The organism is Blautia massiliensis (ex Durand et al. 2017) (assembly GCF_001487165.1).
GTDB classification, from domain to species: Bacteria; Bacillota; Clostridia; order Lachnospirales; family Lachnospiraceae; genus Blautia_A; species Blautia_A fusiformis.
This window is the reverse complement of the sequence record NZ_LN913006.1, coordinates 3214045-3271715: the sequence shown is the minus strand read 5'-3', so window position 1 is coordinate 3271715 and position 57671 is coordinate 3214045. Positions and strand designations below refer to the sequence as shown.

51 protein-coding genes (1 of these 51 running past the window's edge) are annotated in these 57671 nt (G+C 46.7%); 8 read left to right on the top strand and 43 right to left on the bottom strand.

Annotation, left to right across the window (positions count from 1 at the left end):
- From BN3261_RS15920 to BN3261_RS15905, 4 genes are all read right to left on the bottom strand, one after another.
- Positions 1-242 carry the start of a hypothetical protein gene (locus tag BN3261_RS15920; protein ID WP_015526105.1) on the bottom strand. Its footprint begins 328 nt before the window's first position, so the window shows 242 of its 570 coding nt (coding positions 1-242); its start codon is at positions 240-242; its stop codon lies beyond the left edge, outside the window.
- Positions 243-264: 22 nt separating this feature from the next.
- Entirely contained in the window at positions 265-1200 is a 936-nt protein-coding gene (rsmH, locus tag BN3261_RS15915; RefSeq protein ID WP_015526106.1) for a 16S rRNA (cytosine(1402)-N(4))-methyltransferase RsmH, read from the bottom strand.
- A gap of 35 nt (positions 1201-1235) precedes the next feature.
- On the bottom strand, positions 1236-1667 hold the full coding sequence (mraZ, locus tag BN3261_RS15910; RefSeq protein WP_021651636.1) for a division/cell wall cluster transcriptional repressor MraZ: 432 nt from the start codon (positions 1665-1667) through the stop codon (positions 1236-1238).
- Positions 1668-1970: 303 nt separating this feature from the next.
- Entirely contained in the window at positions 1971-5015 is a 3045-nt protein-coding gene (locus tag BN3261_RS15905; RefSeq protein ID WP_059086742.1) for a beta-galactosidase, LacZ type, read from the bottom strand.
- A 140-nt stretch (positions 5016-5155) separates the two neighbouring features.
- On the opposite strand from BN3261_RS15905, the gene BN3261_RS15900 reads away from it, so the two are divergent.
- Positions 5156-5962: a helix-turn-helix domain-containing protein gene (locus tag BN3261_RS15900; protein ID WP_015526109.1), complete on the top strand. Its 807-nt coding sequence runs from the start codon at positions 5156-5158 to the stop codon at positions 5960-5962.
- A 153-nt stretch (positions 5963-6115) separates the two neighbouring features.
- On the opposite strand, the gene lgt is transcribed toward BN3261_RS15900, so the two are convergent.
- From lgt to BN3261_RS15825, 15 genes are all read right to left on the bottom strand, one after another.
- Positions 6116-7234 (bottom strand): prolipoprotein diacylglyceryl transferase, encoded by a 1119-nt coding sequence (lgt, locus tag BN3261_RS15895; RefSeq protein WP_059086741.1) that lies wholly within the window; start codon positions 7232-7234, stop codon positions 6116-6118.
- 56 nt (positions 7235-7290) lie between these two features.
- A complete protein-coding gene (gene ychF, locus BN3261_RS15890) occupies positions 7291-8388 on the bottom strand; it encodes a redox-regulated ATPase YchF (protein WP_059086740.1) in 1098 nt (365 codons plus the stop codon).
- A gap of 145 nt (positions 8389-8533) precedes the next feature.
- A complete protein-coding gene (locus tag BN3261_RS15885) occupies positions 8534-9208 on the bottom strand; it encodes a thiamine diphosphokinase (RefSeq protein ID WP_022426885.1) in 675 nt (224 codons plus the stop codon).
- 2 nt (positions 9209-9210) lie between these two features.
- Positions 9211-9885, bottom strand: a complete 675-nt coding sequence (gene rpe, locus BN3261_RS15880; RefSeq protein WP_015526113.1) for a ribulose-phosphate 3-epimerase — start codon at positions 9883-9885, stop codon at positions 9211-9213.
- Positions 9886-9888: 3 nt separating this feature from the next.
- Positions 9889-10767, bottom strand: a complete 879-nt coding sequence (gene rsgA, locus BN3261_RS15875) for a ribosome small subunit-dependent GTPase A (protein WP_059086739.1) — start codon at positions 10765-10767, stop codon at positions 9889-9891.
- A 2-nt stretch (positions 10768-10769) separates the two neighbouring features.
- Entirely contained in the window at positions 10770-12995 is a 2226-nt protein-coding gene (gene pknB / locus BN3261_RS15870) for a Stk1 family PASTA domain-containing Ser/Thr kinase (RefSeq protein ID WP_059086738.1), read from the bottom strand.
- Entirely contained in the window at positions 12989-13735 is a 747-nt protein-coding gene (locus BN3261_RS15865) for a Stp1/IreP family PP2C-type Ser/Thr phosphatase (protein WP_021651617.1), read from the bottom strand. The genes pknB and BN3261_RS15865 overlap by 7 nt, the downstream gene beginning before the upstream one ends.
- Position 13736: 1 nt before the next feature.
- On the bottom strand, positions 13737-14777 hold the full coding sequence (rlmN, locus tag BN3261_RS15860; RefSeq protein WP_015526117.1) for a dual-specificity RNA methyltransferase RlmN: 1041 nt from the start codon (positions 14775-14777) through the stop codon (positions 13737-13739).
- Between the two features lie 6 nt (positions 14778-14783).
- The gene (gene rsmB / locus BN3261_RS15855) at positions 14784-16136 is read right to left on the bottom strand and encodes a 16S rRNA (cytosine(967)-C(5))-methyltransferase RsmB (RefSeq protein ID WP_044961572.1); all 1353 of its coding nucleotides are present in this window, start codon (positions 16134-16136) and stop codon (positions 14784-14786) included.
- Positions 16132-16839 carry a zinc metallopeptidase gene (locus BN3261_RS15850; RefSeq protein WP_015526118.1) on the bottom strand — a complete coding sequence of 236 codons (708 nt, stop codon included), beginning with the start codon at positions 16837-16839 and terminating at the stop codon, positions 16132-16134. The genes rsmB and BN3261_RS15850 overlap by 5 nt, the downstream gene beginning before the upstream one ends.
- Before the next feature lie 6 nt (positions 16840-16845).
- Positions 16846-17790, bottom strand: a complete 945-nt coding sequence (gene fmt / locus BN3261_RS15845) for a methionyl-tRNA formyltransferase (protein ID WP_059086737.1) — start codon at positions 17788-17790, stop codon at positions 16846-16848.
- A gap of 12 nt (positions 17791-17802) precedes the next feature.
- Positions 17803-18276: a peptide deformylase gene (def, locus tag BN3261_RS15840; protein ID WP_021651614.1), complete on the bottom strand. Its 474-nt coding sequence runs from the start codon at positions 18274-18276 to the stop codon at positions 17803-17805.
- Between the two features lie 12 nt (positions 18277-18288).
- Positions 18289-20508, bottom strand: coding sequence for a replication restart helicase PriA (gene priA / locus BN3261_RS15835; RefSeq protein WP_110925837.1), 2220 nt, complete (start codon positions 20506-20508; stop codon positions 18289-18291).
- 4 nt (positions 20509-20512) lie between these two features.
- Positions 20513-21979: a UDP-N-acetylmuramoyl-L-alanyl-D-glutamate--2,6-diaminopimelate ligase gene (locus BN3261_RS15830; protein WP_022426879.1), complete on the bottom strand. Its 1467-nt coding sequence runs from the start codon at positions 21977-21979 to the stop codon at positions 20513-20515.
- Between the two features lie 187 nt (positions 21980-22166).
- On the bottom strand, positions 22167-24143 hold the full coding sequence (locus BN3261_RS15825) for a COG1361 family protein (RefSeq protein WP_059086736.1): 1977 nt from the start codon (positions 24141-24143) through the stop codon (positions 22167-22169).
- Between the two features lie 564 nt (positions 24144-24707).
- Here BN3261_RS15825 and arcC point away from each other — a divergent pair.
- Positions 24708-25640 (top strand): carbamate kinase, encoded by a 933-nt coding sequence (gene arcC, locus BN3261_RS15820; protein ID WP_022426877.1) that lies wholly within the window; start codon positions 24708-24710, stop codon positions 25638-25640.
- A gap of 163 nt (positions 25641-25803) precedes the next feature.
- On the opposite strand, the gene nrdD is transcribed toward arcC, so the two are convergent.
- Positions 25804-27939, bottom strand: coding sequence for an anaerobic ribonucleoside-triphosphate reductase (gene nrdD, locus BN3261_RS15815; protein WP_015526126.1), 2136 nt, complete (start codon positions 27937-27939; stop codon positions 25804-25806).
- A gap of 200 nt (positions 27940-28139) precedes the next feature.
- Complete coding sequence (locus BN3261_RS15810) at positions 28140-28673, bottom strand: hypothetical protein (RefSeq protein ID WP_022426876.1); 534 nt, start codon at positions 28671-28673, stop codon at positions 28140-28142.
- Positions 28674-28889: 216 nt separating this feature from the next.
- On the opposite strand from BN3261_RS15810, the gene asnA reads away from it, so the two are divergent.
- Together asnA and BN3261_RS15795 are read left to right on the top strand one after the other, a co-directional pair.
- On the top strand, positions 28890-29900 hold the full coding sequence (gene asnA / locus BN3261_RS15800; protein ID WP_022426875.1) for an aspartate--ammonia ligase: 1011 nt from the start codon (positions 28890-28892) through the stop codon (positions 29898-29900).
- Between the two features lie 48 nt (positions 29901-29948).
- Complete coding sequence (locus tag BN3261_RS15795) at positions 29949-30383, top strand: CBS domain-containing protein (protein WP_021651604.1); 435 nt, start codon at positions 29949-29951, stop codon at positions 30381-30383.
- Positions 30384-30473: 90 nt separating this feature from the next.
- Here BN3261_RS15795 and nagB read toward each other — a convergent pair whose 3' ends face one another.
- From nagB to BN3261_RS15765, 6 genes are all read right to left on the bottom strand, one after another.
- Positions 30474-31214, bottom strand: coding sequence for a glucosamine-6-phosphate deaminase (nagB, locus tag BN3261_RS15790; RefSeq protein WP_022426874.1), 741 nt, complete (start codon positions 31212-31214; stop codon positions 30474-30476).
- 17 nt (positions 31215-31231) lie between these two features.
- On the bottom strand, positions 31232-32071 hold the full coding sequence (locus BN3261_RS15785; RefSeq protein WP_022426873.1) for a sugar phosphate isomerase/epimerase family protein: 840 nt from the start codon (positions 32069-32071) through the stop codon (positions 31232-31234).
- A gap of 55 nt (positions 32072-32126) precedes the next feature.
- Entirely contained in the window at positions 32127-32966 is an 840-nt protein-coding gene (locus tag BN3261_RS15780; protein ID WP_022426872.1) for a carbohydrate ABC transporter permease, read from the bottom strand.
- Positions 32966-33847, bottom strand: a complete 882-nt coding sequence (locus BN3261_RS15775; protein ID WP_022426871.1) for a carbohydrate ABC transporter permease — start codon at positions 33845-33847, stop codon at positions 32966-32968. The genes BN3261_RS15780 and BN3261_RS15775 overlap by 1 nt, the downstream gene beginning before the upstream one ends.
- Positions 33848-33992: 145 nt before the next feature.
- The gene (locus BN3261_RS15770; RefSeq protein WP_022426870.1) at positions 33993-35237 is read right to left on the bottom strand and encodes an ABC transporter substrate-binding protein; all 1245 of its coding nucleotides are present in this window, start codon (positions 35235-35237) and stop codon (positions 33993-33995) included.
- 63 nt (positions 35238-35300) lie between these two features.
- The gene (locus BN3261_RS15765) at positions 35301-36338 is read right to left on the bottom strand and encodes a Gfo/Idh/MocA family protein (RefSeq protein WP_022426869.1); all 1038 of its coding nucleotides are present in this window, start codon (positions 36336-36338) and stop codon (positions 35301-35303) included.
- A 494-nt stretch (positions 36339-36832) separates the two neighbouring features.
- On the opposite strand from BN3261_RS15765, the gene BN3261_RS18050 reads away from it, so the two are divergent.
- From BN3261_RS18050 to BN3261_RS15755, 3 genes are read left to right on the top strand one after another with little or no spacing between them, the layout of a single operon-like run.
- Positions 36833-37264 carry a MarR family transcriptional regulator gene (locus tag BN3261_RS18050; protein ID WP_235812403.1) on the top strand — a complete coding sequence of 144 codons (432 nt, stop codon included), beginning with the start codon at positions 36833-36835 and terminating at the stop codon, positions 37262-37264.
- Positions 37265-37275: 11 nt separating this feature from the next.
- Positions 37276-38037, top strand: coding sequence for an ROK family protein (locus tag BN3261_RS18045; protein WP_235812402.1), 762 nt, complete (start codon positions 37276-37278; stop codon positions 38035-38037).
- Between the two features lie 15 nt (positions 38038-38052).
- Positions 38053-39111, top strand: a complete 1059-nt coding sequence (locus BN3261_RS15755; protein ID WP_022426867.1) for a Gfo/Idh/MocA family protein — start codon at positions 38053-38055, stop codon at positions 39109-39111.
- Between the two features lie 95 nt (positions 39112-39206).
- On the opposite strand, the gene BN3261_RS15750 is transcribed toward BN3261_RS15755, so the two are convergent.
- The 3 genes from BN3261_RS15750 to BN3261_RS15740 all read right to left on the bottom strand — a co-directional run bounded on the left by BN3261_RS15750 (position 39207) and on the right by BN3261_RS15740 (position 41550).
- The gene (locus BN3261_RS15750; RefSeq protein WP_021651603.1) at positions 39207-39950 is read right to left on the bottom strand and encodes an amino acid ABC transporter ATP-binding protein; all 744 of its coding nucleotides are present in this window, start codon (positions 39948-39950) and stop codon (positions 39207-39209) included.
- On the bottom strand, positions 39937-40629 hold the full coding sequence (locus BN3261_RS15745) for an amino acid ABC transporter permease (RefSeq protein WP_059086976.1): 693 nt from the start codon (positions 40627-40629) through the stop codon (positions 39937-39939). Before BN3261_RS15745 ends, BN3261_RS15750 begins: the two co-directional genes overlap by 14 nt.
- 144 nt (positions 40630-40773) lie before the next feature.
- A complete protein-coding gene (locus BN3261_RS15740) occupies positions 40774-41550 on the bottom strand; it encodes a transporter substrate-binding domain-containing protein (RefSeq protein ID WP_015526132.1) in 777 nt (258 codons plus the stop codon).
- A gap of 496 nt (positions 41551-42046) precedes the next feature.
- On the opposite strand from BN3261_RS15740, the gene dapF reads away from it, so the two are divergent.
- Positions 42047-42901 carry a diaminopimelate epimerase gene (gene dapF, locus BN3261_RS15735; RefSeq protein ID WP_015526134.1) on the top strand — a complete coding sequence of 285 codons (855 nt, stop codon included), beginning with the start codon at positions 42047-42049 and terminating at the stop codon, positions 42899-42901.
- Positions 42902-42950: 49 nt separating this feature from the next.
- Here dapF and BN3261_RS15730 read toward each other — a convergent pair whose 3' ends face one another.
- From BN3261_RS15730 to BN3261_RS15670, 13 genes are all read right to left on the bottom strand, one after another.
- Positions 42951-43265, bottom strand: a complete 315-nt coding sequence (locus BN3261_RS15730; protein ID WP_015526135.1) for an AzlD domain-containing protein — start codon at positions 43263-43265, stop codon at positions 42951-42953.
- Entirely contained in the window at positions 43255-43974 is a 720-nt protein-coding gene (locus BN3261_RS15725) for an AzlC family ABC transporter permease (protein WP_015526136.1), read from the bottom strand. The genes BN3261_RS15730 and BN3261_RS15725 overlap by 11 nt, the downstream gene beginning before the upstream one ends.
- 264 nt (positions 43975-44238) lie before the next feature.
- Positions 44239-46260 carry an ABC transporter permease gene (locus BN3261_RS15720; protein ID WP_022426865.1) on the bottom strand — a complete coding sequence of 674 codons (2022 nt, stop codon included), beginning with the start codon at positions 46258-46260 and terminating at the stop codon, positions 44239-44241.
- Entirely contained in the window at positions 46253-47020 is a 768-nt protein-coding gene (locus BN3261_RS15715) for an ABC transporter ATP-binding protein (protein WP_015526139.1), read from the bottom strand. The genes BN3261_RS15720 and BN3261_RS15715 overlap by 8 nt, the downstream gene beginning before the upstream one ends.
- Before the next feature lie 186 nt (positions 47021-47206).
- Positions 47207-48265: a sensor histidine kinase gene (locus BN3261_RS15710; RefSeq protein ID WP_022426864.1), complete on the bottom strand. Its 1059-nt coding sequence runs from the start codon at positions 48263-48265 to the stop codon at positions 47207-47209.
- A 7-nt stretch (positions 48266-48272) separates the two neighbouring features.
- Entirely contained in the window at positions 48273-48944 is a 672-nt protein-coding gene (locus tag BN3261_RS15705) for a response regulator transcription factor (protein WP_022426863.1), read from the bottom strand.
- 27 nt (positions 48945-48971) lie between these two features.
- Positions 48972-49412 carry an ACT domain-containing protein gene (locus BN3261_RS15700; protein WP_015526141.1) on the bottom strand — a complete coding sequence of 147 codons (441 nt, stop codon included), beginning with the start codon at positions 49410-49412 and terminating at the stop codon, positions 48972-48974.
- A gap of 334 nt (positions 49413-49746) precedes the next feature.
- Positions 49747-52119, bottom strand: coding sequence for a ribonucleoside triphosphate reductase (locus tag BN3261_RS15695; RefSeq protein ID WP_059086732.1), 2373 nt, complete (start codon positions 52117-52119; stop codon positions 49747-49749).
- Between the two features lie 214 nt (positions 52120-52333).
- Positions 52334-53569: a GTPase HflX gene (gene hflX / locus BN3261_RS15690; protein ID WP_015526143.1), complete on the bottom strand. Its 1236-nt coding sequence runs from the start codon at positions 53567-53569 to the stop codon at positions 52334-52336.
- A 1-nt stretch (position 53570) separates the two neighbouring features.
- Positions 53571-54629: a tetratricopeptide repeat protein gene (locus BN3261_RS15685; RefSeq protein ID WP_022426860.1), complete on the bottom strand. Its 1059-nt coding sequence runs from the start codon at positions 54627-54629 to the stop codon at positions 53571-53573.
- An 8-nt stretch (positions 54630-54637) separates the two neighbouring features.
- A complete protein-coding gene (glmM, locus tag BN3261_RS15680; protein WP_015526146.1) occupies positions 54638-55984 on the bottom strand; it encodes a phosphoglucosamine mutase in 1347 nt (448 codons plus the stop codon).
- 14 nt (positions 55985-55998) lie between these two features.
- Positions 55999-56916 carry a nucleotidyltransferase family protein gene (locus BN3261_RS15675; protein WP_059086731.1) on the bottom strand — a complete coding sequence of 306 codons (918 nt, stop codon included), beginning with the start codon at positions 56914-56916 and terminating at the stop codon, positions 55999-56001.
- 56 nt (positions 56917-56972) lie between these two features.
- Positions 56973-57671 (bottom strand): peptide chain release factor 1 (locus BN3261_RS15670; RefSeq protein ID WP_199874134.1); only part of this gene is annotated, 699 nt, incomplete at its 5' end.

Genomic DNA, 57671 nt, shown 5'->3' with positions numbered 1-57671 from the left:
GCCTTTTCCCGGTTCCGCTGTGCCTGTCTGCTTACCACCTGTTTTGCCGGTGTCACAGGTACTGCGGATTTCTGTTTTCTTTTCTGAGCCAGCCGTCGCCTTTCCTGTATCTCGGGCAGATCAGTCCTCTGAGGAACTTCCTGCAACCGTTTTACCGCATTTCCCTGAACATACATTTCTCTGCTGTTCCTGACGGTATTTCGATTTCTTCTGGCTGTAGTCCCTCTTCCTGTCTTCGCCATTTGCCTACCTTCCATCTCGCAACTACATTTTCCGTTCAAAAATGCGAAGCTTCGCACTTTTGGACCTCGGATTCTCTTCCATTTCCTCTTTTCCCGGTAAGATCGGTTTCCTTGTGATCACCTTACCCTTGGATTTCTTTCCGCATACGCAGACCGGAAAATCCGGCGGGCAGGTACAGGGATTTTCATTTTTTCGGAAAATGGTCTTAACGATCCTGTCTTCCAGAGAATGGAATGTAATGATACAGATCCTTCCTCCGTCATCCAGGAGATCGATCATGCCGTCCAGGGAATCCCGGAGCACGTCAAGCTCCCGGTTGAGCTCAATACGTATTGCCTGAAAAGTCCTCTTGGCCGGATGTCCTCCTGTAGCTTGTATTTTCATGGGGATCGCACCCCGTATGATCTCTGTCAGTTCTCCGGTTGTCCGGATCGGTGCCTGCTCTCTGGCAGCCACAATGTGTTTCGCTATATTTTTGGCAAATTTATCTTCGCCGTAATCGCGGATAATCCGATACAGCTCCCGTTCCTCATAACCGTTGACTATATCACCGGCTGTACGGCTCTGTCTTCTGTCCATTCGCATGTCCAGAGGAGAATCGTACCGATAGGAAAAACCTCTCTCTTCATTATCCAGCTGATAAGATGACACTCCCAAATCCAGCAGGATCCCGTCCACCTTCTCAATGCCACGGGATCTCAGCTCATCTGCCATGTAACAATAATTGCTGCGAATGATTGTCACCTGATTAAAGGCTGACAGCCGTTCACTCGCAGCAATTATCGCATCCTGGTCTTGATCTATGCCAATAAATCTCCCCTTGGCAGAAAGTTTCTTACACACCTCTGTGGCGTGTCCCGCTCCTCCTAAAGTGCCATCCACATAGATTCCATCCGGCTTTACCCTTAAGCCGTCAATGGTTTCATTGAGTAATACAGATTTGTGCTTAAATTCCATATCCGTCTCCTGTGGGATTTCTACCTGCGTTATGCTCAAATGACGATTCCTATGTTCTGCATGCTTTCCGCAATGCTGTCCATATCATCATAATTGCAGTTCTCGCTCCACTTCTCTTTGCTCCAAACCTCGATCCGGTTCAGATTACCCGTAAGCACCACATCCTTATCCAGACCAGCGAACTGGCGCAGCGTCTGCGGCACCAGGATTCTTCCCTGCTTATCCAGCTGACATGTTGTAGCTCCGGCTACAAAGAAACGTGAAAAGGTTCTTGCGTCTTTATTTGTAAGTGGTAATGCTCGGAGTTTCTCTTCAAAAGCAACCCATTCATCCATCGGATAAATAGAAAGGCAACCATCCAACCCTCTTGTCAGTACGAACTCTTCCCCTAAGAGTTCCCTGAACCTGGAAGGGATGATCAGACGCCCCTTCGCGTCGATCGTATGATTATACTCGCCCATGAACATGAAACCCACCTACTCTCGTGAAACACGATTCTCCCCTTCGTGCTTCCAGGGTGCAAATGGTGTATTCTGCCACTCATCCCCATTCGCTACCACTATTCACCACTTTCTACCACTTATGTAATCATTCTAAACTATTTACCATGAAAAAACAAGTGCATATCCAAGTTTTTTTTCATTTCATGAAATATCCACAGGTTTTTTTTCAACCTGTTTATTTTCTGTGCATTATTATGAAATGAAAAAGCTTCCGGACAGTCGCCGGAAGCTTTTTTCTGACTTTATGTTCTGTTATTTTATGACATTTTAAAGGCCTTTGAACGCAAAGGAAAATTTCATCTTTCCATTGGTATCCAGAAGGTATTCCGGATGGGTGCGGGCACCCCAGCTGTCATCTCCTCCAACACCCATCTGCGCCTTTGCGGCACGGACAACGGTATAATGGATTGCCGGAAGCTCATAGGGATGCATGGCATTTTCCATTTCATGAGGAGTATATGGAAGTGCCGAGAACATCATCGGGCCGTTTTCTTTATCCATCTCAAAGAGCATTCCTCTACCCTTTCTGTCTGTGATCTTTGCCCAGCGTACTTCCTCTTTGTTTCCGCATTCCTGCGGCACAAGATAGCGTGCCATATTGTCTGTCACGAGATTCTCATAAATGCCGAGCTTTGCGCCATGCTTCCGGTCTGCATAAGTCTCTGCCGGTCCGAGGCCGTACCACTGAACATGATCATAATCCGCATTGAATTTAAAGAGTACTCCGAACTCCGGCATATCGCCCAGCTCTTTTACAGGATCATAAGTCAGCGTTGTCTTTACTCTTCCATCTCCGGTTACCTCATAGGCAAGGCGGCATTCACTGGCAGGCGTAGTTGGCAGTATGTAGGTAAAAGCAACCTCCACGCTGTTTTCGTGAACCGTTGTCTCCGGAGCATTGGCCGGACCATACATGCCTTTTCGGTAATCCTTATGACTTGCGTACATGCTGGCGATCTTCCACTGTGCATAGCGCATCTGCATCAGACTTCCGCAATCATTATCTGTAGGTGCTCTCCAGAAGTTGGGCTTCGGAATCGCTTCGATCATTTCTCTTCCTGCATATTTATACGAAACCAGACCACCATTGAGAACAGAAAACAGCACTTCGAAATTTTCCCCGCGGACACCGATGTTATGAAGGCTTCTCACAAGCTCCACGCCACACGCAGGAGCTTCCGGTGTTCCTTCCACCTGATAAACATACTGGCCGAAAGCAACCTCATGTCCTGCCTCTGCCCAAAGTGTTTTTTCTCTGAGAAGGAAGGCTACGGTTACCGTATATTCGCCCGGGCGCTGCTGTTTTCCAAATGGAAGTCTGTAGGTCTGTTGGCTTAAAGGCTCCACCGCTGTATCCAGTGTCTCTGTGCGGAGGACATGACCGTTCTTTGCAAGAGTTACTTCACATCGGAATGTGTCCGTATTTACAAAAAGATTTTTGTTGATGATCTTAACAGAATCCTCACTTACCTGCGCAGTGATATTCTGGTAGTTGAATTTTACCTCCTGCATCTTTGGTGAAGCATCTCTGTCTCCGCCGTATGCGATACCGTTTCCACTGAAATTATAATCTGTAGGACGTTCACCGAAGTCTCCGCCGTATGCCTGGAATTCTTTACCGTAACGGTCTTTTTTGTAAATAGACTGATCAATGTAATCCCAGATAAAGCCACCCTGATATTTCGGTTCTGTATCTGTAAGATCTGTATATTTATGCATTGCACCGCAGGAATTTCCCATTGCATGAGTATACTCACAGCAAATAAACGGCTTGCTGTCATCCTTTGCAAGGAACTCCCGGATTGCTTCTACGGAAGGATACATCTGGCTTTCCATGTCACTGGTGGCATTGTAGCTGCGGTCATGGAAAACCCCCTCATAATGTACCAGTCTTGTAGGATCATTCTTGTGGTAGAACTCAGACATCTCAAAGATATCTTTTCCACCAAAGGATTCATTTCCACAGGACCAGATCAGGATCGCCGGGTGGTTCTTGTCACGCTGATACATGGAATTTACACGGTCCAGCATCATGCCCAGCCATTCCGGTTTGTTGTGCGGAACGATATCCGTGTGATTTCCGGTAAATTCTGCTATATCCCAGGTTCCGTGAGACTCCAGATTGTTTTCTGCGATCATGTAAATACCATATTCATCACAGAGACGGTAGATCGGAGATGCATCCGGATAATGACAGGTACGAATCGCATTGATGTTGTTCTGTTTCATGGTCACGATATCTTTGAGCAGTTCCTCCCGGGACACATGTCTTCCTGTGACAGAGCTGAACTCATGGCGGTTCACACCCTTGAATACGATACGTTTTCCGTTAAGGGTCATGATACCATCCTTCATTTCAAAACGGCGGAAACCGACTTTCTCCGGGATGATCTCCTGGAGCTTTCCGCTTTCATCACTGATTTCCAGCTCCAGATCATAGAGATTCGGCTCTTCTGCACTCCAGAGAAGGGGCTCCTGAATCTCCCAGGTACAGGTATCCTCTCCGTTCAGAGATCTTTCCTCCTGCAAAAGGATCTCTCCCTTTCTGGAAAGTGTAAGCTTCATTTTTCCTTTTCCCCAGGTACTGGTCACGATCTCAAGCTCGGCTTTTTTGAGAGTTTCATCCGGAATGGCACGGATCCTGAGATCATATACATGGACATCCGGTACCGTAAACAGATAAACATCTCTGTAAATTCCGGAAAAACGGTAAAAATCCTGATCCTCGCACCAGCTGCTGGCTGTCCATTTAAACACCTGTGCCGCCAGCTTGTTCTCGCCTTCCTTCAGATATTCCGTAAGCTCGAATTCTGACGGAGTAAAAGAATCTTCACTGTATCCCACAAATTTTCCATTGAGCCACAGAGCCAGGCCGCTCTCTGCTCCCTGGAATGAAACAAATACTCTTTTTCCTTTCATGCTCTCCGGCACATGGAAATATCTCACATAGCTTGCCACCGGGTTAAAACGTTCCGGGATCTGTCCCGGATGAAGTTCTTCATGGCCTTCCCACGGATACTGGACATTGGCATACTGCGGTGCATCATATCCTTCCATCTGGATATGTGCCGGCACATAAATGTCCTCCCAGTCCTTACAGGAATATGCTTCTTCCTCAAAGCCTGGGATAGCAGATGCATAATTCCGTGCATAATGGAACTTCCAGAGACCATTCAGACTGTGACGGAAAGAAGTTTTCCCATCTTCTCTCTCTTCCTCACAGCGATAATATGCATGATCTGAGTGGGCATCCATTCTTCCGTCGCTGAAATACCGTGGATCTTTTAACAGAGAATGATCAAATTTTTTCATTTTTTCCTCCTGCCCGGCAGATTCTGTTTTTTCTGCCGGATCCTTCGTTTTTTATGCTATGATCATTATAGTATAATCCACCGGATTATGGTATAATATGTTTCACCAAAATATATAACATTTAGAAACAGGTGAATATCATGTCGATCTATTTCAGAAACACTCCGGTCAGTGCTCCCTTCATGTTTGAATCTCTTGGGAACCACTGGAATCAGGTTAATATCTTCCGTCCGGACGGATATCCGTATTATCATTACCTCCAGACTGAAAAGGGTACCGGACGCATTGAAGTCCGTGGAAAATTTTATACTCTCGGAGCCAACGAGGGCATCCTCATCGCCCCCGGTGTCCCTCATTCCTATCACAGGGAGTCTACCTCCTGGACCACGATGTTTGCCACCTTCACAGGAACACTGGCAGGCAGCATTCCTTCCATGACAGACAACCAGGAAGTGATCCTTATCGAAAAGGAACAGGGGGCCAGTATCCGGAAAATGATTTCTTCTACCTTGCGTAAATATCATCAGCCCACACCGGATATGAAATCTCTTTCTTCCGACTGCTATAATTTTCTTATGAATTTTACAGACTGTGCAGCTTCTCCGAAGATACAGGATAATCCTCTCTACCAGAGATATGTGATCCCGGTAATAAAAGAAATCGAAACCGGTTATCAGCAGGATATCACTGCAGCGCAGCTGAGCCGGAGCGTTTTTGTCTCTCCGCAGTATCTTTCCCGTCTGTTCCGCCGTTTTATGGGCTGCTCGGTTTACGAGTACGTTACCATGTACCGCATCAGCCGCGCACGTGAGCTTCTGCTTTCCAGACCGGATATGAAGATCCAGGATGTTGCCGGTGCTTCCGGATTTTCCGATGCCAGCCACTTTATCGCCATGTTCCGTAAAGTCACAGGCACAACTCCTCTGGATTTCCGAAAGATGTACTGATATATTCCTACTGCACAGCACAAAAACTGCCCTGCCGGAAACGTCGTAGAAGACGTTTTCCTGCAGGGCAGTTTTCTGCTGCTCTTATCAGCCAAATGCCGGTATCCTATATCTGTTTGATCTCAGTTTCCGTAATATAATTCCAGAATACGATCAACTCTTTGGCTGGCCTCCAGATTCTTCAGAAGATCGCTCCTGCTCCTGATCTGGCTGTCCAGCTTCTTCCGTTCCTCCTGCAGCTGCTGCAAAAGTGACGCTTTCCGAAGAGCTTCCTCTTTCTTCTGTATCTCGTTCTGATCCATTTTTTTCTCCCTGTACAGTCTCTGTTTCCAGATTCTCTGCTACATTTTCCCGTTGCTGTTCCGCTTCTTTCTCTGCCTGCTGATCTTTCTCGATCCTTCTCATCCGTACTTTTGCCCGCTTTCTGGACATCACGCGTTTCACTGCAACTACCACGGTGCAAAGAACAAAAAGTATTACCGAGATCACCAGTGAAACATCCACGCCGGTTCCCGGAAACAGTATTTTATCTGTGCGGAACCACTGGAGCACTGTTCTTCCCAGACCATAGCCTGCCAGATATCTCAGAAAGATCTCTCCCTGAAATGCTTTTTTGCGAAGCAGCATCATAAGCATCAAAAGCACAAGCAGACACCAGAGACTTTCATAGAAAAACAAGGGCTGTACCAAAATCCAGGTACCACCGTCCACGGTTTGAAGCTTTTCACGCATAGCCGTGGTGACCTCTCCTGCCCGTACCGCAGTCAGCGGCAGCTGCATGGAAAAAATGTTGTCTGCATATTCCCCGAAAGATTCTCTGTTAAAAAAGCTTCCCCACTTTCCTATTATCTGCCCGATCAGAAGTCCCATGCAGGCAAGATCTGCCATCTGCCAGAAGGATTTCTTTCGGATCCTGCAGTAGACCGCACCACCCAGCACACCGCCCAGAAGTCCGCCATAAAACATAAGTCCTCCGGACCGTATATTCAGAAGCTGTCCCGGATCATTTTTATAAAGGCTCCAGGAAAAAGCCGCATAAAGCAGCCTTGCCCCTGCCACACCGGAAAGCAGCGTTATAATGGCAAGATCCAGATATGCATCCGGATCTTCATGATTTCTTCTGGCTTCCAGTACCACAAAAAAGATTCCCAGAAGCATTCCTATCGCGATCAGGACGCCATAGATCGTGATCTCAAAGCCAAAGATCTCAAAGGATCTCGGCACATGATCCAAAACCAGATTTAATCCGGGAAACCGAATTGACATATCCATAAAATCACCTGTTATAATTTTTCAGCTTACAGCCGGTATTTCACAGACGTTGGTGATCACACGTTAAATCTGAATAAGATCACATCTCCGTCCTGTACAACGTACTCTTTTCCTTCCATACGTACAAGGCCCTTCTCTCTGGCACCTGCATAGGAACCGCAATCCAGAAGATCCTGATAATTCACAACCTCTGCTTTGATAAATCCACGTTCAAAGTCTGTGTGGATCTTACCTGCTGCCTGCGGTGCCTTGGTTCCGATCTTGATGGTCCATGCTCTTGTCTCATCCTCTCCTGCTGTCAGGAAGCTCATAAGGCCAAGAAGGTGATAGCTTGCGCGCACCAGCTTCTCTAGGCCGGATTCTGTCAGTCCCAGATCCTCAAGGAACATCTTTCTCTCATCCTCATCCAGCTCGGAGATCTCCTCCTCGATCTGCGCACAGATCACAAATACCTCGCTGTTCTGTTTGGCAGCGTATTCACGTACTGCCTGTACATACTGATTGTTCGCCCCATCATCTGCGATATCATCCTCTGCAACGTTAGCCGCATAGATCACCGGTTTTGCAGTAAGAAGATTATAGGTTGCAAGCCATGCATCCTCATCTTCGTTCTCTGTTTCCAGAGTAATGGCAAGCTGTCCCTCTTCCAGATGCGTCTTTACTTTTTCAAGGAATGCAAGCTCTTTGGCAGCTTCCTTATCCATACGTGCAGTCTTGGTAACCTTGGCAATTCTTCTCTCGAGGATCTCAAGATCAGAGAAAACAAGCTCCAGATTAATAGTCTCGATATCGCGGAGCGGATCAATGCTTCCATCTACATGAACAACATTGGAATCCTCAAAGCAGCGTACTACGTGAACGATAGCATCTACCTCACGGATATTTGCAAGGAACTGGTTTCCAAGTCCCTCTCCCTTAGATGCGCCTTTTACAAGACCTGCAATATCGACGAATTCGATCACTGCCGGTGTTACTTTTTTTGATTTATAAAAATCTCCGAGAAGATTCAGTCTCTCATCCGGAACGGTTACAACACCCACATTGGGGTCGATAGTACAGAACGGATAGTTTGCGGATTCTGCTCCGGCTTTTGTCAGTGAATTGAATAATGTACTTTTTCCTACGTTAGGAAGACCTACGATTCCTAATTTCATCTCTCTATATACGTCCTTTCGATATATTTATTTACAGTATTTTTCAGATACTCTTTAAACAGGCCTTTCCGTTTTTCAGGCCATTCCTGTCCCATATTACCATACACAGCCTGAAATCGCAACTGTGAGGCATTTATTGTTACTGTCAGTCCCTGGACATGATCATCAGAAGCTGCCCGCTTTCATACAGGATCTCTGCGGTTTCTTCCGAAATCTCATTGCTGACGGTCAGGCCACTGTCTTCTACTGTCAGATGATATCCGTTCAGCGGATACTTAAATCCCTTCAGAGTGAGGCCTGTCACATCACCTCCCACAGTAAAGAATGAAACATATTTTCCAAACTGCTCCTCTCTGTGCAGTATGGTTCCGCTTTCTGCAAGTGTGATATAATTCCACTGATCTGCGATCGCAATACGAACGCCCTGTTCCTTACCCATAGAAAGCAGTCCCAGATTCGCCAGCACATGATCCAGCCTTGTGCCGGTAGCTCCCAGGATCAGGATATCCTTTGCACCCTTGCGGATCATCTGGTTTACCGCAGACTGTGTATCCGAATCATCCTTCTCTGGCTTCAGCCTGATGATCTCCGGTCCCTTCAGGCTTTCCATATATTTTTGGCCTTCTTCGGAAAGACTGTCAAAATCCCCAATTGCAAGATCCGGAATAAATTCCCGGTTTTTCATAAACCATTCCATCCCCTTATCTGCAGCAACAAGAGTGATTTTCTCTCCTCGGCTTTCTTCTATTCTTTTTTTTAAAAAATCGAGGGCAAAACCATTCTGGATATTGCCCCCGCTGATTATTATTGTATCAATCATTTTCAGTCCAGCTCTTTTTTGATATTGTGGATTTTTTCTGTAATGTGTCTTACATTGGCTGCCACATCGCCCTTAAATACCCAGGAACCTGCGACCATGAGGTTTGCACCGGCACGCATAACCGTCTCCAGTGTATCATCATTGATACCACCATCTACCTGGATATCAACATCCAGCTCTTCTTCATCAATAAGCTCACGAAGCTCCTGGATCTTCTCCGTGCATTCGTCCATGTATTTCTGTCCGCCAAATCCTGGCTGAACAGTCATTATCAGCACCATATCCACATCTTCAAGAAGATGGCTGATGTCATTTACCGGTGTGGATGGCTTGATCGAAACTGCCGCCTTTACCCCTGCTGCCCTGATCTGCTCCAGTGTACGCTCCAGATCCTCACATGCCTCCGCATGTACAGTAATGGAATCTGCTCCGCATTCTACAAAATCGCGGATATATCTTTCCGGTTCTGTTACCATCAAATGTACGTCGAAAAACATGTTGGATTCTTTCCGGATCGATTTGATCACCGGCATTCCAAAAGAAATGCTGGGAACAAAATCTCCATCCATAACATCAATATGCAGATATTCAACGCCTTCCTTTTCCAGAATTTTAATCTGTTCTCCCAGTCTGTTAAAATCTGCTGATAAGATCGACGGGCACAATCGGTATTCCATGACTCAGTATCTCCTTTTCTCTTTTAATTCCTGGTGCAGCTCCAGATAATCTTCATATCGGAGTCTGCTGATCTCATTGTTCTCAAGGGCTTCCTTAACAGCGCAGCCCGGTTCATGTATGTGACGGCACCCCTGAAAGCGGCACTGTCCTTCATATCTTCGGAACTCTGGAAAGTAATCCTTCAGTTCCTGCTCCTCCATATTTTCAATATATAAGGAGGAAAATCCCGGCGTATCCACAAGGAATGTATCCTGTGCCACCGGTATGATCTGTGCATGGCGCGTGGTATGTTTTCCCCGTTTCAGCTTACGGCTGATCTCACCGGTTTCCATCTCCACTTCTTCCTGAAGGGAATTTGTAAGAGAAGATTTTCCCACGCCGGATGGGCCGGCAACCACAGTTGTCCTGCCCTGAAGCACTTCTTCGATCTCGTCGAGTCCTTCTCCCTTCAGGGCACTTGACAGGATCACCTGATAGCCGCAGCTCTGGTATGTTTCATAGAGAAATTCTAGCTCTTCCGTTGTTACCAGATCTTTTTTGTTAAAACAGATGACTGCCGGAACACCTTCCCTCTCCATCATAATGAGGAAACGATCCAGAAGCATGAAGTTCGGCTTCGGATTATCCATGGCAAAGATCACCAGTGCCTGATCTACATTGGCCACAGCCGGACGGATCAGAGAATTCTTCCGCTTGTGGATCTCCGTCACACTTCCCTCCAGTTCCTTTTCATCCAGAACTGTAATGTCCACATTGTCACCTACCAGAGGCTTGAATTTATCCTTACGGAAAATTCCCTTGGCTCTGCATTCATATGTATTGCCGTCTTCTGCATATACGTAGTAGAATCCGGCAATACCTTTGATTATCTTTCCCTGCATGATCACTCAGCTTTCTTGAATGTGACCGTGTAGGTTCCAAGCTGCTGATAATCCCCGTCTACCTCTTCATAGAGATAGATGGTTCCTGAGGTAACGCCCTCAGCACCTGAGATATCAAGCTGATACGGGAAGCTGATATTCTGTCCATCAATGATGGTGGATGCCTTAGGCTCACCGTTTACGTCCTGGATCAGTTCCAGACGGATCGCGCCTCCATTGTAGCCGGACGGGGTATCCAGTGTCTGTGTACATTTCCAGCCTGTGTTTGCATTGACATCTGCTGTAGATGTAGTTGTGGATACTGTGCTGTCCGCAGATGCTGTGCTGTCTGTAGATGCTGTACTATCTGCAGATGCTGTACTATCTGCAGATGCTGCGCTGTCTGTGGATGGAGCCTTGTCACCGGAGCTGATGGTAATGCTGATCGGCTGATCCGGGTCTGCTGCCGCATAGGCTTCCGGATCCTGTGCGATAACTGTACCTGCAGCTTCTGTACTCTGCTGTTCTGTTATCTGGATATCAATAAATTTACCTAAAGTAGTAAGCGCATCATCCTTGGTCATTCCTACAACACTCGGAACCTCAGCATTATCGCCATAATCAACCCCTCGACTGACTGTCAGTGTTACAGAAGAGCCTGCCTGCACAGAAGTACCTGCTACCGGTTCGACATTGTAAACATATCCCGGATCTACCAGTGCATATCCGTTGTCATCTGTGTCGCTGTATTCTTTCTGGACATTTACCTGAAGTCCAAGATCTTCCAGAGTCTGCTGTGCATCGATTCCTGTACGTCCATCCAGATCTGGGATCGTAACCTGTGCTGTTCCGGTGCTTACCCAGTATTTCACAGTTGTATTGGCTTCAACCTGTGTTCCCGCAGCTGTCTCCTGACGGGAGATCCTGCCTTTTTCCTGATCGGATGCCTCCTCACCGGCCATCTGGACACCCAGATGTGCATCGTTTGCAAGTGTTTTAGCCTCTTCCTCTGTCTTGCCTACAAGATCAGGAACGGTTGCCAGACCGTCAGCTGCTGATTCCTGCTTCGCTTCTGCCTTGCTACTGTCTGTAGCTCCGCTGCTGCCGGTTCCAAACAGTCCTGCGGCACGTCCAAGCACTACCACAAGAACGATCAGAAGGACTGCACCTCCGATCAGTGCCGCAATCGTCAGGCCTCTTCCTGAACCATGATGCTTCTTTTTCTTTCCGGATCTATGCTCGGATCTCGGTCTGTATTCTTCCTCTGCATCATCGTAATCGTTATCGTCGTATTTTTCTTCCTCAAGTGCGGTGATCTCCGGTTTTGTGATCTGCTTCGGTGTATGTTTGATCTCACCAAGCTCTTCTTCTGAGATCACAACCGTCTTGGCATCGTTGTCAACTGTAGTAAGCTTTACAAAATCACCCTGGGGATCGATCAGAGAATGCTTCAGGTCTGCGATCACATCCTCCATACGGCTGTAACGACGATCTACACTTTTCTGTGTACATTTCAGAATGATCTGCTCCAGACTGTACGGAAGGTCCGGTGTATACACACTTGGCGGAACCATCTCTTCCTGCAGATGCTTGATAGCGATCGCCACAGTGGTATCTCCGTCAAAAGGAACTCTTCCTGTGACCATCTCATACAGTGTGATTCCAAGAGAATAGATATCGCTCTTCTCATCGCTGTATCCGCCTCTCACCTGCTCAGGTGAGCTGTAATGTACAGATCCCATTACATTGGAGCTGATCGTATTGGAAGATGCAGCTCTGGCAATTCCAAAGTCTGTCACCTTTACTTTACCATCTGTGGAGATAATGATATTCTGAGGTTTCACATCTCTGTGAACGATACCATGGCTGTGTGCCGCCTCCAGACCCATAGAAACCTGGATTGCGATACTTGTAGCCTCTTTAATGGAAAGCTTTCCCTTCTTGGAGATGTATTCCTTCAGAGTGATACCCTCGATCAATTCCATAACAATGTAATAAACACCGCCGTCATCTCCTACGTCAAATACATTGACGATATTCGGATGTGTAAGACCAGCTGCCGCCTGGGCCTCACTTCTGAATTTCTTTATAAACGTGGTGTCTTCCCGAAACTCCGGTTTCAGGACCTTCACGGCAACAAAACGGTTCAGCTTATGGTCCATAGCCTTATAGACATCTGCCATTCCGCCAGTTCCGATTTTTCCTACGATCTCATAGCGCTCGGCTATGATCATTCCCGTCTTCAACATGCTTCCACCTCATTCGTGAATGGCTCTACCAGTACGACTGCAATATTATCCTTACCACCATTCTGATTTGCTTCCCGAAGGAGCGCACTGCCTTTCTGATCAATATCTGCTTCCGGATCGGATATGATCTCCTGGATCTTCTCATCTTCAACCATATTGCTGAGACCGTCTGAACACATCAGGATCGTACATCCTTTTTCAAGTTTCAGATCAAAGAAATCCACATCCACCGTTTTCTCCGCGCCAAGTGCCCTTGTAATGATGTTCTTATCCGGATGATTTCGTGCTTCCGCTTCGCTGATCTCGCCCATTCTCACCATTTCCTGTACCAAGGAATGATCTCTGGTGACCTGGCGGATCCCGTCCTGGATCACATATAAACGGCTGTCACCCACATTGGCTACATAGGCATACTGATCTACAATAGTCGCCACCACCATAGTGGTTCCCATGCCCCGGAGGTTTTCGTCTTCCTGCGCACGGTTTCTGATCTCCGTATTCGCAGCTTCGATCGCATGACGAATAACCTTCACAGGATTGTAATCCGCATCTTCACGGATTTCATCCACAAGGATCCGTACTGCATGTGAGGATGCATAGTCACCGGCGTTATGTCCGCCCATTCCGTCCGCGACTGTGAAAAGATTAGGCAGATTTCCAACCGGACCTTCAGATGCAAACACGTAATCCTGATTCATCTTCCGCTTCTGCCCTACATCAGTAGCTGAGTATATCCTCATGTCACTTCTCGCTTTCTGTTTTTTCCATGTAACTTTTTCTTAGCTGTCCACAGGCACCGTCGATATCGCTGCCCATTTCCCTTCTAATAGTAACATTAATTCCGTATTTTTCAAGTTTTATTTTGAAATTCTCCACAGCCTGTCGAGTAGACCTCACATAGGAGCGTTCCTTGATGGGATTGACCGGAATCAGATTTACATGGCAATTGATGCCTTTTATACGGCCTGCCAGCTGTCTCGCATCTTCTTCACTATCGTTGACGCCGGCTACAAGACTGTACTCAAAGGTGATCCTTCGGCCTGTTTTATCAAAATAATTTCTGCAGGCATCCAGAACCTCATCCATGGAATACTTATTCGCGATCGGCATCAGTTCCTGCCGTTTTTCATCATTTGGAGCATGAAGGGAAAGTGCCAGAGTGATCTGAAGCTTTTCTTCAGCCAGATCATACATCTTCGGCACGATCCCACAGGTAGAAACCGTCACATTTCTCTGACTGATCCCAAGACCGTTTTCGTCGGTAAGGATCCGGACAAAACGGACAAGATTGTCATAATTATCCATCGGCTCACCGGTTCCCATCACAACTACATTGGCCACACGTTCACCGGTATCTGCCTGGATACGGTAAATCTGATCCAGCATCTCGGACGGTTTCAGGCATCTGGTCAGTCCTCCGATGGTAGATGCACAGAATCTGCATCCCATACGGCAGCCCACCTGAGAAGAAATGCACACAGAATTTCCGTGGTGATACCGCATGAGAACACTCTCGATCACATTTCCATCTTCCAGCTGGAACAGATATTTTCTGGTTCCGTCAATTTTTGAGATCCTTACATCTGCCTGGGTCAGTGCTGTGATCGGATAAGCCGAAAGCTTTTCCCTGAGGCTTTTGGAAAGATTTGTCATTTCATCCCAGGAGGTAACCAGCTGCTGGTGAAGCCATGCATAGATCTGTTTCGCCCGGAAAGGCTTTTCACCGATCTTTGTCATGAATTCCTTCAATTCCTCCATGGTCATGGATTTTACATCTGTCATTTTCTGTTATTTCCTTCTGAATCTGGCAATAAAGAATCCATCTGTCTTATGTATTCCCGGCAGAAGCTGCAGATAGCCAAGCTTCGTGGATTTACAGTGCAGTTCCTCCGGAATATACGGATCCAGGCTTTCCAGCCGGTACGGATAATTCTTTAAAAACCATAATACATTTTCTTCGTTTTCTTCCCGGGCAATGGTACATGTGCTGAAGATCAGCGTTCCATCCGGTTTCACATACTTTGCAGCCTTATCCAGGATCATTCTCTGGAGCATTACGATCTCTTCCTGTTTCTGCGGAGTTGCCCGGTATTTGATTTCCGGTTTCTTGCCGATAACTCCATAACCGGAGCACGGTACATCCGCGATCACAATATCCGCAGCCTGTTCGGAATCCGGATCATATACCGTTGCATCCTGAACTCTGGCTTCCACATTGATCACTCCGGTCCTGTGGATGTTTTCTTTGATAAGATCTGCCTTATACTGACTTACATCTCTGGCATCCACATTTCCGTAATCCCCCATTTTGTCTGCCGCATGGATGCTTTTTCCACCTGGTGCAGCGCACATGTCGATGATATGGTCACCTTTTTTCGGACTTGCAGCTTCCGCTACAAGCATAGAGCTTACATCCTGCACCAGGATCTTTCCCTGAAGGAAGGTCTCAAGTGTCAAAATATGATTGTAATCGGAAATCTTCAGTGCATAGGGAAGATAAGGAGCCTGTTCCACTGTCACTCCCTGAGACTTCAAACTGGTGACGATTTCTCTCAGAGACGCCTTATGAGTACGGCACCGTACTGTGATCGGTCTTTCTGTCAGAAAATCCTCCAGGATCTTCTCCGTAGTCTTCACTCCGTAGGCTGCTTTCCATTTTTCTACCAGATATTCCGGCATGGAATATTTCACAGAAAGATAACGGACTTCGTTTTCTTCCCTGGAAGGAAGCTCCAGATCACCGATCTCTCTTGCGATCGTACGGAGCACCCCGTTGACAAAGGGCTTTAGATTATAAAAGCCTTTTCGCTGTGCCAGCTTTACCGCTTCATTGCATACTGCACTGTCCGGAACACTGTCCATAAATTTCAGCTGATATACCGCACTTCTCAGGATCTCACGGATCTGCGGTTTCATCTTGTTTACAGAAACCTTGGAAAAAGAATCGATGACATAATCAATATAGATCCTGTATTCCAGGGTTCCCTCACATACTCTTGTAATAAAGCTACGTTCCTGTTTCGGAAGAAACTGATATTTGGAAAGCGCATTCCGGATTGCAATATGGCTGTGCTCACCCTCCTCCTCAATCTGTAACAGGATCTCAAGGATCAGTTCTCTGGTATTTACTCCGCTGCTAATCACGATCTCTACCTCCTGCAAGGATAATCAGTCTCAGAAGCTGCAGAATAGATGCCGCCAGAGCTGCTACATAGGTAAGCGCTGCCGCTGTAAGTACTTTTCTTGCACCCTTTTTTTCATCTGCACCTAAGATACCTGTACTTTCCAGCATTTTAAGCGCTCTGGAAGACGCATTGATCTCAACCGGAAGTGTCACCAGCTGAAACAGTACTGCCAGTGAAAACAAAACAATTCCCAGAGTTACCAGCGGATCAATGGAAAAGATCAGTCCTGCGATAAACAGCGGCCATGAAAGCTGGGAACCAATATTTGCGGCAGGTACAATGGCTGAACGGATATTCAGTGGTGCATAATTGATCGCATCCTGGATCGCATGGCCACATTCATGTGCTGCCACCCCCACAGCCGCCAGAGAATTTCTTCCATAAATATCTTCTGAAAGGGAAACCGTTTTCGTTCTCGGATCATAATGATCCGTAAGACTTCCGCGGATCGGAACCACCTGTACGTCTGTGATCCCAGCCGCTCTCAGGATCCTCTGTGCAGCTTCCGCACCGGTGATACCTGAATGACTCCGGACCTTTTTATAGACTGCAAAGGTACTGCGCAGCTTCGCAGATGCCGCAAGAGAAAGAAGCATTCCGATCACGAGCAAAAGAATCGTGGGGTCCATTCCCCATCCGTAATAACCATATCCGTACATAACTCATCACTCCCTGGAATCTCTGAACATGTCTCCTGGTTTCAACTGATATCCCCGAAGGAACGCATCCGCTTCCATGCGTTTTTTGCCTTCCAGCTGCACTTCATGGAGCACGAGTACCTTCTGGCCGCATGCTACCTGGATTCCTCCTTTGTCAGCGGCTATCACAGTTCCCGGTGCTTCCTGTGCCTGTTTTTCCAGAACAGAGCTCTTCCAGACCTTCAATGTTTTTCCATTGATAAAGGTAAAAGCGCTTGGCCATGGATCAAGGCCTCTTACCAGACGCTCCAGTTCTTCCGCATTTTTGCTGAAATCCAGAAGCCCCATTTTTTTGGAGATCATGGCAGCATATGGTGTTGGACTCTCCTCCGGCTGTTTCTCGCGGGTTGCAGTTCCGTCAAAAATGGACGGTAAAGTCTGTACCAGAAGCTCTGCACCTGCCTGTGCGAGCTTATCAAACAAGCTTCCACCTGTCTCATCTTTGGCAAGCGGAACCACGATCCTGGAAATCATATCACCGGTATCCAGACCGGTTCCCATCTGCATAATGGTAACGCCGGATTCTTTTTCACCGTCGATCACCGCCTGCTGGATCGGTGCAGCTCCACGATATTTAGGAAGCAGAGACGCATGGATATTGATACATCCGAATCTCGGCATATCCAGGATGCTCTTTGGAATGATCTGCCCGAATGCCGCAACAATGATGATGTCCGGTGCAAGATTTTTCAGTTCTTCCACAAATTCAGGATCTCTTACCTTCACCGGCTGCAGTACCGGGATCCCGTGTTTCAGTGCTTCTTCTTTTACAGGAGTAGGCATCATAGTTTTGCCTCTGCCCTTCGGTTTGTCCGGCTGTGTGATCACAGCCTCCACTTCATATCCGTTCTCTGCCAGTGCTGCAAGAGGCGCCACCGCAAAGTCCGGAGTTCCCATATAAACAATCTTCATAGTATCCCGCCTTTAGTCTTCTTCATCATAAGTTACCTTGTGAAGTTCTCCCTCCACAAGTTCTGTATACATTTTTCCATCCAGATGGTCAATCTCATGACAGAATGCTCTTGCCAGAAGGCCCTCTCCCTCGTAGATCTGTTCGTTCATATTTACATCAAGTGCTTTTACCTTCACATAGTTCGGACGTGTTACCTGTCCTGCCATTCCCGGAACGCTCAGGCATCCCTCGTCACCGGTCTGCTCGCCGCTTGTCTCAAGGATCTCCGGATTGATCAGCACGATCGGGCCCTCACCTACATCGATGACAACGATACGTTTCAGGATTCCTACCTGTGGTGCAGCGAGGCCAACACCCATTGCATCATACATGGTATCCAGCATATCTGTGATCAGTTCCCCGATCCTCGGTGTCATTTTGTCTACTGTCCGGGATTTTTTTGTCAGTACAGAATCCCCCTGTACACGGATTGTTCTAAGTGCCATTTTTCTTCTCCTTTAATTCATATCAAATTGAATGTATATTTTCCGGAATCCGGAATTTATCTCTATATATTTCTCCAGCTTCTCTCTGACTGCTGTGAGAAAGCAGATATCCCTGTGCTTCAAATGGATCACCTGACGATAAACATCCTTTACCTTACCTACCGATGCAGCTGCAGGTCCGATCATGTGAAGCTCTTCCTTCGGACTTACCCTGCGGATAAAAACTTCTATATAATACATGGCATTTTTCAGAAGTTCTTCATCCTGGCAGGCGCCAAAAACAGTCATCATATGGGCTGCCGGCGGATAGTCCAGAAGCATCCGATATCCCATTTCTTCTTTATAAAATTTCTTATAATCCTGAATAGCCGCAGCCTGGATACTGTAATGCTCCGGCTGATATGTCTGGATCACCGCCTGCCCCGGCCGATTCCCTCTGCCGGAACGTCCAACTGCCTGAGTCAGAAGCTGGAATGTACGCTCCCCGCAGTGATAGTCATCCATATTCAGCGAAAGATCTGCTGCAATCACTCCTACCAGAGTCACATTCGGAAAATCATGTCCCTTGACGATCATCTGGGTCCCCACCAGAATATCTGCCTCATGCTTTGCAAAAGAAGCCAGGATCTTCTCATAGCTGTCCTTGGTCCTTGTGGTATCAAAATCCATTCGAAGTACCCTGGCTTTCGGGAATTCTTTTTCAATGACCTTCTCGATCTGCTGGGTTCCTGCCTTAAATCCACCAATGTGCGGTGAACCACAGGACGGACAGATTTCCGGTTTCACAGTCTCATAGCCGCAATAATGACAGATCAGACGATTGCCATTGTGTTCACTTAGAGATACATCACAGTGGGGACATTTCATAACGTGACCGCAGGCTCTGCAGGAAACAAAGCCCGCATATCCTCTCCGGTTCAGAAACAGCATGGCCTGTTCTCTTCTTTCAAGGACCTGCTCCAGATCCCTCTTCAGCTCCAGACTCAGTACCGAGCGGTTTCCTTTCTTTAATTCTTCCCGAAGATCCACGATTGATACCTGTGGAAGAGGCCTTTCCTCATAACGTGCGTTTAACTTTACCAGAAGATATTCTCCGTCACAGGCATGACTGTAGGCTTCCAATGACGGAGTGGCTGATCCCATGACCACACGGGCATGTTCCATTCGTGCCCTCTCAATGGCAGTCTCACGTGCATGGTACCTTGGCGTATTCTCACTTTTGTAGGTGGGTTCATGCTCTTCGTCGATAACGATCAGTCCCAGATCTGAAAACGGTGTGAACAGTGCGGATCTGGGTCCTACCATCACCTGGATCTCACCACGTTTTGCTCTTTTGAACTGATCATAACGTTCTCCCTGGGAAAGTCTGGAGTTCAGAACCGAAACCTTATCTCCGAACATGGCATAAAAGCGCCTGACTGTCTGATAAGTAAGCGCGATCTCAGGGATCAGCACGATCGCCTGTTTTCCCTCCTCCAGTACCTTCTGGATCAGGCGCATATAAACCTGGGTCTTTCCGCTTCCGGTCACTCCGAAAAGAAGTGCAGGCCTTGGGTCCGGCTCCTGCCATTCCCGAAAGATCTGCTCTGCCGCCAAAAGCTGTTCCTGGTTCAGACTCAGCTCCATGTTCTCCTTCACCAGGCCGAACCCATCGGGAATACGATACATTTCCTGACTTTCAATAGTTATCAGACCTTTTTTCTCAAAAAAATCAAGAACGGAAATGCCGGCTCCAAGCTCTTTGGAGGCATAGGTATAATCCAGGCTCCCGGCCTCCAGGATTGCCCGAAGGAACCGCTCACGTGCTTTAAAGCGGCTGCCTTCCAGCTTGCCAAGAAGTGCCTGCCCCTCTTCCTTTTTCCCTGTAAAAAGGATCAGTCTTTTCTCTTTTGCACGGACCTTGTCTTTTACAGGCAGAACTGTTTTCAGTGCCTGGATCATGGTGGAGCCATAGGTCTCCTTCATCCAGGCCGCAAGTGCGATCAGCCGGGATTCTGTTGTCTCACTGTCTGTGGACACTCCCCGGATCTCCTTGAGCTTTGACGCATCATATTTTGCCGTTCCGGAGATCCCGGTCACATAGCCTTTCCGAAGGGTATTTCCCTTTCCGAAGGGCACTGTGACCACAACTCCGGGTTTTATTGCCTGCACCAGCTCCTCAGGTACACGATACTGAAAATCCCGGTCCAGCTTTTCATGAGAAATGTCAATGATCACATCTGCATAGATCATCCATTTACGCTTTCTGATCTTCTTCCAGGATCTCCCGGATCAGTACACGCTCATCCATGGGATATTTCTTACCCTTGATCTCCTGATAATCCTCATGGCCCTTTCCGGCAAGGACGATGATATCTCCCGGCTCACCATGATGGATCGCGTAGGCGATCGCCTCTTTACGATCCGGGATCTCTACATATTTTCCATCTGTTTTTGCCATTCCGATCTTAATATCATCGATGATGGCCTGTGGATCCTCATCTCGCGGATTATCTGAAGTAATGATGGTCAGATCTGCCATCTTTCCTGAAACCTCACCCATTTCATAACGGCGCAGCTTGGAACGGTTTCCGCCACAGCCAAACAGGCATACCAGTCTGTGCGGATCATATTCCTTCAGTGTTCCGAGAAGGCTCTCCAGCGCCATGGCATTATGTGCGTAATCGATCATCAGTGTGAATTCGTCAGATACCTTGATCATCTCAATACGGCCTTTGACCCTGGCCACCTTCAGAGCTTTGATGATATTCTCTTCGGATACCTTAAAATGGCGGCAGATGGCAATGGCAGTCAGAGAATTGTAAATGCTGAACTTACCTGGAATATCGATCTCCACAGGAAAATCCATAAGTCCCTTAACATGATAGGAAATTCCCAGATAGCCCTTTCTTCCAACGAGTCTGGCGCCCTCTGCACGGAGATCTGCTTTTTCGGAAAATCCATAGGTTTCAAGTTTACAGGTGTGGCCTTCGATAATGCGGTCAAAGTGTTCATCGTCACGATTTACGATACCAACCTTACACTGTCTGAGAAGCATGGATTTGCAGTGCAGATAATCATCAAAGTCCTTGTGCTCATTCGGTCCGATATGATCTGGTTCAATATTTGTGAAAATTCCAAAATCAAACACAAATCCCTGGGTTCTGTGAAGCATCAGTCCCTGTGAGGAAACCTCCATAACGACCGCATCGCAGCCTGCTTCTACCATATCATGAAAATATTTCTGTACCATATAGGATTCCGGTGTCGTGTTGGCTGCCGGGATATGCTTCTCCCCGATAACAGCCTCGATGGTTCCGATCAGACCAACCTTATATCCGGCATTCTCAAGGATTGATTTCACCATATAGGTTGTAGTTGTTTTTCCTTTGGTTCCGGTGATACCGATGGTTTTGAGCTTTTCTGCCGGATGTCCGAACCATGCTGCTGAAATAAAGGCCATGGCGTAACGGGTATCCTCTACCTGGATCACTGTCACATCCTCCGGTGCCTCCACCGCTTCTTCCACGATGAGTGTCTTCGCACCCTTTGCCACAACATCAGGTATAAATTTATGTCCATCCACGACCGCACCTCTGATGCAGATAAAAAGGCTCCCTTCTTCTACTTTGCGGGAATCATATACAACAGAAGAAACCTCCTGCTCTGTACTTCCCTGAAGGCATTTGTATTCAAGATGTTCCAATAAGGATAAAAGATTCATTTTTCTCCTCCATCTTCCCTTTTTCCGGTCTGACGGGCAGCACACCGGAGGCGGGAAATATACTGTTCTTATTTTCTGTACATACCATATAGAATAGCACACCTCCCCCCTGTTTTCAACGTTTCTTTGAGGTACGGCCGCCTTGTAAAATATCAGCTTGTTACTGTTCACTCCGTTCTCAGTAACATCAGCTTTTTCCATAAATATCCGCATATTTTTTCCGAAGCCAGATGCCGCCCAGCACAGTCACCAAAGCTGTCACTGCCAGAAGCGTCCACAAATCCCTCCTGGTATCATCTCCGGTCTTCGGATGTGTGGACGCAGTTCTTGCCATCTGTATCTGACCGGAAGCCGGACCCTGGTCATCTCCCTGCAAAGGCAGCCCTTCTTCCGGCGTAATAGCCACCTCTCCTTTTACCATGACAGAAGCGGAGGCCTCCATCAATCGCTCTCCGGTTTCCTTGCTTGTGACCGTCACCTGGTTAAAAAGCTTCTGATCCGCTGTTTTTCCCGGGATCTTCACCACAGCCTGAAGAGAAACTGCCTCTCCCGGCGGGATCTGTTGGATCATTGCCTTTGTACGGCTGCTGTTGAGCGTTACACCTTCCTGCTCCAGAAACTGTGCATGGATCCCTGCTGCCTGAAAGCGCTCCGTTCCCACAACCGAATGAAGCGTTTTTTCACCGGTATTCACGATACAGATCTGATAGGTCACAGTCTCACCCGGTGCAGCGGTTTCTTTGTCTGCAGTTTTCTTTACAGAAAGATCCGCCTTCAGTGCCTCCAGACCATTTATAGTGGAAGCGTTCTTCCGGATCACCTCCTCCACTCTGTCCTTCACCCTGGCCTCTGCTTCCACCTGGTGCTCCAGATCTTTTTCCTGTTCATCCAGAAGCGGCGCCTGTACATAAAAGCTCCTGCTCTCTCCGGCTTTTAATTCTGCAAATTCCGCCACAGCCCCTTCTGTTAGAAGGCCTTCTGCATCTTCCCACAGCTGCCGGATCTTAGGGCATGAAAGGCTGCTGGTCAGACGGATATCTGCAAGATCCAGCTTTCCGGTATTGGCTATCTCTACCTGATAACGGATGGTCTGCCCTGCTTTCATTTTTTTATTCTGTGCAATTACCGACAATTCCATATCAGCCTCAGCAGCCTCCACGTCCAGCATAGGCGAGATTCCCTCTGCGATCACCAGCTCTTCCCCGTTTTCTTCTGTCATGAGAAAGGTTCCCGCACCGGTACAGTCCTTCTGAAGCGGTTCCTCCTGAGTCACAGGATAACTGCTTTTCTCTGCCGGAAAACGGTATTCCTGCCGCAGGATCAGCGGAATACGGAAAAAGATCTCATCCTGCCCGTTCTGCTCCACGTTCAGCACGCTTTCCAGCTTTGTGATCTCTGTATCTTCACCGCTCTGGCTCCTTACAGAAATCTGCTGTGCAGCCATATTTTTCGGGACAGAATCCGTTTCCGGAACAAAATACTCCGAAATATACGTGACCAGCGTCAGCTTTTGCGTCTCCTCAAACTCACCTTCCTCTTCATTCCCTACATTTTCCCCTCCGGTCGACGTTCCTTCCGGTGTGAGCGGACCCGTTTTCTCCTGCTCTTCATCCTCCGGCTGTACTGTTTCCCCGGATGCCAGCTGCTCCACGTGCTCATATCCTTCCTCCATTTCTATTCCGATTCCTTCCACAACCTTATCCACCGGCAATTCCTGTTCTGCCTTCTCTTCCTGCTGCAAGTCATCCTCCGGCAGCTCCGGCTCTGGCTCCTTTTCCTGCTGCCAATCATCCTCCGGCAGCTCCTGCTCTTCTTCCTGCTGCAAGTCATTCTCTGGCAGCTCCTGTTCTATCTCTTCTTCCTGCTCCACCGATGGATCTTCAATCTTATGAAATTCATCGTCCCACTTCTCATTTTTCTCCTTATCCTCCGAAAACCTTCTCCCGGGCAGCCATTCATTCAGGCCGCGAATCCGGATTCCAAGCTCCGCCTGTCCGGATTCTATGTCTTTCCAGAACACACTCTGATCGATAAACGGTGCCTGTCCCGGCAAAAAATCTGCTCCCAGAGTCAGCTTCGGTTCTATTGTTCCCCCCAGCATGGCTCCTGCCAGCACTGTCACAATTCCGGCTTTCTTCATCTGTTTCCATATTCTGTTTTTCATGGCTCTTCCTCATTTCTGCCTGATCTGGCATTTCTTATACACATGTTTTTTTACAGAAGCTTACTTTTCCACAGACAAAGGCATCCCTCCCCGGCAAATGGTGCATGATCAATATTTTTTTCGATAAAATAAAATGGATTTCTGCATCGAAATGATGCGTGAACAGATCCCGCAGAATGCAGGATCAAGACTTTTTCAATGTATCACATTTTCAGACCATGCGCAACCGGATATAAAAATTATAAAGTTTGTTTAAACTTTCTTTATAAATTTTCCATTTCTTTTAGATTAACGACATATTTTAAACATATTTTCTCTATATAATAGGTGTTGGATAGATGAAAAACCACTCTCTATCTCCCCCCTCAAAAAATAGTAGGAATCAAACCGTCTGACTGGATCAGGCGGTTTTTCCTGTCTTGGAAAACACTCGATTTTCTATTGCATTTCCCACATAGGTCTTTTATAATAAAATATAATACTCGTACGTCGTTTTCGATGTACTCGTTACTGGATACAGTAACTGATTTCATTCCAATTTTAAAGAGAAACGAGGTATTTCCTATGAGCGAAAAAACCGTAGTAGTTGCATTAGGCCACCGGGCACTTGGCACCACACTTCCAGAGCAAAAAACAGCTACAAAACTCGCAGCGAAGGTAATCGCAGATCTGGTAGAGGAGGGAACCCGCGTAGTGATCTCCCACAGCAACGGTCCGCAGGTAGGGATGATCCACACCGCAATGAATGAATTCGGTAAGGCACATCCTGATTATACATTTGCACCAATGTCCGTATGTTCCGCCATGAGCCAGGGTTATATCGGCTATGACCTTCAGAACGCCATCCGTGCTGAGCTTATCTCCAGAGGGATCTACAAACCGGTCAGCACAGTTCTGACACAGGTTGTCATCGATCCATACGATGAAGCATTTGCAGAGCCAGAGAAGATCATTGGACGTGTTCTTAACGCAGAAGAGGCCGAGGCTGAAGAAGAAAAAGGAAACTTTGTCACAAAGGTGGGCGAGGGTCAGTACAGACGTATCCTTGCAGCACCGAAGCCACAGAAGATCGTAGAGATTGAAACCGTAAAGGTCCTCTCTGCAGCAGAGCAGATCGTCATTGCTGCAGGCGGCGGCGGAATCCCGGTTCTTGAGCAGGGAACTCATCTGAATGGTGCCAGCGCCATCATCGAGAAAGACCTGGCAGCAGGACTTCTTGCAGAAGAACTGAACGCTGACACTCTGATGATCCTTACAAGCGTCGAGAAAGTAAGCCTTGACCATAATACGGATCACGAATCTTATCTGGATACTATTTCCACAGAAGATGCCAAGAAATATATTGCCGGCAAACAGTTTGCGGCAGGCTCCATGCTTCCTAAGATCGAAGCAGGTGTTTCCTTCGTGGAGAAGGGAACCGGACGCCGTACCATCATCACAGACATGGCCCATGCAAAAGACGGCTACCGTGAGAAGACCGGAACTATCATTAAATGATCATTTTACGGACTCAGAATACAAAGTGAACTATAAAACTTCACTTTACATAAAAATATCCCGCAGACGGCTGCTGGTCTTACCGGCAGCTCTGCGGGATATTTTTTATACTGTCTGACTCTACATCCGATCACTGTTACACAGTTGATCGGGCAGCCAGTATTTACATAGATTTTCGCTCAGCGATCTCAGCCATCTTCGCCTCATTCAGGCGGGTATCTCCATGGACACGGCTGTAGGAAAGATATCCGTTCATACGGTCGATCTTGGTCAGATTTCTGGAACCGCAGACAGGGCATACATCCATCTCCAGTTCCTCATGACCACAATCGTCACAGTATGCAAGAGAAAGGTTCACTCCCTCATAATATCCCAGATCCATGGCTCTGCGGATCAGTGTACGGATAGCTTCCTTATTGTAGCCGATCGGATAACGTACATACTGAATCTTACCGCCATTGCAGAGCTCCCAGAAACGTCCCTCCAGATCCTGTTTCTCGATCGGAGTTACATCCTCTGTTACATGGCAGTGGAAGCTGTTGCTCACATATGGTCTGTCAGAAACGCCCTCAATGATTCCATACATCTTACGGAACTGCTCTACCTGCAGGCCACAAAGACTCTCTGCCGGTGTTCCGTAGATCGCATAAAGATAACCATCTTCCTTCTTGTACTGATTTACCTTGTCATTGATATATTTCAGGACCTCCAGAGCAAACGCCCCATCCTCGGCAATGGATTTGCCATTGTAAAGTTCCTGAAGCTCATTTAACGCTGTGATACCGAAGGAAGCTGTCATAGGCTTCAGGATCTTGCCAATCTTTTCATTCGGTTTCAGATGTCCGCCGTAGAAACCGCCTTCACAGTATGCAAGCGGGTTGGTGGATGCACGCATCTGTCCCAGATATTCGTAAGTGCGGATGTGCAGGTTACGGATCATTTCCAGATAGAAATCCAGAACCTCATAGAAATCTCTGCTCTCCGCTCTGGCCTTTGCAAGGATCATCGGAAGATGAAGGCTTACCGCACCAATGTTAAAACGTCCCACAAAAACAGGCGTATCATTCTCATCCGCCGGCTCCATACCGCCACGCTCATACCACGGACTTAAGAAAGCACGGCATCCCATCGGGCTGATGACCTTCTTGTATTTCCTGTACATACTGGAAATATAGCCTGCGCCGGACATAGACAGCCAGTCCGGATACATGGTTTTGGAGGAACACTCCACACCAGCCTCAAAAATATCCTCACAGCACTTTCCTGGACCATGGATCTCTTTGTCATAAAGGAATACGATCTTCGGGAAAAGTACCGGTTTCTTGTGTCCGGCCTTACCCTGTCCTCCCTGATGGACCTCAAGAAGGGAAATCGTACACATCTTCTCAAACTGCTCGGTTCCGAGACCAAGTGTCACCGTAACAAACGGATAATCACCTCTGGAAGAACCGACGGTATTCAGCTTGTACTCAATTCCCTGCCAGCCCTGGTCATAATCCCTGCGGACCTTATCAAGAGCATACTCAATAGCTCTCTCCTCACGGCCACTCCAGCTCTCGTCCGAGTATTTCATAAATTCGGAAATATATTTATCATAGCTCTTCTTTGCATACGGTGCCAGGATCTTATCAACCTCCGGCACTGTAAAGCCACCATACTGCTGTGCTGCTGTACTGAGAATGATATCCCCCATAACATCAAAGGCTGTATCCAGAGTCTTCGGCTCGTTATACCAGACATTTCCCATCTCAAAACCGCCACTTAAAACAGCTGCCACATCGAACAGACAGCAATTCATGGTATCCAGACGTGCAGACTGGTCATGAATATAAATGTAGCCGTCCTTACATGCCTGAAGCTCATTACGGTTCATAAAAAACTTCCGATAGAGTTCCTTGTTCAGCTCATTAAAGATCAGGCTTCGTTTCGTGGCAACAAGGGCGCTGTCTGTATTGGCATTACTTTTATCACCGATATAACGGATCGCCTGACTCTTGGTATAGACATCATCCATCATATGGATAAAATCCAGCTTGTAATTCCGATAATCACGGTAGCTCTTGGCAACTGCCGGATTCACACGCTCCAGAGCCCCCTCCACGATGTTGTGCATCTCCTGGATCTCGATCTCATTCTTTCCAAGGGAATCCGCATGCTCCTGGGCAAAACGGCAGATAAAATCCTTCTCCTCGTCTGAAAAAGTATAAAGAATACGCTCTGCGGATTTGTTCACGGCAGCCACGATCTTCTGCGGATTAAACTCCTCTCTTGTCCCGTCTTTCTTGATCACATATAACATTGCTCATCCCTCCCTGTGCTATATATAAGTCGCTATGCAAAATACTATATATAGTACCTATATCCTCTATATATTGTTTTTCATCTATATGTTGTGCTAGGCATGAGTATAACACAGCTGAGGAGAAAAGAAAAGGGATATTTCTGTATACACGAAAATACAGACACTTAGTACTGCCTGATCTCACTGCAGAAATATTCTCACAAATTCGTTCCGATCCAGTCTGTAAGAAAATCCCATAATTTCGGAAGCAGAATGGCCAGTGTCACTATAAACCATATGATCCAGCCTGCCCCACTGCTTTTCTGATCTTTTTTTTGCTGTTTTTTTCCCTGATCTAAAACTTCTGCACGATTTCTGCCCACCGTTGTTTTATTCCTGGTATTAACTGCCGCTGCAGTCTTACGTCCGGCTGCTGCACCTGTATTCCGGCTTCCGGTTAGATTCCGATTCAAATCGGTATTGCGGCTTGCATTCGTATTCCGGTTTGCGTTCGTATTCCGGTTTGCATTCGTATTCCGGTTTACGTTTCCGTTATGTTGTGTTGTTTGATCAGCATCCTGTCCATACTGCCGCATCATATCCCGCACTTTGGCGGAAGCATGTTTATAATGTATCTCCCGGGGCTCATTCAGATGATATAACACCTCATCATTTCTGTAAGGCATCCCACATAATGAACACCTGCCATTTACAACCTTACCCCCACAAACCTGACACCTTTGACCTGCCATAAGCTCCCTCCATTCTATCCGTCAAAACGGATATTTATATTTCCGTCGTAAACATAAGCATTCTTTTTTCAGTATATCACACCAGGCATTTAATACCCAGTATTTTTCTACGATACCCCAAAAGACTTCCCCTCTCATTATATTGCCACTCCACCCATTTTCTGTTATAATACCCCACAGAGCAATAAGCCTAAAAATCATCAGGAGGAGCCGATAATGAATACAATCACAATCCCCGCAACCTATCATGCAGACCTGAACCTCCATGACACACAGATTGCGATCAAAACAGTAAAAGATTTCTTCCAGCAGACACTCTCCCAGAAGCTGAACCTTCTTCGAGTATCCGCTCCAACATTTGTAGCACCGGAATCCGGCCTTAATGACAACCTTAATGGTGTAGAGCGCCCGGTAAGCTTTGATATCAAGGCTATCGAAGGAAGCAACGCCGAGATCGTACACTCCCTTGCCAAATGGAAACGCTACGCACTGAAAAAATACGGATTTTCTCACGGAGAAGGTCTTTACACAGATATGGTAGCCATCCGCCGGGATGAAGATCTGGACAATATCCACTCTGTTTACGTAGACCAGTGGGACTGGGAAAAGATCATCTCCAAAGAAGAACGTTCCATGGAGACTCTCAAGGAAACCGTACGCACCATTTACAGTGTCCTTCGTAAAACTGAGAAATACATGGCTGTACAGTATGACTACATCGAGGAGATCCTTCCAAAGGATATCTTCTTTATCACAACTCAGGAGCTTCTTGACATGTATCCGGACTGCACACCGAGGGAACGTGAATATCGGATCACCCGTGAAAAGGGCGCTGTCTTCCTTATGAAAGTCGGCAAAACCCTCACCAACGGCGAACGCCACGACGGACGTGCCCCGGACTATGATGACTGGGAACTGAACGGTGATATCCTCGTATACTATCCGGTACTTGACATTGCCCTTGAGCTTTCCTCAATGGGAATCCGTGTTGACGAGGACGCACTTGACCGTCAGCTTACCGAAGCAGGCTGTGATGACCGAAGAGAGCTTCCATTCCAGAAAGCAATCCTGAACAAAGAGCTTCCGTACACCATCGGTGGTGGTATCGGACAGTCCAGGATCTGTATGTTCTTCCTTCGTAAAGCACACATCGGAGAAGTACATGTCTCTCTCTGGCCGAAGGAGATCACAGATGCTGCAGAGACACACGGACTTCAGCTTCTCTAAAACAGCCTACAGATTTATTTATAATTTTCGCGGAAATGAGGTAATAACGTGAACATTCTGTTTTTTCTGATTCCCAAAAGCGAAGTAGCCTACATCTTTGAGGATGAAACTCTTCGCCAGACCCTCGAAAAAATGGAGCACCGCAAGTACTCCTGCATTCCTATCCTCACCATGGACGGCAAATATCTCGGCACCATCTCAGAGGGAGATCTCCTCTGGGGCATGCGCCGTGCAGATATCCACGACATCAAGGAAACAGAGGGAATCCCAATCATGGCGATTCCACGCCGTGCCACCTACAAACCGGTCCATGCAGATTCCAATATGGAAGATCTCCTGGATCGCGCCATTAATCAGAACTTCGTACCGGTGGTAGATGACCAGGGCTCCTTCATCGGAATCATAACCAGAAAATCTATCATCAAATACTGTTACAACGAAATAAAAGCCGCACAAAAAACTGCCGGTGAAGAAATCCACTGAGCAGCGGAAAGAAAAAGGATGGCTTCCGTTCCTGCACAGGTAGGAATCGGAAGCCATCCTTTTTTGATCCGGCAGTTGTATTCCGGATTTTTATTTTATTTTTTCGCGGATCATACTCAGTGCATCTTCATCTGCCACAACCGTGAGATCCGGGTGAAGCTGCAGGATAGATGCCGGAACCTTCGGTGTGATCGGTCCGTACAGGGAATTATACAGGGCTTCTGCCTTGGATGTTCCCGTTGCCACAAGAAGGATCTTTTTTGCAGCCATGATATTCCCGATTCCCATAGTGTAGGCCTGTTTCGGGACCTCATCCATGCTTTCAAAAAACCTTGAATTGGCCCTGATGGTACTTTCTGTCAGATCCACACAATGGGTTTCTTTTTCAAAGGCATCTCCTGGTTCATTGAAGCCGATGTGTCCGTTCCCGCCGATACCAAGCAGCTGCATATCCACACCTCCGGTTTGCCGGATGATTTCGTTATACTGTGCACATGCCTTATCGCTATCCTCTTCCAGTCCGTCAGGCACAAAGGTCCGTGCTTTGTCAATATTTACATGGTCAAAGAGATTATGATCCATAAAATAGCGGTAGCTCTGGTCATTGTCGCCGGAAAGTCCCTTGTACTCATCCAGATTCACACTTGTCACCCTGGAAAAATCCAGATCCCCTTTTTTGTACCATTCTACCAGTTGTGCATACATGCCCACAGGCGTGGAACCGGTAGCCAGTCCAAGAACTGCATCCGGTTTCATGATAATCTGTGCAGACATGATATTGGCTGCTTTTCTGCTTACATCCTGATAATCTTTTCCTGCGTAAATAATCATAGTTTTTTCCTCAGCTCTTATTCTGCGATCAGTTTATCCAGAAGCTCCTTGGCCATACGGATATCTTTTTTCTGTTCCTCACCGGAGATCTCACGCTCAATGGTAATATCTCCCTGATAACCGATCTCTTTCAGCTTTGCAATAAATGCAGAATAATTTACTTTACCCTGGCCAAGGGGAACCTCATCACCCAGATGATGTCCATCTGTTGGATATTTTCCATCTTTTCCGTGAATTCCCATGACATACTCACCGAAAACCTCCAGAGCATCTACCGGATTTGCCTTTCCGTACATGATCAGGTTTGCAGGATCAAGGTTAATTCCCACATTTCCTTTTCCGACAGCTTTCTCAATATCCTGGATCGCACGCTTTAATGTTACAGGAGTCTCCTGTCCTGTTTCAAACAGGAAGTTCTGACCATTTTCCTTACATTTTTCCACAATAGCCTTACATGCAACCAATACTTCCTCGTATTTCGGGTCGTATGGATTTTCCGGCATATAGCCAACGTGTGTTGCCAGGTCTGTCACATGGATCTTTTTCGCAAAGTCAGAACCTTCCATAAGCATCTTCAGTCTCTCAACTCTGTAATCAGACGGAATCAGGCCAAGTGTCAGCTGTCCTTCATAGAAATCCCATACTCTGCGGCCTTCCCATCCGCACCAGAATGCGGTTGCGTGGATCCCGTATTTCTCCAGACCTTTATTAATAGCCTCTGCCATAGCATCGTCCTGAAGTGTTGGACGATCCCAACATACCAGCTGGCAGCTATCCACACCCATTTCCTTCAGCTCCGCAAATTTTGCATCAATATCTGTATTGCTTGTAAATTCGATCAAAACTCCAACTTTCATAGGTTCTGTTCTCCTTCCAGTATTATCTCATATTATACTACTTATACCACCAAGATCAGCCTTTTACCGCACCGGCAGTAATACCACCTACAATATGCTTCTGCATCACAACAAAGAAGATAAGACTCGGTATCATGGACATTACGATTCCGGGAAGTGCATGCTCCCAGTCTGCTGTCTGTGCGGAAAACTGCATGTACAGTGCATTCTGGATATTCATTGCCACTGTGTTTCCGCCAACGATCAGCTGGTTGGTGATGATATCATTCCAGGTTGCCAGTGCATCCAAAACAACGACCGTCGTGAGGATCGGTTTCAGAAGCGGAAGTACAATGCTGAAATAGGTGCGGATCTTACCTGCGCCGTCAATACATGCACACTCTTCCAGATCGATAGGAACATTTTTTACAAATCCATGGATCATGTATACTGCCAGAGGCATACATAAGCCCACACTTACCAGAATATATCCGGTTCTTGTTCCAGTCAGTTTCACGTTGGAAACCAGTCTTGTCAAGGTGATCATGTAAGACTGGAACGGAACCATCATCGGCATGATGATCAGAACAAAGCATATTTTGCTAAGTCTGCTTTTTGTTCTTGCGAGCTTATAGGCTGCCATCGGCGCCATAAGCACTACCAGGATGACAGTGCAGAATGTATAAAGCAATGTATTAAAGATCAGAGACGGGAAACCGAATTTCGTCCAGGTCTCCATATACATCTTCAGGCTCCATGACTTGGGCAGAGCCAGAAAGTCCTGCAGCATATCATTATAGGGTTTAAATGAGTTTATAAAGATCAATACCAGCGGCATCAGCCAGAAGATCGCACATACAAAAATAATGATCGTCAGTGCATTCACCTGCCGCAGGTTCTTTGGTTTCTTCTTCATTATGCCTCAACCTCCTTACTCTTGGTAATCTTCATCTGAATTGCTGTAATGATCAGAACAAATACTACAAATACAAGAGATTTGGCAGTAGCAAGACCATATTTGCTGTTAACAAAAGCTTCCTTATAAATATTATACGCAACGGAAACAGTTGAATTCGCAGGTCCGCCCTTTGTAAATACCATGATAATATCGAATAACTTAAACGCAAATGTCATTGATGTCAGCATACAGATCGAGATCGCAGGCATGATCATCGGAATTGTGATCTTGCGGAATACCTGGAAAGAGGTTGCTCCGTCGATTCTTGCCGCTTCCAGAAGCTCTCCCGGAACTGCAATGATTCCTGCGATATAATTGACCATGTAAAAACCAAGATTCTGCCATACTGCCATGACAACAACTACATAAAAAGCAAGCTTCGGTGTTCCAAGCCAGCTCCAGTTAAAGAATTCCCATCCTGTAACACTGTAAAGAGCCTCAAAGCCAGGTCCCAGGATAAATTTCCAGATCAGACTGATCGCTGTCAGACTGATGATATAAGGAATATAATAAAAAGCACGACCAAGACTGTTCACTTTGTTCTCACGTGCCATTACGACAGCGACTGTGAGAGAAACAATGTTTACGATAACAACATAAAATACTGCAAATTTAAGAGTAAATCTGACACCTTTCCAGAAAAGCGGGTCAGCAGTAAAGATCTTCACATAGTTGGCAAGTCCTACAAATTCCATGTTCTTGCCGATTCCATTCCAATTAAATACCGAATAGTACAGATTCATTACAAATGGAATATCTGTGGCAAACAGTACAAAAACGACTGCCGGAAAGACAAACAATGCAAAAATTGCCAGATCCTTTGTTTTTTTGTTTTTCAATCCTATCCCCTCCAGAAATTCATTTTTTCTTTGGTTTATATTTGGGAAACAGGCAAAGCTGCTGCCTGTCTCCCTCTTTTGTCAGTTACATTCCGTCAGCCCAAAATCAACAAATCTGTTTCTCTTCGGCTCCTGGAGTTCCTTGTTACTCTGCTGATGTCCAGAAATCCTGGAAGAGCTGTGTTACTTCATCTGCGCTCATGTCTCCAAGCATGTAAGACTGGAGATACGGACCACACTCATCTGCGTAGCTGCCAGGAGCAATCGTGTGGATCCAGCCGTTTGTCTTTCCAGCGTCGATATAGGTCTTGGCATCATTTGCAAGAGCGCCGGTCACTTCCATATCAGACTTTGCACCAGGAACAGCTCCTACACCTTCTGCCATCCATTTCTGGCCTTCTTCGGATGTAAGGATAAACTCACAATACTCTTTTGCAAGATCCAGATTCTTGGAATCTTTATTTACAATATAAGTCCAGTTACAGGAGGATAATACAGTTGCATCATCTTCACCGGCGCCTACCGGGAATGGAAGAAATGCAAGATTTGCATCCGGATTAAAGGAATCCAGTGTAGACTGGCACCAGTCACCCATATGGATCATAGCTGCATCGCCGTTTGCAAGCATATTCTCTGATGTCTCCCAGTCAACCTCAAGCGGCTTGTCCGGACCATACTCTACAGCAAGATCAAGGAACTTGTAAAGGTTCTCCCAGTTAGGCATATCTGCAAATGCTGTCTCACCGGATTTGATCGCATCTACTGTCTCAGCAGCTGTTTTGTCTTTGTCGATCATGAAATGTGTTGCAACCTGTCCTAATACCCATGTTTCCTTTGCAGCAAGTGCAAACGGAGTGATGCCTGCATCCTTCAGCTTCTTGCATGCCTCTTCCAGCTCATCCATGTTTGTCGGAAGCTTGTCGATACCAGCTTTCTCAAAGCAGTCCTTGTTGTAGATCAGGCCCATGTTCTCATAGGTCCATGGAAGAGATTTTACATTTCCCTCGTCATCTTTTCCAAGGTTTACAGCGTCCTCATTGAACTTGTCCAGAACTTCTGTATCATTGCTCCAGTCGTAAGCATAATCATAGTACATTTTCGCTTTTGTTCCGGCCTCAGCATCAAATACGTCTGGTGTATCACCGGAGTTTACTCTGGACTGAAGCAGTGTGTCGTAATCGTTGGCTGCATGCTGTACATCAACAGTCACACCCGGATGTGATTTCTCGAAGGCTTTTACCATCTCGTCATATTCTTCCAGACCATAAGCATGTGCATCAAATACATTCAGTGTTACATTTTCTTCAGCATGTGCAGTTACCCCTCCTGCAACTACCATTGATGAGATCATTGCTGCTGATAACAGAATAGAAATCACTCTTTTTTTCATTTGCATATCCTCCTTTTGAATAGCTTTTTTTATTTTTCTCACTGCCTTTCAGTGAAAATTTCATTATTTGTTTTCGTGTGTGTTTACATACTCTTTTGCCGCATTCCACTCTTTAATCCCAAGCTGTACGGATCTTACTCCTTCGATCAAAGGAGCAACCTCTACAGGTTTATCTTCTCTGACGCATTCCTGGAAATATTTGATCTCTGTATAATATGGTCCCAGATTGGAGACATTGATTCCCGCCACATCACTCTCGCCTTCATATTCAGCTTTGAGCTCTGGCGTCTCCACAGTTCCGTCTTTCTTATATACTGTCAGGCTCGGTGACTGAGCACCGTTAAATTCTATCGTAGCATCCTCAAAATGTGCACGGAACGCTGCATGGAACTTCATTGCCGATGACTCATCCCAAATACCCTCTGCTGTAGCAAAAACATCTCCGAATTCATACTCCGTGATGATATGATTGATCATGCCACTTTCAAATCTGCTGGCTTTTACCTGGAAGCTGTCCGGCTCACCCAGCATATAACGCAGAAAATCAAGATCATGCACGTGAAGATCCAGCACAACGGAACCACTCTTTTCTTCATTATGGAACCAATCCTCAAATCCCCATTTCACATCTCCGCTGATACGCTCCATAGTAATGGATTTCAGCTTTCCGAATTTTTCTGTGTCGTAAGCTTCCTTCAGATATTTATATTCCTCAAAGGAACGTACTACCTGTCCTACCATAACCTTCTTCCCGGATCTTTTTTCTGCTTCAAGAAGCATCTGGCAATCCTCTTCGGTCAGACATACCGGTTTTTCCACCAGTACATTCATCCCTTTTTCCAGTGCCTTCACTGCATGTTCTGCATGCAGATAGCTTGGAAGACAGATATGTACAATATCCAGCTGCTCCTTTTCGATCAGTTCCATTCCGTATTCATATGTGGCAGCTTCCGGAAAATATGATGCCGCTTTGTCCAGAAATTCTTTTCTGCAGTCAGACAGGGCAACTACCTCAACATCATCCTCTTTTTCTGATAAGACTTTCAGGGATAAGTAATGAGTCGTTCCCATTCCGCCGCATCCAATCACGCCTATTCTCATCTCTCTACCTCTCTTTATTTGTCCAGTGGCCTAACTAATATTTCAAAAAATAAAAGTTTTTTGCAAAAACATCTGTGTTTCTTGTTACAAACTCTCTTTTTTGCTGTTCTTAGCTTGGATTTAGGATAGCATTCTTTGCCGTATCTGTCAACATTCTTTCCCGTTTTTTCGTCTTTCAATGTGCATTTCTTCTATAATAAACAATATCTCGAGTATTTTTTGTGCATTTTGCACATTTGTAATCAATTATTTCTATCACTGTACTATTTATCTCCGTTTTTTTACCAGTCTTCCGAAAAAATGCCTGTATTATATTGCTCTTCATTTTAGAATTGTCGTATTTTTATATTTTTCCTTCTATAAATAGTCAATATTTTCTTTGTACAGCCACATATTGATTATTTTCTGCATCTATGATAGGATATATTTAGTACGGAGACTTTACCATTTTTCGGTACCGTTTATTTTTAAAGGATTGGAGATGAAAAGAAACTATGAAACTTGTTAATCAGCAGGTTATTAAGAACACGAATATGAAACGGCTCTATACTTCCATCTATTCCAGTCCCGGAATATCCAGAGCACACCTTGCCAAGCAAACGAAGCTCAGCAAAACAACCGTATCTACTCTTGTAGATGAACTGATCGAACGGGGATTCATTGTGGACAACGGTATCGGAGAATCCGACAGCATCGGACGTAAGCCGAACTGCCTTCAGGTCCGGATGAACAGCTACTACGTTGTTGTCATGAACTGGCATGAAAATGCTGTCGAAGCTTATCTTGTGGACATTGCCGTACTTCCGTCTTTCATGAATCACGGAAGCTTTCCGAAGACGAAAATCATGTCGCATGCTCCGGCTCCTGTTTCCAGGAATCCATTCTGGAACACTGTGCTCCTGACCGTATCCTTGGCATCTGCATAGTAATGTCCGCCATGATCGACGCCTCCAGCAATGAAGTATATTCCACGACCCTGAATCTGCCTTCCATGGAAAGCACTCAGATCATTAAATCTCTGAAGACTGCATTCCCGGGATACCCGGTTGATCTTCTCAATGATACCGCCTGCTATTCCTACGCGGAAAAGGTCTATGGCAATATAAAAGAGAAAAATTTTGCTTTTCTCAATTTCGGCCGCGGCATCGGTGCCACCCTTTTCACAGAAGGAAGCATGCTTGGAACTGCCAGTGGTTCCTCTACCCAGTTCGGCCATTATTCCATCGATCCTCACGGTCCGGAATGTATCTGCGGAAATCACGGATGTCTGGAAGTTATGATCTCGGAGCAGGCTCTGAAAAACAGGATCCCGGAATTCGGACAGATTCCATCCTTAAGCGCACTTTCAGAAATCACCTTCTCAGATCTGGGAAAGGCTGCCACCTTCCGCGATCCAACCGCTCTTGCTATGGTAAAGGAGATGGCATGGGAGCTGTCCATCGCCCTGAGTAATCTGATCAGTACCGTAAATCCATCTCTGATCGTTCTTGGCGGAAAGATTCCGGATCTTGGCGAATATTTTCTCAATGAAGTACGGGAAGACCTGAAAAAAACCGGGTTCCGCAGGATGGTAGATAACGTGACTGTCCGTTACTCCCAGCTCCAGAGTGATTCGTTCCTGAACGGAGCCATGAAATACTTTTTTGATATCCACTATTCTTTTACAAATCAGGATCCGACGAATTTTTTTATCGGATGATATAAGGAGGAAGCCATGAAAAAACTGAAAGCTGCTATTGTAGGCTGCGGCCGTATTTCCGTCTCTTATGCGGATGCATTCCATCGTCTCAGCGATGAAGTAGAATTAGCATATGCCGTTGACAAAGATCCAGCTCTTGCCAAAGCCTTTGCAGAGGAATTTAACTGTTCCTGGACTACGGACTTTGATGAGATCCTGGATAAGGATATTGATGTGGTACATCTCTGTCTGCCGCATTTCCTGCACCCGGTCATGGCCATCAAAGCCATGAAAGCCGGCATTAACGTCCTTACCGAAAAGCCCATTGCCACCTGTCTTCAGGATGCAGACAGAATGATCCGTACCGCCGAAGAAACTCATGTAAAGCTGGGCGTTATCTTCCAGACCCGTTACACAAAAAGTGTAGAAAAGCTCCGCGAAATGATCCAGCGGGGTGATTTCGGAAAAATCCTTACCGCACGTTCCTATCTGACCTGGAACCGTCCGCTCGACTATTACAGCGGAAGTGACTGGAAGGGAACATGGGACAAAGAGGGCGGCGGTGTTCTCATCGACCAGGCGATCCACAGCATTGATCGTGTTCGATATATGCTGGATTCCGATGTGGAATGGATCGACGGAAGTGTTCATAATTATGTTCATCATTTTGTAAAAGTGGAGGATGCCGCAGACGCTGCTATCATGTTTAAAAACGGCTGTCTTTACAATCTCTATGCCTGCAACATTTACGGAGCCGATTCCCCGATCAATATTGAACTGATCGGAGAAAAAGGACGCCTGGGTCTTAAGCAGGACATGGGCTATTACGAGCTGGACGGCACCTATGCCGAGATCCGAAACACTTATGAGACCACAAATGTGGGCCCTGATTACTGGGGAAGCAGCCATCACCTGCAGATCCGTGACTTCTACCGTTCTGTCCGTGAGGATCTTCCTGTTGCCATCGACGGACTGGAAGGCAGAAAAACCCTTGAAATGGTAAAGGGCATCTACCTTTCCTCTGCCAGAAGAGAACGCATCTCTCTCCCCTTTGAGGATGTAACCTACAGTGATCTGAACCAGCCGGTGAAATAACTACGTCACTATTCTGTAACTATAAAAAACGGATGCTTTATCTCCTGCAGCATTTCCACAGGAGGATAAAGCATCCGTTTTTAATATTCTTATATTTATAATGTCTTTGAAAGAAACTCTCGAAGTCTCTTATTCTTTGGATTTGCAAAGAATTCCTTAGGAGAATTTTCTTCCTGGATCTTTCCTTCATCAATGAAGAGGACTCTGGTTGCCACCTCGCGGGCAAAGCCCATCTCATGAGTTACCACAACCATGGTCATGCCGGATCTTGCAAGCTCCTGCATCAGTTCCAGGACCTCTCCTACCATCTCCGGATCAAGAGCAGATGTAGGCTCATCAAACAGCATCACGTCCGGGTTCATGGCAAGAGATCTTGCAATGGCGATACGCTGCTTCTGACCGCCGGAAAGCATGTCCGGATAGGAATCTGCCTTATCCGGAAGACCTACTCGCTCCAGAAGCTCCAGTGCCGTTTTTTCAGCCTCTTCCTTACTCATAAGATTCAGAGTCACAGGTGCGAGCATAATGTTCTCTTTTACTGTCTTATGTGGAAAAAGATTAAACTGCTGGAATACCATTCCGATCTTCTGACGATGACGGTTGATATCCACCTTGGAATCTGTGATGTCGGTTCCCTCAAAGAGGATTTTTCCCCCGGTCGGCTCCTCAAGGAGATTCAGGGAACGGAGGAATGTAGATTTACCACAGCCGGATGGTCCGATAATGGCTACTACTTCACCTCTGCGGATCTGTGTGGTGATCCCGTTGAGAACCTGATTGCCGCCATAGGCCTTTTCAAGTCCCTGTACATCCAGAAGCACTTCATTACTTACGCTCATTGGTTCTCAGCCTCCTTTCAAGTCTTCCTACCAGATAGGTAAGGAAGCAAACGATCACAAGATAGATCGCAGCTACTACCAGCAGCGGGAACAGTGCACTGTAGGTCTGGCTTCGGATAATGTCTCCGCCACGGGTCAGATCCATAAGTCCGATATAACCACTGATGGATGTCTCCTTCAAAAGTACGATCAGCTCGTTTCCAAGGGCCGGCAGGATGTTCTTGACCGCCTGCGGAAGAATGATCTTGATCATAGTCTGTGTATAGTTAAGACCCAGGCTCCGTCCTGCCTCAAACTGTCCCTGATCAATAGACATGATACCGGAACGGACGATCTCAGCCACGTATGCAGCAGAGTTCATACCAAAGGCGATAATGGCAACAACTATCTTACCCGGATCTATGGTTGCAAAAATAACATAAAATACGATCAGCAGCTGTACCATCGTTGGGGTGCCACGGATCACAGTCAGATAAACACGACAGATCACATTAAGGATCTTAAGCTTACCTGTCTTATCATGTGTAGAACGGACAATAGCAATGACAAATCCCAGAAAAATACCAAGAAGTACAGCAAAAAAAGTAATGATGATGGTATTTTTCAGACCGGACAAAATGAACTGCCAGCGATTGTCGTCCAGAAAGTTAAACTGAAACTGTTCAATAAGACTCAAAATTTCCACCCTTTCCAAAACTACAGGTTCCGAAATCCGGAAAACATACCCGGATATCCGGAACCTGATCATTCGCTACTGAACCCTGCAACGAATATCTGTTTCTCAGCTTATCCGTTCAGAATCCTCTGATTTCTCTGTGCAAAATTATTTCTTTACAATAACAACCTGCTCTGCAGTTGTGTACGGATCAGTGAAATCAACGCTCTTTTTACGATCCTCTGTTACTGTCATTCCTGCAGCACCGAAATCAGCTTTTCCGGATTTAACAGAATTTACGATCGCATCAAACTCCATATCCTCGACCTTCAGCTCATATCCAAGCTTGTCGCAGACAGCCTGAGCGATATCAACATCAATACCTACGATCTTATCTCCGTCATAGTATTCGTATGGCTGGAAGGTTGCGTTTGTTGCCATGGTAAGAGTTCCCTTGGAGTGATCTGCATCCTTAGGAGTCTCATACGGTGTCTTACCTGCATCATCACCGATGTAGTTATCTCTGATGGAATCCAGAGTTCCGTCATCCTTCAGCTCCTTCAGCGCTTCGTTGAACTCTTTGGTAAGGTCTGCATTATCTTTGGAAAGACAGATTGCATACTCCTCTTTATCAAAAATATCCTCAACGATCTCAAGATCATCGTTTTTCTCAACAAATTTCTTAGCAGGCTCGCTGTCGATCACTACGCAGTCAATCTTACCCTGTTTCAGAGCCATAACAGCGTCATTACCTTTGTTGTATCTCTCTACTGTTGCGTCTTTAACCTCTGTAGCGTCTGCATCACCGGTTGTTCCAAGCTGAACACCGATCTTCTTACCCTCCAGATCATCTGCGCTCTTGATCTCATCTGCTGCAAAAACAGCGGATGTCATAGAAACTGTCATAGCTGCTGCAAGTGCAAGTGCCATAAATTTTCTCTTCATTTTTTCTTCCTCCTGAATTCTATGTACTTTACGTTAACTGTCTCTCTGCTTGTGTCAGTCCAATGTTACTGTTCACTTCGTGACCAGCAACACGCTCCGCGATGCACAGAAATCATGCTTTTGCATGATTTCGCGCCGAGATTCTCGGGTTTTCTGTGACCTGTGGTCACAAAAAACACCTCGCGGAATATTACCAGTGAACAGTAACAGCACAATCCGTAATGTACAGCATAATTATACATCTCCATGCATATTACTTTGTTTTATGATACCATGTTTCTGACAAAATGCAAGCACATAAAATCCATAAATACGAAAATCCACTTCTAATTTACCGGAATTCCACAGGGAAAATTCACTTTTCGATAACAATTGTCCAATATACTATACTATTAAAGGCAACAAATGGAAAAAACCTGCGTGTTTTTTCCATGGGGTCTTGTGTTCCAACAGAAAAAACAAGTATAATATTCAGAAACAAGAGGAGGTTACTATTATGAAATTCACGAAAATGCACGGCATTGGAAACGATTATGTATATGTAAACTGTTTCGAGGAAACTGTTAAGGATCCGGCCGCAGTGGCAAAATTTGTCAGCGACCGTCATTTTGGCATTGGTTCCGATGGTCTGATCCTGATCCGCCCGTCTGAGATTGCAGACTGCGAGATGGATATGTACAATCTGGACGGCTCTCAGGGTGCCATGTGCGGAAACGGTATCCGCTGCGTTGCCAAATATGTCTATGACCACGGCATTGTGGACAAAACTTCTTTAAGCATCGCCACAAGAAGCGGTATCAAATATGTGGATCTTACTATCCGCGACGGCAAGGCCTCCATGGTAAAAGTCAACATGGGCTCCCCGATTCTCACTGCAAAAGAGATCCCGGTGGTTGCCGAAACCGAGCAGGTGATCGACGCTCCCATCACCGTCGACGGAAAAGAATATCACATGACCGCAGTTTCCATGGGTAATCCTCATGCCATCATCTACGTAGACGATGTGAACAGCCTTGACCTGGAAAAGATCGGCCCGTCCTTTGAAAATCACGTATGCTTCCCGGACAGAGTCAACACTGAGTTTGTTCAGGTGATCGACCGCCACACCGTAAAGATGCGTGTATGGGAGCGTGGCTCCGGAGAAACCCTTGCCTGCGGCACAGGCGCCTGCGCAGTTACGGTAGCTTCCATCCTCAATGACAAGGTTGACGGCAGCAAACCGGTTACTGTACAGCTTCTTGGCGGAGACTTAAACATCTCCTGGGAAAGAGATGAAAACCTTGTATATATGACAGGACCTGCAACTACGGTGTTTGACGGAGAGATCGATCTTGGATTTTTAGGTGAATAAATGAAAAAGGAGGGAGCTTTTCGAAGCTCCCTCCTGCATATTATACTTTTCAGATAAATACCAGAACCCTCTCCACGATAAACACCGCCGCACACGCCAGCAGGGCTACTGTGATCAGGCTTTTTTCCTTATATGCAGCAATAAGTGCTACCAGGAAACCTGCTGCACCGGAGATGATGCTGTCTGTGGCCTTCAGGATGGCCGGGAAGGTCATGGCTGCCAGACAGGCATATGGCACATAATACAGAAAGGACTTGATAAACGGGCTTCTGATCTCGTTTTTTGCAAGAGCAAGGGGCAGCATACGGATGAGATAGGTGACAATTGCCATCACCAGGATATAAAGATATACATTATGACTCATGAACGGCTTCCCCTTTCTCTTCCAGCGGGCAGAAATAAGCTGCCAGGCCTGCTACCAGAAGTGTTGTGATAATGATCATAAATCCGGATGATACCTGTTTTAACACCGGTGTCACCGCAAAAACAGTACTGACTGCCATGGATGCCACAACCACCCCAAGAACCGGTCTGCTCTTTTTGGACGGCGGGATGATGATGGCCAGGAACATTCCGTAAATGGCAACGCTCAACGCACTAAGCATAAAATCCGGCAAAAGGCTTCCGGAGATTCCTCCTGCCAGAGTTCCAAGAGTCCATCCGGGAATTGCCACGCACATGGCTCCGTAATTATAAAATACGCTGACCTTTCCCTCCTGGGCCGCACTGATCCCGAAAATTTCATCGGTGATACCAAAAGCAGCGATGTATTTCAGGATACCGGACTCCTCACGCCGGAATTTCTGGGACAGGGAAAATGACATCAGGCAGTATCTCAGGTTGATGATCAGCTGGGTCATTGCCATCTCCCACATGGAGCCTCCCGCAAAAATAATGTCCAGTCCCGCAAACTGACCGGCCGATGTCAGGTTGGTCAGGGAGATCAGAACTGCCTGCCAGATACGCAAGCCGCCGGCAACAGCCATCATGCCAAAGGTAAAGGATACCGCAAAATATCCAAGAGCGATGGGAACTCCATCCTTCATACCTTTTCTGAAACTTTCTCTTTTCATCGATTTCCTCCATTGTATGTACATTCCGTTATAAAACGCAACTATGAAAAGCACCTTTGCAGGCTTCTCCGATCTGTGCAGCGATCACCAGCGTCTCGTCTTACAGCGATCCAATAAATTAGTGCATCGCTATAGTTCGTTGTACATGTAAATAAGAGCGTGTCCGGAAACTTTTCTGCTTCCTGACACGCCCCTTTATTGTAGCATTGCCATATCAAAACTTCAATACTTCACAGCAAACACAGCTGTGCTTTTTCACCGATTTTATGCTTTTTCCACTATTTTATAGTAAGATCTGGCTGTCATGGAGTAGATCAGTCCATAGACCAGCGCAAAGGCCAGAACCGTTCCCGCAGTGCAGCCCACGTACAATTTTGTATTGGCCATTCCGAACAGCAGCAGGAGCCGGCGGATCAGCGGAAATGCCATGGAAATATGCACCATTGCCATCACAAGCGGGATAAAAAATACCAGAAGGATCTGTCTGCGGATAGCTCCTTTCACCTCTCTGCGGCTCATACCTACTTTCTGCATGATCTGGAACCTTCCCTGATCTTCGTAGCCCTCTGAGATCTGTTTGTAGTAAATGATCATCGCCGTTCCCATAAGGAACAGTGCTCCCAAAAAGATTCCAATAAACAGGATCGTTCCATTATCTACATAATACGTTTCGTACTCACTCTGGCGGACACCACCGATCACGATGGTATTCTCTGAAAAGCCACCGCTTCTGCAGTAATCTTTCAGTGCCTGATAAACAGCCTGGCCATACCGGATCTTTTCCTCCCCGCTGCCACGGATATCTACACCCAAATGAACTGTGAGATCTTTTCCAGCCTCGTAGGCATCAAGACCTTCATACATCTTTGTCCGAAGCCCGTCAATATACTCGAAATCGGAATCCGTCACAACAATTGCCGCCATATTGGATACCAGATTGTTCATGGCACTTAAAGGTGCTTTTTCCAGCCATTTTTTTACTGCAAAATCCCGGTCATCAATTTTTAATATGTCTTTTTCCTTTTCAGACGGATACCAGGCAAAGATCTCGCCGTCGTGAAGATCTGTTTTTTCACCGGTAAGTTTCTCATACTCAGACTGACGGATCGTATACAGATCTACGGATTTTCCATCTTCTGAGTAACTGTAAGCCTGTCCGATCATAATACCGTTTTTTTCCTGCCTGCAGCCGATCTCGAGATAAGTTTCGTCCACTGTTTTTTCTGCCGGCACCTGATCATTTTTGATTGCCTGTGCAAAAACTTTCTGAATCTGTTCACTCTGTTCCTGGCTGATGCCCGAAATCCTGGCATCCGTATCAAAAGGATACCGGTTCACCATGATGTCACCCATTCCAAAATACAGCGACACAGTCATAGAAAGAAGCAGGAGCACTCCTGTACTTAAAATACAGATGCTGGCCAGGCCTGCCGCATTTTGTTTCATACGATAGATCATGCCGGAGACACTGATAAAGTTGCCGGTTTTATAGTAGAACTTTTTGTTCTTTCGCAAAAGTTTCAGGATTACAATGCTTCCTGCGGTAAAAAGAAGATACGTTCCTGCCATAACCAGAATCACTGCCAGAAGAAAAATGAAAATTGCCTGGATTGGGGATTCCGTGGTTACTGCCAGATAATATCCCACTCCAAGAGAAATCATCCCCAGAAGTGCCATGAGCCATTTTGCCCGGGGCTCCTTCTCTCCTGTGTTTCCGCCTCTCAGAAGTTCTATGGGGTTATTCATCCTTACTCTGGTAAGATTCAGTGCCAGAATAACAAGAAAAATCCCTCCAAATCCTGCGATGCAAAACAGGATTCCTGTAATGGAAACATAAAATCCCAGCACTGCCGGAACATGAAGAAAACGGAAAAGCAAAAGCAGGGAGAGCTTGCTTCCAAGGATGCCAATCCCGATCCCTGCCGTCAGAGAAAGCAGCGAAGTCATGCTTGTTTCCAGAAACATCACTTTTCCGATATGGCCTTTTTCCAGTCCCAGAATGTTGTAAAGCCCGATTTCTTTCTGTCTGTGTTTCATGAGAAAACTGTTGCTGTAGATCAGAAAGATAACGCAGAAAATTCCAACAACCACTTCACCGGTTCCTACGATCATCCTCACTTCTGCTGCCTGGGGCACTGCTTTCTCCAATGTGGGACAGTCCCGCAGAAATTCCATCATATACATCATGGCAATGCAGAAAATGCAGGTAAGCATATAGGGAACATAGGTGCTCCGGTTATTCCGGATGTTCTGCACTGCCAGTTTTCCAAACATTCCTTTACGCATAGGTCTCACCGCCTGTCGTAAGGATCGTCAGGGTATCTGCAATCATCTGGTACATTTCCTGTCTTGTTTTTGTGCCACGGTAGATCTGGTGGAACACTTCGCCATCCTTGATAAAAAGTACTCTGGATGCGTGGCTGGCGGCCTGCGCGCTGTGAGTTACCATGAGAATGGTCTGGCCTTCCCGATTTACCTCATTGAACATGGAAAGAAGATCGGAGGCTGCACGGGAATCCAGGGCTCCGGTCGGTTCGTCCGCAAGGATCAGCTTCGGATCTGTGATCAGTGCCCTTGCAACTGCTGCTCTCTGCTTCTGTCCGCCGGAAACCTCGTAGGGGAATTTTTCCAGAAGCTGGTTGATGTGAAGGGCTTTTGCAATGGGACGGATCTTCTGCTCCATCTCCTGATAATCTTCCCCTGCCAGCACGAGAGGAAGATAAATATTGTCCCGGAGGCTGAAGGTGTCCAGAAGATTGAAATCCTGGAACACGAAGCCTAAGTTCTTCCGACGGAATGCGGAAATTTCTTTTTCTGTCAGGTGAGTAATGCTTTTTCCTTCCAGAAGCACTTCGCCGGATGTGGGGCGGTCCAGGGCTGCCAGAATATTCAGAAGTGTTGTTTTTCCGGAACCGGACTCTCCCATGATCGCCACATATTCTCCTTCTTCCACCGAAAATGTCACATTGAAAAGTGCCTGCACTTTATTTCCGCCGAAGCGGGTGCTGTATATCTTTTTTACATTTGTTACTTCCAGTAATGCCATACGCTAATTCCTTTCTTATCTGTATTTACAGCGATCCAGGGAGTCGTGCATCATGTTCTAAAGCGATCGAACCTGATGTAAGAATTACCCGAAACGCTATGTTATGGTTTCAGTATAAGAAAATTCTCCGGCGGCTGCCATCGAAGTGGCTTACATTTTACGGAGGAAGCTTACATTTGTGTAAGGTTAATACATCTCCAGATCTTTTTTCCACAGGCTCATCCGAACTTCCGTGCCTTTATCCACCTGGGAATCCACAGTGATCTCGTGACCCAGTTTTCTCAGGATCTTCCGGCTTAAATACAGACCGATCCCGGTAGCACGGTTGTCCTCCCGTCCATTGACGCCTGTGTAGCCTTTTTCGAAGATGCGCGGAAGATCCTCCGGCTGGATTCCGATGCCGGAGTCTGCGATGACCAGAGTTGCCGGGGCCGTATTACAAATCCCCGGAGCCGTATTCTGCTTCAAATTTGGATTCTCAGATACCCTGTTTCCACGCTCATCCTCCAGCCAGATTTCAATGCCGCCCGTTCTTGTATATTTCAACGCATTGGAAAGAATCTGTCCAATGACAAAACCAAGCCATTTTTCATCGGTAAGAACGATCGCATCTGTCCCCTCATATGATAACGAAAGCTTTTTTGACACAAAGATCCCTGCGTATTTATGGATCTGCTCCCGGATGATCCGATCCAGCGAGCATCGGGTCAGCTTCAGATCGGCGGACATGTCCTCCGTGCGAAGGTAGCCCAACACCATCTCCACATACTGTTCAATGCGAAAAAGCTGTGCCCCGGACTCCCGGTTCTCCTCCGGCTCCTCCCGAAGCAGCAGGCGTAGAGCAAAGATCGGCGTCTTGATCTGATGTGCCCACATAGTGTAGTAATCGGTCATTTCTTCCAGAGAACGCTGCCGTTCTGTCTCCGCACCCATCCGCATGCCGTCCAGTTTCCGGATGATATCCCTGTAAAGAAGCTCCACCTCATCGGTGGTCTCGCCCAGCCGGTCCAGATTAATCTCCGGAGCTTTTTCCACCAGGATTAAGTTCTGCACCTTCTGTCTGTAACAGGCATAACCGTATAAAAAAACGGCAGCTCCTGCTCCCAGCCACAGAACTGCCAGATAGACCGCCGCCTCCAGGGGAAGCTGGTACAGGCAGATCACTGCTGTCGACACAGCCGCCATAAAAACACAGGCGATGAAAAAAATTTTTGTCTGTTTTAAATATGCTCGAAATGATTCCATAAAAACCTCACACCATATATCCAAGACCTTTTCGCGTGATGATAAAATCCACAAGGCCTGCCGCCTCCAGTTTTTTGCGAAGGCGTGTAATGTTTACGGTCAGGGTGTTGTCATCCACAAAGCTGTCACTTTCCCACAGTTTTGTCATAATGGCATCTCTGGATACCGGTTTCCCTGCCTGGGAAAAAAGCAGTTCCAGGATACGCAGTTCATTTCTGGTCAGTTCCGTCTCCTCCCCGTTCCAGGTCAGTGTCGCTCTGGAAAGATTGAGAACCGCGCCTTTATGTTCCAGGACATTTCCCGGGTTTCCGAAGGAATAGGTTCTGCGGAGGATTGCCTGGATCTTGGCCACCAGTACGTCCATATCAAAAGGCTTGGCAATAAAGTCATCGGCTCCACGGCTCATGGCCATGACCATGTTCATGTTATCCGCTGCGGAGGAGATGAAGATCACCGGCACCTGGGAAACCTTTCGGATTTCCTCACACCAGTGAAAGCCATTATAAAATGGAAGTTTCAGATCCAGAAGAACAAGCTGAGGATCTTTCCCCGCAAATTCCTGCAGTATATTGGAAAAATCCTCAGCCAGAAAAACGTCATATCCCCAGGAACTGAGATGCTTTTTCAGAAGATTCGCGATTGTTTCGTCATCTTCTACAATAAAAATACGATACTTCATTCCTGTTTGTCCCTTTTATGCGATTGATTACGCCTCTGCTTCTCCATCCGGATCTACCAGGCGGTTCAGAACCTGGAATCCATTGTTACGGAGAACACTCTCTGCAACCAGAAGATCCTCACAGTGCATGATCGCTACCGGAACTTTCAGGCCTCTGTGGAAGAAGGTGTAGATGTAATGAAGGTTTACGTTGCTGTCGCCCATGACACTAAGAAGCTTGTCTAACCCACCGATCTCATCCTGAAGGTCTACCAGGATAGCCTGTGTGATACGAGTCATGTATCCATGCTCAGCCATGATCTCATCTGCTCTTTCCGGATTGTCGCATACCATACGGAAGTTTGCAAACTCCGGTGCGTCAAAGCAGCCGAAACCGTAGATATCGATCTGATTCTCTGCAAGAATCTTTGTAACTTTCTGAAGACTGCCTGGAGTGTTTTCTACGAAGACGATGTTCTGTTTTACCATAATAATTTTCCTCTTTTCTGTTATTCTTTTTTATTTTCTTTTTTTATTTTAGCATGAAATTTGGTGGAAGTGAATCCCTTCCCCAGCGGGGCCCTTCCGGGATGGAGCGTTTTGCGTATACATTCATACATTAAAGCGTAACGCTTTTAATCATTAAATTCAGGTATAAGTATACCCATCTCGACATGAAATGTCAACCATCTTTTCCAGGCCCCAAATCTCAAACATAAAATATCATAACATAAAATTCCCAATATAAAAAAGGCCAGACACACATCCAACAGACATGCGTCCAGCCATCCATTTTTTACTTACAGTTATTTTGGCAAAAAACTCAATCCAACTCTTCGTCTACATACTTCTGTATATTAGAAGCATTCACATACTTCCTAACCTTCGCCCCGTCAGTAATGACAAGCGTCGGGGCCTGACGGATCCCATACTGCTTGACAAGCTCGGGATTCTGCTCAGCATCGATAATCTCCAGCTCTTCGCCTTCCAGCATTTTCTTTGCCATACGGCAGTTCGGACAAGTGCTAGTCGTAAAAAGATATTTATGAGATTCCACAGGCTGGATCTCCACCTCGTCACCCTTCATGGTCATCACACTGGTATGGACCTTTTTCAGATGGGAATGGGTAATATCATAGAGGGTACGGTTCTTGTACTCCTGGGTCTTACCATCGTTCCAGTTCTGTACAGGACGGTAATATCCTGTGATACGGCTGTAAACCTCAGCCTTCTTTCCACATTTCGGGCAGGTGAAATGCTCGCCGCTGATGTAGCCATGCTCCTGACATACGGAATAGGTCGGTGAGATGGTGTAATAGGGCAGGCGATAATTCTCTGCGATCTTACGTACCAGCGCTGCCGCTGCCTTCCAGTCCGGAAGCTTCTCCCCAAGGAATGCATGGAATACGGTTCCTGAAGTATACAGAGTCTGCAGATCGTCCTGAATATCCAGTGCGTCAAAAATATCCGCAGTGTAATCAACCGGCAGATGAGAGCTGTTTGTGTAATACGGAGTGTCGCCCTCTTTTCCCGCTGTTTTGATATCCGGATAACGGCTTCTGTCGTGTTTGGCAAGACGGTATGCAGTGGACTCTGCCGGTGTTGCCTCCAGGTTGAAAAGCTCTCCCGGATACTGCTCCTGATAGTCTGAAAGACGGCTTCTCATATGCTCCAGAACCTCTTTTGTAAACTTCTGGGTTTCCGGATCTGTCATGTCTTTTTTCAGCCAGCAGGCATTTAAGCCCGCTTCGTTCATTCCCACAAGACCGATGGTGGAAAAATGATTGTCAAAGCTTCCAAGATATCTCTTCGTGTACGGATACAGTCCCTCCTCCAGAAGCCTGCTGATCACATCTCTCTTGATATGAAGAGATCTTGCAGAGATATCCATCATGTGGTCCAGGCGCTGATAAAATTCCTTCGGCGTTCTGGAAAGATATGCGATACGCGGCATATTGATGGTAACAACGCCTACAGAACCTGTACTCTCACCGGAGCCAAAGAATCCACCACTCTTTTTGCGGAGCTCACGGAGATCCAGACGGAGGCGGCAGCACATGCTGCGGATGTCGCTTGGCTTCATATCACTGTTGATATAATTGGAAAAATACGGAGTACCGTACTTGGAAGTCATCTCAAAGAGAAGACGGTTGTTCTCGGTATCAGACCAGTCGAATTCCTTTGTGATGGAATAGGTCGGGATCGGATACTGGAATCCACGTCCGTTGGCATCTCCCTCGATCATGGTCTCGATAAATGCCTTGTTGACCATATCCATTTCTTTCTTACAGTCCTTATATTTGAAATCCATGTCCTTGCCGCCTACGATAGCCGGAAGCTCTGCAAGGTCGTCCGGAACGGTCCAGTCCAGTGTAATGTTGGAAAATGGTGCCTGAGTGCCCCAGCGGCTTGGAGTATTTACGCCATATACAAAGGACTCAATGCATTTCTTAACCTCCGGATAGGAAAGGTTGTCTGCCTTTACAAAAGGTGCCAGATAAGTATCAAAGGATGAAAATGCCTGTGCGCCCGCCCACTCGTTCTGCATGATACCCAGGAAATTCACCATCTGGTTGCAGAGTACACTTAAATGTTTTGCAGGTGCAGAAGTGATCTTACCCTCAATACCACCAAGTCCCTCTCGGATCAGCTGCTTCAGGGACCAGCCTGCACAGTAACCGGTCAGCATGGACAGATCATGGATATGGATATCTGCATTTCTGTGTGCATCTGCGATCTCGTTGTCGTAAATCTCAGACAGCCAGTAGTTTGCGGTAACTGCTCCGGAGTTGCTTAAGATCAGACCTCCTACAGAATAAGTAACCGTTGAGTTCTCCTTTACACGCCAGTCCTCAACCTTTACATAGCTGTTTACGATCTCTTTATAGTCAAGGATGGTGGATTTCATATTGCGGATCTTCTCACGCTGCTTACGATAAAGGATATACGCCTTGGCAACATCAGAATATCCGGCCTGGATCAGTACGTTCTCCACACTGTCCTGGATATCCTCAACAGAAATCCGGTTGTTCTCGATCTTATTCTGAAAATCCGCTGTAACACGAAGTCCCAGAAGATCAATCATATCCGAACTGTAATTCTTACCTTTGGCATCAAATGCCTTATCAATTGCCGCGGTGATCTTCCCCATTTTAAATTCGTCTAATTCACCGTCTCTTTTTACTACCTGAAACATAAGAAAATGCCTCCCTCATGCATTTATTTATAAGCGGATATTCCATTCCGCCTCACTTGCCTGCTTACGAACACACTCCGTTTCACGATCTGTGTTCAAAACGCTGTAGGCTTATTGTATCAGACACGCCTCTTTGCGTCAACACAAAAAGCACCATATATAGTGCCCGTTTTGTTCACGGTACTATATATGGTACTGAGTAGATATTTTAACATTATGTGACTTTCGGATAGATTTCCCGCGGAACTCTTGCTTTTACAGCAATCCCTCCTTCGGTATACTCTTCCGAAAGAAGCTGTCCATACTCACGGATCAGCTGGATCTGACCGGCCTCCGAATAAGGAAAAAGCCGTTCCATATAAATCTGTCCTTCTGCCAGTATCTCAGAAAGAAGCTGCTTAAATTCCTCAAGCCCCTCTCCTGTCCGTGCGGAAATCTTCAGCGTATGGTCTGCTCGGAGATCCCGAAAACTCTCCCCGGAAACACGGTCCTGCTTGTTAAAAAGTGTGATCGTCTTTTTTCCCAGAGCACCAAGCTCTTTCAGGGTTTCATATACGATATGCATCTGTATCTCCGCCTGAGGATTGGATGCATCTACCACATGAATGATATAATCCGCATATTTGGCTTCCTCCAGGGTACTCTTGAAGGCTTCCACCAGATTGTGGGGAAGCTTGCGGATAAAGCCTACGGTATCCGTAAGAAGAAGCTGCTGTCCGTCATCCAGCGTCAGAAGACGGGTAGTCGGATCCAGTGTGGCAAACAGCTTATCCTCCGAAAGCACCGAAGCGCCTGTCAGTGTATTCAGAAGCGTTGACTTTCCTGCATTGGTATAGCCAACAATGGCTGCTGTCTTCAGATTTCCCACAGCTCTTCTGGAACGGATCAGCTCTCTGTGCTTTTCTACCTGGGAAAGCTCCTGCTTCAGTGCGGATATCCTGTTCCGGATCAGACGACGGTCTGTCTCCAGCTTTTTCTCACCAGGGCCTCTGGTTCCGATTCCTCCTCCAAGTCGCGAAAGAGAAGAACGTAGTCCCACAAGACGTGCAGACCGGTAACGAAGCTGTGCAAGCTCTACCTGGATCTTGCCTTCACTTGTGACGGCACGCTTCGCAAAAATGTCAAGGATCAGCAGGGTACGATCCATAACCTTGCACTCCAGCTCCCGCTCCAGATTATTCATCTGGGCAGGAGAAAGCTCATCGTCACAGATCACACCATTGGCATCCAGGGCATAGAGAAGACCTTTTACCTCTTCGATCTTGCCTTTTCCGATATAGGTGCCCGGATGTACGGCCTCACGATTCTGAATGATCCTGCCTGCAACCGCCGCACCTGCCGTAACCGCAAGTTCTCCAAGCTCATCCAGGGATTCCTCCATATCATCCCCCCGATCTGCCTGGACACCGATCAGGATAACCCTGTCCTGTATTTCCTCAAAATATTCCATATCAGCCCTCCGAAGACGTTCTGGTTTTCAGGAAAGCCCGCTCTTTTTTTGCAGCGGAATCTTCAGGGAACATCTCAATATATTCCTGGACCTTGGTCAGTGCAGTAGCAAAATCCAGCTTTTTCTCATAGGCTACGATCTCATTGAACAGAAGACTCTGCATCTCGTCTGTGGTAGCTGTCGGAAGGCCTTTTGTGATGTTATCAAGAGCGGAATCATAATCTCCGCTTCGGATATCGCACAGTGCCAGACCATTATAGCCCTTGGCGGAATCACCCACTGCGGAAATATACTGCTTGTACATTGCCTGAGCATTTTCCACATCATCCTGGGCCAGATATACCATTCCCAGAAGAAGCAATGCTTCCGTATTATCCTTCTTGGTTGCTTCCAGAAGCTCTTTTTTTGCGTTGCTGTAGTCTTCCATATAATAGTAGACACGGCCTCTGTCACAGTGGTCCTGGGCATCCTTGGCCTCAGAAGAAAGAGCAGCTTCCAGATATCTGGTTCCGTCCGCTTCCATATCCTTGTCCAGATATGCCTCATAGATCTCGATCGCCATATCATAGGTGGAATCTTCTCCATAGGCCTGTTTGAAGTTAGATGCGGCTTCTTCGTAGGAATCCATGGCAAGGGCAACCTTTCCGGTGAGGAAATAACTGCCTGCATCCATGGAAAAATCTTCTCCAAGTGTCTGGCAGTCTGCCATGGCATCCTCGTATTTTCCAGACTTCAGCTCTGCAGTAGCCCGGTAGGACAGGATATCCTTACGAAGGCTTTTGCTTACTTTATCGCAGTTCAGAGCTTCCGTGAAGCTATTCACCGCATCCTCATATTTGCCAAGACGCAGGCTTGCGATACCTGCCCCGCGATAGGACTGTGCCAGCTTCACTCCGTTCTGGATAGAGCTCTGGTACTCCTCCAGGGCATACTTGTAGCTTCCCTGGGAAAGATCCTTTCCGGCCTGTTCATATATTTTTGTTTTTTCACTGCCACAGCCGCCCAGAAGCAAGGCTCCTGTAACGGCTGCAAGAATCAATACGGTCTTTGTTTTTTTCATGGAATTCCTTATTCTACAACAAGCCCTTCGGCTTCCATCACATCAACAACACTATCTACATATTTATGGCAGAGATCATCCGTTCCCGCTTCTACCATAACACGGATCAGCGGCTCTGTACCACTCTCACGTACCAGGATACGTCCGTCATCGCCAAGTGCCTCTGCGGCTGCCTCAATGGCTGCTTTTACCTTTTCGTTCTCCAGTGCTGTTTTCTTGTCGGAAACACGCACATTCCGGAGAAGCTGCGGATAAACCTTCATCTCCTTTGCAAGGTCACAGAGTGTGGCCTTCTGATCCACACATGCCTCCATGATCATAAGAGAAGTCAGGATCCCGTCACCAGTAGCAGAATAGCGGCTGAAGATGATATGTCCGGACTGCTCACCACCGATACTGTAATTGTTTTCCATCATGTTCTCGGCAACGTATTTGTCACCAACTGCAGTCTGCTCATAGTCGATGCCTTCACGCTCCAGAGACTTGTAAAGACCAAGATTGGACATAACGGTGGTTACAACTGTATTTCCGTTGAGCTGGCCTTTCTCTCTTAAATATTTGCCGCACACATACATGATCTTATCACCGTCAATGATGTTTCCGCGGTGGTCTACGGCGATACAGCGGTCTGCATCACCATCATATGCAAAACCGATATCCAGGCCTTTATCTACCACGAACTGTCTCAGAACTTCAATGTGTGTGGAACCGCAGCCACGGTTGATGTTGGTTCCGTTTGGCTCATTGTTGATCACATAGGTTTTTGCACGAAGTGCGTCAAAAACACTCTTGGCAATGGCGGATGAGCTTCCGTTGGAGCAATCCAGCCCAACCTTGATATTTTTGAAATCATGGCATGGGATAGAGATCAGATGTCCGATATAACGGTTTCTTCCGGATGCAAAATCCACAGTACAGCCGATATCTTCTCCGGTTGCCAGCGGAAGCTCCTCGATCTCGCCGTCCAGATATGCCTCGATACGTGCTTCAATATCTGCGGAAATCTTCTGTCCGTTCTCATTAAGGACCTTGATCCCATTATCATTAAACGGATTATGGCTTGCGGAAATCATGATACCGCAGTCAAAATCTTCTGTACGTACCACATAGGATACACTTGGAGTTGTGGTTACATGAAGCAGATAGGCATCTGCTCCGGATGCGGTAAGTCCTGCCGCAAGGGCATACTCAAACATGTAACTGCTTCTTCTTGTATCCTTGCCGATCACGATCTTCGCCTTGTGATCTCTGCCGTAATACCAGCCGAGATAACGTCCCACACGAAATGCATGATCTGCTGTAAGTTTTACATTTGCTTCACCACGAAAACCATCTGTTCCGAAATATTTACCCATAATGTTCTCCTTTATTACTGATACAGTCCTTCCGGATAAACGCCGTCATCTGTAAGTTTTTTGAATGCAGCCTGTACAGATGCCTTATCCTCCTGATAGGTAACACCGAACCACTCGTCCTTTGTCTCAAGAACATCTACCGCTGCTTTTCCGGAATGGATCAGCTGGTCGATAAGCTCAGGAAGAAGATACTCTTTTTTGATGTCTCCCTCTTTGATCCCGCCAAGGAACTCAACGAAGCCTTTCTCAAGGATCTCCATAAATTCCGGTGTCAGTCCCCACATATTCATAGAAACAAGGCTCTTTGTATCCAGTGTTTCTGCTGTACCATCGTCATTTCTTGTCTCTGCGCCGTCTGCTGTCTTGAAGATGTTATGTGTCTCTGCAACGCCCACAAGCTTGCCGTCCTCAATATGGCACACTCCTCTTGTGACGCTTCCGTTGTCACTTAATGTATTTCCAAGGCGGAAACCTGCCATGCAGATGTGCATCGGGCCATCCTGCGGATGATCCTGTACCAGGTAGTCATGCACCTTTACGTAGGCTTCTTTTCCGTAGTAGTCATCTGCATTGATCACAGCGAATGGCTCGGAAAGGACTTTCTTTGCTGCCAGTACAGCGTGTCCGGTTCCCCATGGCTTGGTACGGTCCGCCGGTTTTGTAAAATTGCCCGGAAGATCGTCGATCTCCTGGAATGCATAAGCAACTTCTGTAATGTTGGAGATACGGTCTCCGATCACTTTTTTGAATTCATCTTCAAGGTCTTTGCGGATGATAAATACGACCTTGTTGAATCCTGCCTCCAGTGCATCATGGATGGAATAGTCCATAATGATCTCACCCTTCGGGCCTACCGGTGCAAGCTGCTTGATTCCTTTTCCAAAACGGCTGCCGATACCGGCTGCCATGATCACCAGTGCTGTCTTTTTCATTTTCGTTTCCTCCTGATTTATTATAATTTTTTGAACTCTGTAGCTGTAATCAGCGCTTACTCCTGTTCATTCAGCTTTGTCAGCTTTACTGCCTGGTCTGCTGCGATCAGACTGTCAATGATCTCATCCAGATCTCCGTTAAGGATATTCTCAAGACGATGAAGGGTAAGCTTGATCCTGTGGTCTGTTACACGTCCCTGAGGGAAGTTGTAGGTACGGATCTTCTCGGAGCGGTCACCTGTACCGATCTGGCTTCTCCTTGCCTCTGCCTCAGCGTCATGCTGCTTGGCAAGCTCCATCTCATACAGACGGGAACGGAGCACACGGAGTGCTTTATCCTTATTCTTAAGCTGAGACTTCTCATCCTGGCAGGAAATCACGATTCCTGTAGGGATATGAGTAAGACGTACTGCGGAGTCTGTGGTGTTGACACACTGACCACCGTTTCCGGATGCACGGAACACATCGAATTTACACTCATTGAGATCCAGATGGAAATCAATTTCTTCCGCCTCCGGCATGATCGCTACCGTACAGGTAGAGGTATGGATCCTTCCGCCGGACTCTGTCTCCGGTACTCGCTGTACACGGTGAACACCGCTTTCGTATTTCAGTCTGGAATATGCACCCTCACCCTTGATCATGAAGGTAACCTCCTTAAAGCCGCCGATGCCGTTCTCATTGAGGCTGAGCATCTCGGTTTTCCAGCGGCGGGACTCCGCGTATTTTACATACATACGATAAATCTCTGCTGC

Excerpts from the sequence above, each read along its gene's own strand:
- rsmH (WP_015526106.1), bottom strand. The coding sequence starts at position 1,200 with ATGGAATTTAAGCACAAATCTGTATTACTCAATGAAACCATTGACGGC.
- mraZ (WP_021651636.1), bottom strand. The coding sequence starts at position 1,667 with ATGTTCATGGGCGAGTATAATCATACGATCGACGCGAAGGGGCGTCTG.
- BN3261_RS15905 (WP_059086742.1), bottom strand. The coding sequence starts at position 5,015 with ATGAAAAAATTTGATCATTCTCTGTTAAAAGATCCACGGTATTTCAGC.
- BN3261_RS15900 (WP_015526109.1), top strand. The coding sequence starts at position 5,156 with ATGTCGATCTATTTCAGAAACACTCCGGTCAGTGCTCCCTTCATGTTT.
- lgt (WP_059086741.1), bottom strand. The coding sequence starts at position 7,234 with ATGGATATGTCAATTCGGTTTCCCGGATTAAATCTGGTTTTGGATCAT.
- ychF (WP_059086740.1), bottom strand. The coding sequence starts at position 8,388 with ATGAAATTAGGAATCGTAGGTCTTCCTAACGTAGGAAAAAGTACATTA.
- BN3261_RS15885 (WP_022426885.1), bottom strand. The coding sequence starts at position 9,208 with ATGATTGATACAATAATAATCAGCGGGGGCAATATCCAGAATGGTTTT.
- rpe (WP_015526113.1), bottom strand. The coding sequence starts at position 9,885 with ATGGAATACCGATTGTGCCCGTCGATCTTATCAGCAGATTTTAACAGA.
- rsgA (WP_059086739.1), bottom strand. The coding sequence starts at position 10,767 with ATGCAGGGAAAGATAATCAAAGGTATTGCCGGATTCTACTACGTATAT.
- pknB (WP_059086738.1), bottom strand. The coding sequence starts at position 12,995 with ATGTTGAAGACGGGAATGATCATAGCCGAGCGCTATGAGATCGTAGGA.
- BN3261_RS15865 (WP_021651617.1), bottom strand. The coding sequence starts at position 13,735 with ATGAGGATATACTCAGCTACTGATGTAGGGCAGAAGCGGAAGATGAAT.
- rlmN (WP_015526117.1), bottom strand. The coding sequence starts at position 14,777 with ATGACAGATGTAAAATCCATGACCATGGAGGAATTGAAGGAATTCATG.
- BN3261_RS15850 (WP_015526118.1), bottom strand. The coding sequence starts at position 16,839 with ATGTACGGATATGGTTATTACGGATGGGGAATGGACCCCACGATTCTT.
- fmt (WP_059086737.1), bottom strand. The coding sequence starts at position 17,790 with ATGAAGATTGTTTATATGGGAACTCCGGACTTTGCGGTGGCGCCTCTT.
- def (WP_021651614.1), bottom strand. The coding sequence starts at position 18,276 with ATGGCACTTAGAACAATCCGTGTACAGGGGGATTCTGTACTGACAAAA.
- priA (WP_110925837.1), bottom strand. The coding sequence starts at position 20,508 with ATGATCTATGCAGATGTGATCATTGACATTTCTCATGAAAAGCTGGAC.
- BN3261_RS15830 (WP_022426879.1), bottom strand. The coding sequence starts at position 21,979 with ATGAATCTTTTATCCTTATTGGAACATCTTGAATACAAATGCCTTCAG.
- BN3261_RS15825 (WP_059086736.1), bottom strand. The coding sequence starts at position 24,143 with ATGAAAAACAGAATATGGAAACAGATGAAGAAAGCCGGAATTGTGACA.
- arcC (WP_022426877.1), top strand. The coding sequence starts at position 24,708 with ATGAGCGAAAAAACCGTAGTAGTTGCATTAGGCCACCGGGCACTTGGC.
- nrdD (WP_015526126.1), bottom strand. The coding sequence starts at position 27,939 with ATGTTATATGTGATCAAGAAAGACGGGACAAGAGAGGAGTTTAATCCG.
- BN3261_RS15810 (WP_022426876.1), bottom strand. The coding sequence starts at position 28,673 with ATGGCAGGTCAAAGGTGTCAGGTTTGTGGGGGTAAGGTTGTAAATGGC.
- asnA (WP_022426875.1), top strand. The coding sequence starts at position 28,890 with ATGAATACAATCACAATCCCCGCAACCTATCATGCAGACCTGAACCTC.
- nagB (WP_022426874.1), bottom strand. The coding sequence starts at position 31,214 with ATGATTATTTACGCAGGAAAAGATTATCAGGATGTAAGCAGAAAAGCA.
- BN3261_RS15785 (WP_022426873.1), bottom strand. The coding sequence starts at position 32,071 with ATGAAAGTTGGAGTTTTGATCGAATTTACAAGCAATACAGATATTGAT.
- BN3261_RS15780 (WP_022426872.1), bottom strand. The coding sequence starts at position 32,966 with ATGAAGAAGAAACCAAAGAACCTGCGGCAGGTGAATGCACTGACGATC.
- BN3261_RS15770 (WP_022426870.1), bottom strand. The coding sequence starts at position 35,237 with ATGAAAAAAAGAGTGATTTCTATTCTGTTATCAGCAGCAATGATCTCA.
- BN3261_RS15765 (WP_022426869.1), bottom strand. The coding sequence starts at position 36,338 with ATGAGAATAGGCGTGATTGGATGCGGCGGAATGGGAACGACTCATTAC.
- BN3261_RS18050 (WP_235812403.1), top strand. The coding sequence starts at position 36,833 with ATGAAACTTGTTAATCAGCAGGTTATTAAGAACACGAATATGAAACGG.
- BN3261_RS18045 (WP_235812402.1), top strand. The coding sequence starts at position 37,276 with ATGATCGACGCCTCCAGCAATGAAGTATATTCCACGACCCTGAATCTG.
- BN3261_RS15755 (WP_022426867.1), top strand. The coding sequence starts at position 38,053 with ATGAAAAAACTGAAAGCTGCTATTGTAGGCTGCGGCCGTATTTCCGTC.
- BN3261_RS15750 (WP_021651603.1), bottom strand. The coding sequence starts at position 39,950 with ATGAGCGTAAGTAATGAAGTGCTTCTGGATGTACAGGGACTTGAAAAG.
- BN3261_RS15740 (WP_015526132.1), bottom strand. The coding sequence starts at position 41,550 with ATGAAGAGAAAATTTATGGCACTTGCACTTGCAGCAGCTATGACAGTT.
- dapF (WP_015526134.1), top strand. The coding sequence starts at position 42,047 with ATGAAATTCACGAAAATGCACGGCATTGGAAACGATTATGTATATGTA.
- BN3261_RS15730 (WP_015526135.1), bottom strand. The coding sequence starts at position 43,265 with ATGAGTCATAATGTATATCTTTATATCCTGGTGATGGCAATTGTCACC.
- BN3261_RS15725 (WP_015526136.1), bottom strand. The coding sequence starts at position 43,974 with ATGAAAAGAGAAAGTTTCAGAAAAGGTATGAAGGATGGAGTTCCCATC.
- BN3261_RS15720 (WP_022426865.1), bottom strand. The coding sequence starts at position 46,260 with ATGCGTAAAGGAATGTTTGGAAAACTGGCAGTGCAGAACATCCGGAAT.
- BN3261_RS15715 (WP_015526139.1), bottom strand. The coding sequence starts at position 47,020 with ATGGCATTACTGGAAGTAACAAATGTAAAAAAGATATACAGCACCCGC.
- BN3261_RS15710 (WP_022426864.1), bottom strand. The coding sequence starts at position 48,265 with ATGGAATCATTTCGAGCATATTTAAAACAGACAAAAATTTTTTTCATC.
- BN3261_RS15705 (WP_022426863.1), bottom strand. The coding sequence starts at position 48,944 with ATGAAGTATCGTATTTTTATTGTAGAAGATGACGAAACAATCGCGAAT.
- BN3261_RS15700 (WP_015526141.1), bottom strand. The coding sequence starts at position 49,412 with ATGGTAAAACAGAACATCGTCTTCGTAGAAAACACTCCAGGCAGTCTT.
- BN3261_RS15695 (WP_059086732.1), bottom strand. The coding sequence starts at position 52,119 with ATGTTTCAGGTAGTAAAAAGAGACGGTGAATTAGACGAATTTAAAATG.
- hflX (WP_015526143.1), bottom strand. The coding sequence starts at position 53,569 with ATGGAATATTTTGAGGAAATACAGGACAGGGTTATCCTGATCGGTGTC.
- BN3261_RS15685 (WP_022426860.1), bottom strand. The coding sequence starts at position 54,629 with ATGAAAAAAACAAAGACCGTATTGATTCTTGCAGCCGTTACAGGAGCC.
- glmM (WP_015526146.1), bottom strand. The coding sequence starts at position 55,984 with ATGGGTAAATATTTCGGAACAGATGGTTTTCGTGGTGAAGCAAATGTA.
- BN3261_RS15675 (WP_059086731.1), bottom strand. The coding sequence starts at position 56,916 with ATGAAAAAGACAGCACTGGTGATCATGGCAGCCGGTATCGGCAGCCGT.